Below are 56,482 nucleotides of genomic sequence, written 5' to 3'. Positions count from 1 at the left end.
CACTCGCGCCGCATCCACCCTCGCCCGCTCGACGAATTCGGCCGGGGTGATTTTCGCTTCCCTGGCAAATACCCGGGAAAAATTGCGCGCACTCATGTTGGCGGCCTTGGCCAGGTCAGCGATGGTCAGGTCGCCGGTCAAGTTGGCCAATACGTAGTGCTGGACCATCGCCACGGCCGAGGTCGGCTCGGCGTGGGGTGTAAGGAACGGGCTGAATTGTGACTGGCCACCCGAGCGCTGGGTGAACACCACCAGCCGCTTGGCCACGCTCAGCGCCACGTCCGGCCCGTGATCACGACCCAACAGGTACAACGACAGATCAATTCCCGCCGTGACACCGGCCGAGGTATAGAGCTCGGCATCCTGCACGTACAAACGGTCGGCTTCGACCCGAGTCGTCGGGCACAGCGCGGCCAGCGTCGCGGCATCGCTCCAATGGGTGGTCACCGTCCGCCCCTCCAGCAATCCCGCCCGGGCAAGCATGAACGCGCCATTGCAGATCGAACCAAAGCGCGCAGCCCGCGCACAGGCATCACGCAGCCAGGCATCGAACGCGGCACCGAAATCCATGAACGGCAATTGCGGTCCGCCGGCAACCAACAGCAGGTCGCAGGCCTGCAACGCTTCGCTGAAATGCCGATGGGCGCTCAGCGCCAGACCGTTGGAACACGCCATCACCCCGCGCTCCACGCCAATCACCTCCAGCCGATAGTGATCCTCAGGCGGGAGGAAACGATTGGCCTCGGAAAACACATCCATGGGTCCGGTAACGTCCAGTGACTGGACGCCGGCGAACACCACGATGGCGATGGTTTTTTGCATGGTTGGAAAAGCTCTTGGGGGATCAGAGTCGACACAAACCGCTTTTGTGGGAGCATGCGGGCGGCGATCCGACTTGCCAGCGATGGCGATCTCAAGGGCGCCATCGCGGGCAAGCCTTGCTCCCACAAAAAAGCGAGCATGCAACTCACCGTAGCGAATAAGTACGTTGGAAGCGAGGCTGGCGCGATATGCATGCTTATTGACCGGGATCGCAGCCATGGATCGATTGTCCGGTTCGGGGTGCCCGAACAGACTGGACACCTCAGCGCCGCCAAGGCGTTCACTTTGAGGAAACGCCCATGAGCACCACCATTGCCGGTATCAAAATCCCCGACAGCGCATTGGCAAAAGCCGCCACCGAATACATCCGCGACATCGAATCCGACTTGCTCTATCACCACTCGCGTCGGGTGTTTCTGTTCGGTGCGCTCAGCGGAGAGCGCAAGCAACTGGCCTACAATCCGGAGTTGCTGTACATCGGCGCGATGTTCCATGACCTGGGTCTGGTGGAAGGTTACCGCAGCGACAACGAGCGTTTCGAAGTCGATGGCGCCAACGCCGCAGCGGCGTTCCTCAAGCCTTACGGATTCAGCGACGACGATATCGAGCAGGTCTGGCTGTCGATTGCCCTGCACACCACGCCGGGTGTGCCGCAACACCTGCGGCCGACCGTGGCGCTGGTGACCGCCGGCGTTGAGATGGATGTGCTAGGCATGGACTACGCGGCGTTTTCCACCGTGCAGCGCGAAGCGGTGGTGCATGCGCATCCACGGGGTGAAGGGTTCAAGGAGTGCATCATCTGCGCCTTCGCCGACGGCTTGCGTCATCGTCCGCAGACTACGTTCGGCAACGTGAAGACCGATGTGCTGATGGATCAGGAGCCGGGGTTCAAGCCGATGAACTTTGTCGAGGTCATCCGCAATTCTCCCTGGATCGCATAGAGCCTTGTAGGAGCCGGCTTGCTGCGGGCGGCGTTCCGACGAAGGTGGGTCAGCAACATTGATGTCGACTGACACACCTTCGCCAGCAAGCCGGCTCCTACAGGGGATTTGGGTTGATCACGAAGGTGTGGTCAACCCAATTTGAGGTTCAAGCCGCTTCCGGCGCCTGCGCGCGGCGCACGTCCGGTTGCTTCCAGGAGTCGGCAGCGCCTTCTTCGATAGCCTGCTGAATCGCACGCTTGCGGCTTTCTTCGGCACGACGGCTGAAGAACCACACAAAGAAGGTCATCAACGATACCGCCAACAGAATCAGGCTGGCCACGGCGTTGATTTCCGGCTTCACGCCCAGGCGCACCGCGGAGAACACTTCCATCGGCAGGGTCGTGGACCCGGGACCCGACACGAAGCTCGCCAGTACCAGGTCATCCAGGGACAGGGCGAAAGACATCATGCCACCAGCCCCCAGGGATGGCGCGATCATCGGGATGGTGATCAGGAAGAACACTTTCCACGGTTTCGCACCGAGGTCCATGGCCGCCTCTTCGATGGACAGGTCCAGCTCACGCAAGCGCGCCGACACCACCACCGCCACATACGCCGCACAGAACGTGGTGTGGGCGATCCAGATGGTCACGATGCCGCGTTCCTGTGGCCAACCAATCATCTGTGCCATGGCCACGAACAGCAGCAACAGCGACAGGCCGGTGATCACTTCCGGCATCACCAGTGGCGCGGTGACCAGGCCACCGAACAGCGTGCGGCCCTTGAAGCGGGTGATGCGGGTCAGGACGAACGCGGCCAGCGTTCCCAGCGCGACTGCCGCAACCGCCGTGTAGCAGGCGATTTCCAGCGAGCGCACCACCGAACCCATCAGTTGTGTATTGTCCATCAGGCCGACGTACCACTTGATCGACCAGCCGCCCCATACCGTCACCAGTTTCGAGGCGTTGAACGAGTAGATCACCAAAATCAGCATCGGCGCGTAGATGAACAGCAGACCCAGTACCAGCATCAGGCTGGAGAAACGGAAGCGCTTCATTCTTTACCCTCCATTTCCTTGGCCTGACTGCGGTTGAACAGGATGATCGGCACAATCAGGATCGCCAGCATCACCACCGCCAGGGCAGACGCCACCGGCCAGTCACGGTTGTTGAAGAACTCTTGCCAGAGCACTTTACCGATCATCAGGGTTTCCGGGCCGCCGAGCAGTTCCGGGATCACGAACTCACCCACCACCGGGATGAACACCAGCATGCAGCCGGCGATGATGCCGTTCTTGGACAACGGGATGGTGATCTTCCAGAAGCTGTTGAAGGTGCTCGAACCCAGGTCCGACGCGGCTTCCAGCAAGCTGTGATCGTGCTTCACCAGGTTGGCGTACAGCGGCAGGATCATGAACGGCAGGTAGGAATAAACCACACCGATATAAACCGCCAGGTTGGTGTTGAGGATCTGCAGCGGCTCATTGATCCAGCCCATGCTCATCAGGAAGCCGTTAAGCAGACCGTTGTTGCTGAGAATGCCCATCCACGCGTAGACGCGGATCAGGATCGCGGTCCAGGTCGGCATCATGATCAGTAGCACCAGCACCGTTTGCAGCTCTTTGCGGGCACTGGCGATGGCGTAGGCCATCGGGTAGCCGATCAGCAGGCAGAGGATGGTGCTGAAAAACGCCATCTTCAACGAGCCAAAGTACGCGGCGATGTACAACTCGTCGCCGGCCAGCATCGAGTAGTTGCCCAGGTTCAACAGAATCTGCAGCTTCTGCTCGGCGTAGTTGTAGATCTCGGTGTACGGCGGAATGGCCACGTCGGCTTCGGCGAAGCTGATCTTCAGGACGATGAAGAACGGCAACATGAAGAACATGAACAACCAGATGAAGGGAACCCCGATGACCAGCTGACGGCCACCGGGAATTATTCGATTGAGGCGGCGTTTGAGTTTGCGCATGTTCATGAGCGAAGTACCACGCCGCTGTCGTCTTCCCAGTACACGTAGACCTGGTCACCCCAGGTCGGACGTGTGCCGCGGCGTTCGGCGTTGGCGACGAAGGACTGGACGATCTTGCCGCTCGGCAGTTCGACGTAGAACACCGAGTGCCCGCCCAGGTAGGCGATGTCGTGCACCTTGCCGCTGGACCAGTTGTATTCGCAGGTCGGCTGGGTCGGGGTCACGATCAGTTTTTCCGGACGGATCGCGTAGGTCACGGATTTATCCTGCACCGAGGTGCTGATGCCGTGGCCCACGTAGATCTGGCGGTCCAGGTCCTTGCAGGTGATGGTCGCGTGGCCTTCGGCGTCGTCAATCACTTCGCCGTCGAAGATGTTGACGTTACCGATGAATTCGCAGACCAGGCGACTGGTCGGGGTTTCGTAGATGTCGATCGGGCTGCCGATCTGGGCGATCCAGCCCAGGTGCATGATCGCGATGCGCTCGGCCATGGTCATGGCCTCTTCCTGGTCGTGGGTCACCATGACGCAGGTTACTCCGACGCGCTCGATGATCTCCACCAGCTCCAGCTGCATTTGCGAACGCAGCTTCTTGTCCAGTGCGCCCATCGGCTCATCGAGCAGCAGCAACTTCGGCCGCTTGGCCAGCGAACGGGCCAGGGCCACACGTTGACGCTGGCCGCCGGACAACTGATGCGGCTTGCGCTTGGCGTACTGGCTCATCTGCACCAGCTTGAGCATATCGGCCACTCGCGCATCGATTTCAGCGGCGGGCAGCTTGTCCTGCTTGAGGCCGAAGGCGATGTTCTGTGCCACGGTCATGTGCGGGAACAGGGCGTAGGACTGGAACATCATGTTGATCGGCCGCTCGTAGGGCGGCATGTCGGTGATGTCTACGCCATCGAGGAAGATGCGCCCCTCCGTGGGCCGTTCGAAACCTGCGAGCATGCGCAGCAAGGTCGATTTGCCCGATCCCGAACCGCCGAGCAAGGCGAAGATTTCGCCTTTCTTGATTTCCAGGGACACATCGTCCACGGCAATCGTCTCGTCGAACTTCTTCGTGACCCGGTCGATTTTGACCAGCACCTGCTTAGGTGACTGGTCGCCCTCGAGGGCTTTCTTATAGGCGCCGGAGGCAACTGCCATTTACGAAACTCCCAAAAAAAAGAGTGCAGTTCGCTCAAGGTGAGCCAACTTTGGATAGTTTGAGCCTTGAAGCTATTTACCCGACTTGACCTTGGTCCAGCTGCGGGTCATCAAACGTTGTATGTTTGGTGGTAACTCGATGGACACGTAGGTCTTGTCGAGGACTGTTTGCGGTGGATAAACCGCTTCGTCGGTGCGAATGGACTGTTCCATCAGTTTGTCCGACCCGGGATTAGGGTTGGCGTAGCCGACATAATCACTGACCTGGGCGATCACCTCAGGTTTCAGCAAATAGTTGATGAACGCGTGTGCTTCCTTGACGTTGGCCGCATCCTTCGGAATCGCCAGCATGTCGAACCACAGCGCGCCACCTTCCTTGGGAATGGTGTAGGCGATCTTCACGCCTTTCTTGGCTTCCTTGGCCCGGTTGCGGGCCTGGAACATGTCACCGGAAAACCCGACCGCGATGCAGATATCGCCGTTGGCCAGGTCGGTGATGTACTTGGAAGAGTGGAAGTAGGTCACGTAAGGCCGCACCGCCAGCAACTTTTCTTCGGCCTTTTTGTAATCTTCGGGGTTGGTGCTGTTGGCATTGAGGCCCATGTAGTTGAGCACGGTCGGCATCATCTCATCGGCGGAGTCGAGGAACGCCACGCCGCAACTGTGCAGCTTCTTGATGTTCTCCGGCTCGAACAGCACGGCCCAGGAGTCGATCGTGTCGACACCCAGTACAGCCTTGATCTTGTCGACGTTGTAACCGATGCCATTGGTGCCCCACAGGTAAGGCACCGCGTACAGGTTACCCGGATCGTTCTGTTCCAGACGCTTGAGCAATACCGGGTCGAGGTTCGAATAATTCGGCAACTTCGACTTGTCGAGTTTCTGGAAAGCCCCGGCCTTGATCTGCTTGCCAAGGAAGTGGTTGGACGGCACGACCACGTCGTAACCGGTGCGCCCGGCCAGCAATTTGCCTTCCAGGGTTTCGTTGGAGTCGAACACGTCATAGACCGGCTTGATCCCGGTCTCTTTCTGGAAGTCGGCCAGGGTGGACTCGCCGATGTAGTCGGACCAGTTATAAATATGCACGGTGCCGGCGGCCTGGACACTGACGGCAAGCGTCAGTCCGGCGCCGAGCAACATGGCATTGCGCAACAAAGAAGAAATAGGCAAGTGGAGGTCCTCTAAAATTAGTTGGGCCCAAGTTGCCCCGCGTTACATGACAACCGTGATTGCCCAGCAACAAAACCGGCGCGCAACTTACCCTCGAAAAACCGTTCCAGCAAAACTTTTGTCATTTAATTCAACCTGTTGTCGCCATCACCTGGATGACGACAACAGGCTATTGCATCAAACCGGCTTATTTACCGGATTTGATTTTGGTCCAGCTGCGGGTCATTTCACGCTGGGTCGCCGCTGGCAGGTCGGCGATGGCATACAACTTGGCCTGCACGTCGGCCGGCGGGTAGATGCCTGGATCGCTGGTGATGTCTTTCTCCACCAGAGGTGTTGCAGCGGCGTTGCCGTTCGGGAAGCGTACGGCGTTGGTGATACCGGCCATGACTTCAGGCTTCTGCAGGAAGGTCATGAACTTGTAGGCGCCTTCGACGTTCTCGGCATCCTTGGGAATGGCAACCATGTCGAAGAAGCTGCCCGCACCTTCTTTCGGAATGGCGTAGCTGACTTTCACCTTGTCACCGGCTTCGGCGGCACGGGACTTGGCCTGCTGCACGTCACCCGAGTAGCCGACGGCTACGCAGATGTTGCCGTTGGCCAGGTCGGAGATGTACTTGGACGAGTGGAAATAGGTGATCGATGGACGAATCTTGAGGAACAGATCCTCGGCTTTCTTGATGTCTTCTTTCTTCTGGCTGTCGGTTGGCAGGCCCAGGTAGTGCAGCGCGACCGGGAGCATTTCGGTCGGCGAATCGAGGAAGCTCACACCGCAACCCTTGAGCTTGGCGATGTTTTCCGGCTTGAGCAGGACGTCCCAGGAATCGATGGTGTCCACGCCCAGCGCAGCCTTGACCTTCTCCGGGTTGTAGCCGATGCCGATCGAGCCCCACATATACGGGAAGGCGTGCTTGTTGCCAGGGTCGCTGACCGAAACGGCCTTGAGCAGGTCCTGGTTCAGGTTTTTCCAGTTAGGCAGCTTGGACTGGTCCAGCTCCTGATAGACGCCGGCCTTGATCTGCTTGGCCAGGAAGTTGTTCGACGGTACGACCACGTCGTAGCCGGACTTGCCCGCCAGCAGTTTGGCTTCCAGGGTTTCGTTGCTGTCGAATACGTCGTAGACCACCTTGATCCCGGACTCTTTCTCGAAGTTCGCGATGGTGTCCGGAGCGATGTAGTCGGACCAGTTGTAAACGTGCAACACCTTGTCGTCCGCGTGTACTGCGCCCGCCATCATGCCCGCAATGGACAGGGCGAGCAGAGTCTTGCCAGCAAGCTTTTTACCTAATGCCTTCATGCGTCATGCTCCAAATTTTTCTTTTTTTGAACCACTTTGTTCAGCGGCCGAACCCGGACAACTGGAACCGCGGCTAGTCTGGCAAGATCCGAGGCGGTCTTTCAAGGAAAGGCCGCCCTTTATGGCGACGCTGAGCGAAAGTTTCATACTCCCGCTCAGAGCCTAGCACTTAGCCCTGCAGTGCACTCAGGGTCAGGTCCAGGCACTTGCGCGCCTTGGCCACCAGCTCATCGATTTCCTCTTTGCTGATCACCAGCGGCGGCGCGATGATCATGGTGTCCCCCACGGCACGCATGATCAGCCCGTTATCGAAGCAGAATTGCCGGCAGATCATGCCGACGCCCTTGCCTTCATAACGCTTGCGCGTGGCCTTGTCCTGGACCAGTTCGATGGCCCCCAACAGACCCACCCCACGAACTTCGCCCACCAACGGGTGATCGTTCAGCTCCCGCAGACGTTTCTGCAAATACGGTGCCGTTTCCGATTTCACGCGCTCGACAATTTTTTCGTCGCGCAGGATACGGATGTTTTCCAGACCCACAGCGGCTGCGACCGGGTGACCGGAGTAGGTGAAGCCGTGGTTGAAGTCACCGCCTTCGTTGAGTACTTCGACCACTTCATCACGCACAATCAGGCCACCCATCGGGATGTAGCCGGAGGTCAGGCCTTTGGCGATGGTCATCATGTCGGGCTTGAGGTCGTAGAAATCGCTGCCGAACCACTCACCGGTGCGACCGAAACCACAGATCACTTCGTCGGCGACGAACAGGATGTCGTACTTGGCGAGGATTTCCTTGATGCGCGGCCAGTAGCTGTCTGGCGGAATGATCACGCCACCGGCGCCCTGGATCGGCTCGGCAATAAAGGCACCGACGTTGTCGACGCCGACTTCCAGAATCTTCTCTTCCAGCTGATTGGCTGCCCAGATGCCGAACTCTTCCGGCGTCATGTCGCCGCCTTCAGCGAACCAGTACGGCTGGGCGATGTGGACGATGCCCGGAATCGGCAAGTCGCCCTGTTCGTGCATGTAGGTCATGCCGCCCAGGCTCGCGCCGGCCACGGTGGAACCGTGATAGCCGTTCTTGCGGCTGATGATGACTTTCTTCTTCGGCTGGCCCTTGATCGCCCAGTAGTGGCGGACCATACGCAGCATGGTGTCGTTGCCTTCGGAGCCGGAACCGGTGAAGAACACATGGTTCATGCCTTCTGGCGCGATGTCGGCGATGGCCTTGGCCAGTTCCAGTACCGGCGGGTGAGCGGTCTGGAAGAACAGGTTGTAATACGGCAGTTCGCGCATTTGCTTGCTGGCGGCATCGGCCAGTTCATCACGACCGTAACCGATCGCCACGCACCACAGGCCGGCCATGCCGTCGAGGATCTGGTTACCTTCGCTGTCCCACAGATAAACGCCCTTGGCGTTGGTGATGATCCGCGGGCCTTTCTCTTTCAGCTGCTTGAAGTCGCTGAACGGGGCCAGGTGGTGATCGCTGCTCAGGGTTTGCCATTCACGGGTTTGCGGGTTCTTGTTGGTCATACGGATCTCCTAAAAAATCAGGTGAAAGCGCCGCCCGATATCGACGGCGCCCAGCGCATCAGACGGCAAACAGCAGGAATTCCCGTTCCCACGAACTGATGACGCGCTTGAAGTTTTCATGCTCGGCCCGCTTGACCGCGACGTAGCCAGTGATGAAATTTTTGCCCAGGTACTTCTCGATGGTTGAGCTGTGTTCCATGCGTTCCAGCGCATCTTCGATGGTCAGTGGCAGTCGCAGGTTGCGGCGTTCATAGCCACGGCCCACCACCGGCGCACTTGGGTTCAGGCCTTCGACCATGCCGATGTAACCGCAGAGCAGGCTCGCGGCAATCGCCAGGTACGGGTTGGCATCGGCGCCCGGCAGGCGGTTTTCCACCCGACGGTTTTGCGGCCCCGCATCCGGTACCCGCAGGCCCACGGTGCGGTTTTCTTCGCCCCACTCCACGTTCACCGGTGCCGAGGTGTCCGGCAGGAAGCGGCGGAACGAGTTCACGTTGGGAGCGAACAGTGGCAACAGCTCGGGGATGAGCTTCTGCAAGCCACCGATGTGGTGCAGGAACAACTGGCTCATGGTCCCGTCTTCATTGGAGAAGATGTTCTTGCCGGTCTCCATGTCGATGATGCTCTGGTGCAAGTGCATGGCACTGCCCGGCTCGCCGGTCATCGGCTTGGCCATGAAGGTCGCGGCCACATCATGCTTGAGCGCGGCTTCGCGCATGGTGCGCTTGAACACCAGGATCTGGTCGGCCAGGGACAGGGCATCGCCATGACGGAAGTTGATTTCCATCTGCGCCGTGCCGTCCTCGTGGATCAGCGTGTCGAGGTCCAGGTCCTGCAGTTCGCACCAGTCGTAGACATCTTCGAACAGCGGATCGAATTCGTTCGCCGCTTCGATGGAGAACGACTGGCGACCGATTTCCGGGCGACCGGAGCGGCCGATCGGCGGTTGCAGCGGATAATCCGGGTCGTCGCTGCGCTTGGTCAGGTAGAACTCCATTTCCGGCGCCACGATTGGCTGCCAGCCTTTGTCGGCATAGAGCTTCAGGACTTTCTTGAGCACGTTGCGCGGCGACAGCTCAATCGGGTTGCCCTGTTTGTCGTAGGTATCGTGGATGACGATGGCGGTCGGCTCGATAGCCCATGGCACCAGATACACCGCGCTCTGGTCGGGACGGCAGATCATGTCGATGTCGGCCGGGTCGAGCAGTTCGTAATAGATGTCGTCTTCGACGTAATCGCCGGTCACGGTCTGCAACAGCACGCTTTCTGGCAGACGCATGCCTTTTTCGGCGATGAATTTGTTGGTCGGCGAAATCTTGCCCCGGGTAATCCCGGTCAAGTCAGCGATCATGCATTCGACTTCTGTGATCTTGTGGTTTTTCAACCAATCGGTGAGCTGGTCGAGGTTGTTACTCATAAATGCCTCTAGGCTTTGAGTTTCCTGACGTTGTGTGTCAGGCGATGTTTGACGCATCGGCGTCGCGTTGAAATGCGTGTCTGGCACAGGCTACCGTGGTTTTCCGGACAGCCCGGTAAACGTCGGGCGTGCGCAACCGCCAACGGTACTCTGCACGATGGCTGAGCCGCTATTGTGAATCGGTTCTATATTGAATGGAGTAACCGTAATGGGTGTGCCATCAGGGCCGTCCAGAATATCGGACAGGGAGGGTCTGACCGCCTGGGAAACACGGATCACCGACAGGCTCGAAGCCGCAGCGGCTACAGTGTTGGCGTAAATGTCGCCACTGATGTGATAAGCATGCCGACCGTTCTGCGTAGAGCAGGCGGTGACGCCGATTAACGGCAGGCGAGACATGAAGCACCCCGGTATTATTGCTGTTATGGGTTTGATTCGAGCTTAGCCTTGTTCATTTTTTTACACAACACCCCCGTAAAAAATACAACACGGTCCGCTCAAACGTGCTGGAGCCATGTCTCTCGAGAACAAAAAAATGCCCCAAAGTGCCCCATAAATGCCCTCATGGCGCTTTTTCAGGGCACATAAGGCCTCGCTTGACTTCGGCAGGCCGTTCGGGTTGACTGAAACCAGAAAAGATCAATGATTGATATTTTTAACAACAAAGGTGTTGCATCATGTCGGTACCCCCGCGTGCCGTTCAGCTTAACGAAGCGAACGCGTTCCTTAAGGAACATCCTGAGGTTCTGTACGTTGACCTTCTGATTGCGGATATGAATGGTGTGGTGCGCGGCAAGCGCATCGAACGCACCAGCCTCCACAAGGTTTACGAGAAAGGCATCAACCTGCCGGCCTCTCTATTTGCTCTGGATATCAACGGCTCGACGGTGGAAAGCACCGGTCTGGGCCTGGACATCGGTGATGCTGACCGAATCTGCTATCCAATCCCCGACACCCTGTGCAATGAGCCCTGGCAGAAGCGCCCGACTGCGCAACTGTTGATGACCATGCACGAACTCGAAGGCGAGCCATTCTTCGCCGACCCGCGTGAAGTGCTGGCCAATGTCGTGCGCAAGTTCGACGAAATGGGCCTGACCATCTGCGCCGCGTTCGAACTGGAGTTCTACCTGATCGACCAGGAGAACGTGAACGGTCGTCCGCAACCACCTCGCTCACCGGTTTCCGGCAAGCGTCCGCACTCGACACAGGTCTACCTGATCGACGACCTCGACGAATACGTCGACTGCCTCCAGGACATTCTGGAAGGTGCGAAAGAGCAAGGCATCCCGGCCGACGCCATCGTCAAGGAAAGTGCCCCGGCGCAGTTCGAAGTGAACCTGCACCACGTGGCCGACCCGATCAAGGCCTGCGACTATGCAGTGCTGCTCAAGCGCCTGATCAAGAACATCGCCTACGACCATGAAATGGACACCACCTTCATGGCCAAGCCTTACCCAGGCCAGGCGGGTAACGGTCTGCACGTCCATATCTCGATTCTCGACAAAGACGGCAAGAATATTTTTGCCAGTGAGGATCCCGAGCAGAACGCCGCGCTGCGACACGCGATCGGCGGTGTGCTCGAGACCCTACCCGCACAAATGGCTTTCCTCTGCCCGAACGTTAACTCGTACCGTCGTTTCGGTGCACAGTTCTACGTGCCGAACTCTCCGAGCTGGGGCCTGGACAACCGCACCGTGGCCCTGCGCGTTCCGACCGGCTCCGCCGACGCGGTGCGTCTGGAGCACCGTGTGGCCGGCGCCGATGCCAACCCGTATCTGCTGATGGCTTCGGTCCTGGCGGGCGTGCACCATGGTCTGGTCAACAAGATCGAACCGAGTGCTCCGGTGGAAGGCAACAGCTACGAGCAGAACGAGCAAAGCCTGCCGAACAACTTGCGCGATGCGTTGCGTGAACTGGACGACAGCGAAGTCATGGCCAGGTACATCGATCCGAAATACATCGATATCTTCGTCGCGTGCAAAGAGAGCGAGCTGGAGGAGTTCGAACACTCCATCTCCGACCTTGAGTACAACTGGTACCTGCATACCGTGTAAGCGGCTGCAGTAAAAAAGGAACGCCGCCGGCTGATAAGGCCGGCGGCGTTTTTTTATGGCCGCCTTCGGCGGATCGCTGGCAAGCCAGCTCCCACAGGGACAGTGAGTAACCTGTGGGAGCTGGCTTGCCAGCGAAGGCGTCCAGGCAGACAACACAGATGCCTGCACTTACAATGCCCCCTGCCCCGCAGGAGACTCCAATGACGCGCACCGCCACCCCCCGCAAACCCCGCGCAGCCAGCCAGGCCCGAATCGACTCGATACTCGATGCCGCCCGCACACTGCTGGCCGCCGAGGGCGTGGCCAGTCTGTCGATCTACAGCGTCGCCGAGCGCGCGGAGATCCCGCCCTCTTCCGTCTACCACTTCTTCGCCAGCGTCCCGGCCCTGCTCGAAGCCCTGACCGCCGACGTCCACGCTGCGTTCCGCGCCTGCTTGCAAGCGCCTATCGACCATCAAGCCCTCGGCGGCTGGCGCGATCTGTCGCGATTGGTGGAGCAGCGCATGCTGGCGATCTACAGCGAAGACGCCGCCGCCCGCCAGTTGATCCTCGCCCAGCATGGCCTGACCGAAGTCACCCAGGCCGACCGTCAGCACGACATTGAACTGGGCGACCTGATGCACAAGCTGTTCGACCATCATTTCGAATTGCCGAAATTGCCGAGCGATGTCGATGTGTTTGCCCTGGCCATGGAGCTCGGTGACCGGGTTTATGCGCGCTCGGTGCAGCAACATGGGCAGATCACTGCGCGCATGGCGGAAGAAGGGATGCGGGTGTTTGATGCGTATCTTGGGTTGTATTTGCCGCCGTATTTGCCCAAGCGCGCCAATCCTGCGTGAGCGGGTCAGGCCTCTTCGCTGGCAAGCCAGCTCCTACAAGAGTATGCAGTCACCCGTAGGAGCTGGCTTGCCAGCGAAGGCGTCCGAAAGCATAAAACCCCGAAGGGCGCTCCGGGGTTGTGCGCACTGCACGCGCTTACAACTTGGCGATCGACACCTCAGTGGATTTCACAAAGGCGATCACTTCGCTGCCCACCGCCAGCTCCAACTCTTTCACCGAACGGGTGGTGATCACCGATGTGACGATACCGGAAGCGGTTTGCACGTCGATTTCCGACAGCACGTCACCGAGGACGATTTCCTTGATGGAGCCTTTGAACTGGTTGCGGACGTTGATGGCCTTGATAGTCATGATGTTGATTCCTGTCGTTGGATAAGGCTTGAGTTATTGAGCCCACCGCAATTGCGTAGGCAAGGGTGAAACAGGTTCCGGCTCCGGCGGTTGGCCGGGCAGTGACAGCACGCGATTGAGGACTTCGGTTTCCAGCGCCGCCAGTCGATGGGAACCGCGTATCCGAGGGCGCGGCAGCTCTACGTGCAGGTCGAGGCCGACTTCGCCGTCTTCGATCAGGATCACCCGATCGGCAATCGCCACTGCTTCGCTGACGTCATGGGTGACCAGCAACACCGTGAAGCCATGCTGTTGCCAGAGCCGCTCGATCAGTTGCTGCATTTCGATCCGGGTCAGCGCATCCAGCGCGCCCAACGGTTCGTCGAGCAACAGCAGGCGCGGTTGATGAATCAGCGCGCGAGCCAGGGCCACACGCTGCTTCTGCCCACCCGACAACGCCGCCGGCCACTCGTTGGCGCGATCCGCCAGACCGACCGCGTCCAGCGCTTCCAGCGCTTGTGGGCGCCAGTTGCCCTTGAGTCCGAGGCCGACGTTGTCGATGATCTTTTTCCATGGCAGCAGGCGTGCTTCCTGGAACATCAACCGGGTGTCTTCCCGCGCTTCACTCAAAGGTGCGGAACCGGCCAGCAGCTCACCGCCCGTCGGCTGATCGAGACCGGCCAGCAAGCGCAACAACGTGCTTTTGCCGCAGCCACTGCGACCGACCACCGCGACGAACTGACCGGCCGGAATGTGCAGGTCGATCTCGCGCAGCACCTGCCGCGAGCCGAACGTTTTTTGCAACTTGCGCACTGCAAGCGGAATCCCGCGCAGCAGGCGTGGAGGTTGTTGAGCAGTCATGCGGCACCTCCCTTGACGACCTGATAGGCCGGGTGCCAGCGCAGCCATACACGCTCAAGACCACGGGCGGCGAGGTCGGCCAGTTTGCCAAGCACCGCGTACAGCAGAATCGCCAGCACCACCACGTCGGTCTGCAAGAACTCACGGGCATTCATTGCCAGATAGCCGATGCCGGAACTGGCGGAAATGGTTTCGGCGACGATCAGCGTCAGCCACATAAAGCCCAGGGCGAAGCGCACACCGACCAGGATCGAAGGCAGCGCGCCCGGCAGAATCACCTGGCGGAACAGGCTGAACCCGGACAAGCCGTAACTGCGGGACATCTCCACCAGCGCCGGGTCGACATTGCGGATGCCGTGATAGGTGTTGAGGTAGATCGGGAACAAGGTGCCCAGCGCCACCAGGAAAATCTTCGCCGACTCATCGATGCCAAACCACAGGATCACCAGGGGAATCAGCGCCAGGTGCGGCACGTTGCGGATCATCTGCACCGAACTGTCGAGCAGGCGTTCACCCCATTTCGACAGACCGGTAATAAAACCCAGGGTCAGACCAATGCTGCCGCCAATGGCAAAGCCCAACGCGGCACGCCAGCCGCTGATCGCCAAGTGCGTCCAGATTTCACCGCTGCGCACCAGGCTGACACCGGCTTCGATCACGGCGATGGGCGCCGGCAGAATCCGTGTCGACAACCAGCCCGCCGATACCGACAACTGCCATACCGCCAGGAGCAATACCGGCAACGCCCAGGGCGCGAGGCTGTGGATGATTTTCTTCATGGCGCGCCTCAGCTCTGGGACGCGGCTTTGGGAAGAATATCGTTGGCGACCATCTCGCCGAACGGGCTGACGTAACCGGCGCTTTTCGGCAACTCGGGACGTTCGATATCCAGATGCGGGAACAACAGTTCAGCGACGCGGTACGACTCTTCCAGGTGCGGATAACCGGAGAAGATGAAGGTGTCGATGCCCAGGTCGGCGTATTCCTTGACGCGGGCGGCCACGGTCGGGCCATCGCCCACCAGCGCCGTACCGGCACCGCCACGCACCAGACCGACACCGGCCCACAGGTTGGGGCTGACTTCCAGGTTGTCGCGACTGCCACCGTGCAGCGCCGCCATGCGTTGCTGGCCGACCGAATCGAAGCGCGCCAGCGAGGCCTGGGCGCGAGCGATGGTGTCGTCGTCCAGGTGCGAGATCAGGCGATCCGCCGCTTGCCAGGCCTCGGCGTTGGTTTCACGCACGATCACATGCAGACGAATACCGAAGCGCACGGTGCGACCGAGCTTGGCGGCTTTGGCGCGCACCTGTTCGATCTTTTCGGCAACGGCTGCTGGCGGCTCGCCCCAGGTCAACACCATTTCCACTTGTTCTGCCGCCAGGTCCTGTGCCGCTTCCGAAGAACCACCAAAGTACAGTGGCGGACGGGGTTGCTGGATCGGCGGATAGAGCAACTTCGCGCCCTTCACACTGATGTGCTGGCCGTCGTAATCGACGGTTTCACCTTCCAGCACGCGGCGCCAGATGCGGGTGAATTCCACAGAGGCCTGATAGCGCTCTTCATGGCTGAGGAACAGGCCATCGCCGGCCAACTCTTCCGGATCACCGCCTGTTACCAGGTTGAACAGCGCCCGCCCGCCAGACAAGCGATCCAGCGTCGCCGCCTGACGCGCCGCCACCGTCGGGGAAATGATCCCGGGGCGCAGGGCGACGAGGAATTTCAGGCGCTGGGTCACCGGAATCAGCGACGCCGCCACCAGCCACGAGTCTTCGCAGGAACGGCCGGTCGGAATCAACACCCCACCGAAACCCAGGCGATCCGCCGCTTGCGCGACTTGTTGCAGGTAACCGTGATCGACGGCGCGAGCGCCTTCGGCGGTGCCAAGGTAATGGCCGTCGCCGTGGGTAGGCAGGAACCAGAAGATATTGAGGCTCATGGAGTGGTCTCCTTGGGGAATCGGTTTACTGGGCTTTCGCTACGGCCGCCGGTGGCGTCCAGATCACGTCTTTGATGCTCAGCGGCTTGGGAATCAGCTTGAGCTGGTAGAAGCTGTCGGCGATTTTCTGCTGGGCGGCGACCACTTCCGGGGTCAGGAACAGCGCGCCGTAGCCTTGGCGTTTCACCGAGGTCAGGGTGATGTCTGCCGGCAGGCCGAGCAGTGGCGAAACCTGTCGGGTCACGTCCTGCGGGTTAGCCCTGGACCACTCGCCGACGGCGCGCACTTCTTCCACCAGGGTCTTGATCACCTCGGGATTCTTTTGAGCGTAAGGTTTGGTCGCCAGGTAGAACTGATGGTTGTCGACGATGCCCTGCCCATCGCGCAGGGTGCGCGCTTGCAGTTGTTGCTCGGCAGCCGCCTGGTACGGGTCCCAGATGACCCAGGCATCGACACTGCCACGCTCGAACGCGGCGCGGGCATCGGCAGGTGGCAGGAATACGGTCTGGATATCGGTGTATTTGAGGCCGGCGTCTTCCAGTGCGCGAACCAGCAGGTAATGCACGTTGGAGCCTTTGTTGAGGACGACTTTCTTGCCCTTGAGCTCCGCCACCGATTTGATCGGAGAATCCTTCGGCACCAGGATCGCCTCGCTGTGGGGCGCAGGCGGTTCGTAGGCGACGTAGAGCAAATCAGCGCCCGCTGCCTGGGCGAACACGGGCGGTGTTTCACCGGTCACGCCGAAGTCGATGGAGCCGACGTTCAGGCCTTCGAGCAGTTGCGGGCCGCCGGGGAATTCAGTCCATTGCACGTCCACGCCTTGGGCGGCGAGGCGTTTTTCCAGGGTGCCTTTGGCTTTGAGCAGCACCAGGGTGCCGTATTTCTGATAGCCGATTCGGAGGGTTTCAGCTTGAGCTTGAGTAATGGCGCCGAAGGTGACAGCCGCAGCAAACAGAGCGACCAGACCGCGACGCAAAATGACAGGGCGCATGGCGCTCTCCTTTTTGCAGTTGGGTTTTGGCTGCACCTGCTTGCCCGTTAGCGGGCGAGTAAGGCCAGTACATCAATCTTCAGGTGAGGCTTAAATGCTCCAGCGAGCACTCAACAAACGATCATTCAACAGGTTCGGATCGAGCGGCTTGGGCCGTCGCGCCATGGCGCTGAAAAACAACTCCAGCGATTCATTCAGTCTTTCTTCCAGCTCCGGCGCCAACTGCGCCTGGGCGCTGCCTTCGCCGTAAGCGATCTGACTATCGACCGCGAAAATGCCCTGGAGCAGTTCCTGGGCTTTCAACGCCGACAACACCGGTTTGAGCGCGTAATCCACGGCCAGCATGTGGGCGATACTGCCCCCGGTGGCCATCGGCAGAACCACTTTGTGAGCCAGAGCGCGCTCGGGCAGCAGGTCCAGTACGGTTTTCAGCGCACCGGAGAACGAAGCCTTGTAAACCGGGGTGGCAATCAACAAGCCATCGGCGTTTTCAATCTGTTGCAGCAGGTCGATCACCTTCGGGCTGTCGAAGTGTGCATGCAGCAAGTCTTCAGCCGGGAAGTCCCGTACCTGGTAACTCACCACCTCCACGCCCTGCCCTTGCAACCAACGCCGAGAGCGCTCCAGCAGCACCCCGGAACGGGAGCGTTGGCTGGGACTGCCACCGAGTGAGACAACCAGCATTCAGACGATTCCTTGAACGGTGTCGGCGATTCGCGGTTTGCGATCTCGCTTCGATGGAGTGACCTTAACAGGTGATTTATATATCCATAAATCATATTTATTCATTTGGTTATTCGTTTAAGAGATATGAAAATCAACATTCTCCAGGCAAAAAAACAGGCCGTCGAAACGGCCTGAAATCCCCTGCTTTGTGTATCTGTACATACCCCCTGTGGGAGCAAGGCTTGCCCGCGATGAATACAACTCGGTATTTCTGTCGTGACGCAGGACGCCATCGCGGGCAAGCCTTGCTCCCACAGGTTCGCGCTACCGGTTCGGTTGTGGGGTCAGGCGCAGGTATGGCTTAACGGCGCGATACCCCTTGGGAAACCGCTGTTTGATCTCGTCTTCATCCTTGAGTGACGGCACGATCACCACCTCGTCACCGTCCTGCCAGTTGGCCGGAGTGGCCACTTTGTAGTTGTCGGTGAGTTGCAGCGAGTCGATCACCCGCAGGATTTCATTGAAGTTGCGGCCCGTGCTTGCCGGGTAGGTGATGGTCAGCCGGACCTTTTTGTTCGGGTCGATCACGAACAGCGAGCGCACCGTGAGGGTGTCGTTGGCATTGGGATGGATCAGGTCGTAGAGGTCAGAGACCTTGCGGTCGGCGTCGTCGAGGATCGGAAAGTTGACAACGGTGTTCTGGGTTTCGTTGATGTCTTCGATCCACCGATGGTGCGAATCCACCGGGTCGACCGACAGCGCGATGGCCTTGACCCCACGCTTGGCGAATTCATCTTTCAACCTGGCCGTGAAGCCGAGCTCAGTGGTGCACACCGGCGTGAAGTCCGCCGGATGGGAAAACAGCACGCCCCAGCTATCGCCCAGCCATTGGTGGAAACGGATGGTGCCGGCACTGGAATCCTGTTCGAAGTCGGGGGCAATGTCGCCCAGTCTGATGCTCATGGTGTCGCTCCTGATGTGTGCTGTTGAGCTCAACTGTGCCTGGGTTTCTTATCTATTAAAAAGAATAAATATCAATTTATTTAGATCGAAAAGAAATATTAAAGATCTGTTCACTGGACGCGATCACGCATCCCGCCGAACATCGCCGACAAGGTTCGAGAAGGCCTTGAGTTGCTGCAAAGAGGGGAATTTCAAGACGGGTTTACGGGGGTGAGCCCGGCTTGAAAAACGAAAAAGCCCCGCCCGGCGTGATGCCGGGCGGGGCTTTTTTTTGCTTCGATGATTACAACAGCGGGATCGAGTAGCTGACGATCAGGCGGTTTTCGTCCTGGGAACGAGTGTTCGGCAGGTCGGTACGCCACATGGCGTTTTTCCACGTCACGCCGAGGTTTTTCAACGCGCCCGACTGGACGACGTAACCCACGGTCAGGTCGCGTTCCCACTCGGACTTGTCACCGGCAACGTTATTGATGTTGTCGCCGTGCAGGTAAACGGCACCGGCGGTCAGGCCGGGTACGCCAAGCCTGGCGAAATCAAAGGAGTAGCGACCCTGCCAGGTGCGTTCGCCGGCACGACCGAACTTCTGGATCTGCGAGTCGGTGATGGTGTAGTTCGACGAGCCGTCACCCTGGTTCAGCCAAGGGAAATCGCTGTCGCCCGTGCTGGCCTGATAACCACCACCAAAGGTGTGACCGGCAACGGAGTACAGGAACAGGCCGCTGTACAGGTTGTTGTCGACCTTGCCCTTGGTAACGCCACCGCCGTAGTAACCGGTCGTGAAGAAGTTCTTGTCGTTACCATTGGCGCCGTCGCTGCGGCTGTTGAAGTAACGGAAATCAGACTTCAGTACGCCAGGGCCGATTGCCCAGTTGTGAACCAGACCCAGGAAGTGCTGCTTGTAGAACTCTTCCAGGTTGCCGTAGTAGTACTGGGCGGTCAGGTCTTTGGTGATTTTGTAGTCACCACCGGCGTAGATGAACTTGTTGCTGTCGCGCGCCGAAGCGGTACGGCCGTTGGCACCCGAGATCGACAACTGTTGGTTGTTGCTCGAGTTACGGCCTTTTGCCTGCTCGATCTGACCACCGATCAGGGTCAGGTCCTTGATGTCGTTCGAGCTGATCTGGCCACCCTGCCAGGTTTGCGGCAGCAGACGACCGTCGTTGGTCACGATCACCGGCAGTTTCGGCTGCAGAGTGCCCAGCTTCAGTTCCGTCTGGGAAACCTTGGCTTTGGCCGTCAGGCCCAGGCTGGAGAAGTTATCAACCGCTTCGCCGTTGGATTTGCTTGGGAAAACAGTGCCGCCATAAGAGTTGCTTGTTGCACCGTTGGTGCCGCCACCCGAGTCCAGCTTCACGCCCAACAGGCCAATGGCATCAACCCCGAAGCCGACTGTGCCTTGGGTGTAACCGGAGATGAAACGCAGATCGAAGCCTTGGCCCCATTCTTCGTTTTTGTTCGGACCGGTGCCGTCACGGTAGTCGGTGTTGATGTAGAAGTTACGCAGCCCCAAAGTAGCCTTGCTGTCTTCGATGAAACCGGCGGCGCTCGCCTGCTGCGCCAAAACCCCTACGGCCACAGCCAGGGCCAGGGTGGACTTGTTCATGTGTTTCGCTCCTATCGTTTCTAATTCTTGTGTTGCCGGTCCTGGGTCGAATGCCCCGGATCCTTGAGTTGCGTGATCAGCGCCAGATCGTGCCCACCGGTCGATCCTGACCTGCCGTGTTGCTACAGCGCCGGCCTGACCACCCTTTTTTGGGCCGCGCAGGATACATGCTCATAAAGCCAAAAAGAATCAGTTCATTCTTATTAATAGCGTAATGGAATATGTATTTGCGGCAGTTGTCCGAACCAAGACAGAGGTACTGGTTTGAAAACCCATTCCGGAAGTTGTTCGAGGCGAAAAGTGAAGCGGGTCGTGCGGGGGCCTGATGGTGTCAGGTGGGGCTACTTTAGGTGTTTGCGGACAAATCTAAAAAGAATAAAAAATAATCACGTGCAACTTTTATGGAATATAAAAACAAAGCCGAAAAAAAGCCTCGTCCGCAGACGAGGCTCTTTTGGCTACTGCTTACATGAAGCTGTAGGTGTAGTTGAAGATCAGACGGGTCTGGTCTTGGTCAGCAGTGCTGGTGTTCCCGGTATAAGTACCGTGACGCAGCGTCGTACCAAAGCCTTTGAGTGGACCTGTTTGAATCACGTAGTCCACACGCGCATCGGTCTCGTGTTCATTCAGGTCTGGACCAGAACCGCTGGTAGCCTTGATGTTTCGGCCATCCAGGTAAGCAATCGAAGCTTTCAGACCTGGCACGCCCAGTGAGGCGAAGTCATAGGAATACTGACCGTAAGTGGTGTTTTCACCGGCACGGATAAAGCTGCCAACCGTGGCATCGGTAAAGGAGTAGAAGCTGGAGCCGCCGGCACCTTCTTGACGACCCTGGCTATCAATAAGGCTGCCCTGGTTCAAGAAAACGAAGCCGCCGTCGTCGTTGACACGCTGATGACCGAGCAGGAACGCACTGCCGCCCAGGGTGTAAGTGAACGTGGCGCTCCAGGTCTTGTTATCAACCTCGCCCGGGGTCTTGGCGAAACCACTGTTGTTGTTGAATTGGTAGCCGGCCGTGCCGTTGCCGTTCTTGCCGTCAGAGCTGCTGTCGAAATAACGAATATCGGTCTTGAACGACTGATTCGGCGCGATCGGGTAAACGTGCACCAGGCCGAGGAAGTTCTGTTTGTAGAAGTCTTCCAGGTTCGCGTAGTAGTACTGCAGCAACAGGTCTTTGGTGACCTTCCAGTCAGCACCGGCGTAACGGAACTGGTTGCTGTCCTGAGTAGCGCCATTCACAGACAGGCCAGTGGAGTTCGAGGAGGCGCGACCCTGCGCGTGCTCCAGCTGACCCAGGTTGAAGGTCACGTTGTCGATTTCCTTCGAGGTGATGGTGCCACCGTCAAAGGTTTGTGGCAGCAAACGGCTGTCGTTCGCGATCAGGATCGGCATGTTGGGTTGCAGGGCGCCACCCAGGTGGGCCTCGGTCTTCGAGAAGCGTGCCTTCACGTTGGCTGCTGCACGGCTCCACTCGTCGGCAGACGCATCGCCATCGCTAGGGAAGAATGAGTTGGCGTTACCAGTTGGGTGATGGCCCTTGCCACCGTCCAGATGGATACCTACCAGCGCTTGGGCGTCGATACCGAAACCAACGGTACCTTGGGTGAAACCGGACAGGTAGTCGAACTTGAGACCTTCAGCGGTTTCGCGCTGCCTGTTTTTAGCATTACTAGGAGCGGTACTACTAGGAGCTTCACGCACATCGGCGTCGTAATACATGGTGCGCGAACTAATGGAAGCCTTGCTGTCTTCGATGAAACCCGCGGCGCCTGCCTGCTGCGCCATAACCCCTACAGCCACGGCCAGTGCCAACGTGGACTTGTTCATTGTTTAAGCTCCTATCGTCTCTAATTCTTGTGTTCCTGGCCCGGAATCAATGTCCCTGGTCCTAAGATGCGCGATTAGCGCCAGAGCGTGACCCACAAGTCAATCGTAACCATGTGTGTCTACGACCATAGTCTAATCCCCGGTTTTTTGGTCCCTGCAGGTCATGAGTTCGTCATAAACCTGAAAAGAATGCATGAATCCTTTTCTCATACCCTTTAGGAATTTATCTCACCCCCCTTAGCGTAGAGCAGCCGGCTCATAAGCTAATTCCTAAATGGTATTTATTAGGCGTTTTTTAGATCGATTAGGTTTGGAAGCAATTCCGTAACAATTCCAATCGAAAAGGCCAACGCCATGCCGACCAAACGCGCACTATCCAGCCCAATTGTTACAGTTTGTGTATCGTTCGTAATATCTTTTTCCGCCCATGCGGCGAACCTTACCGTCGGCTACCAGACGGGTATCGACCCCAGCAAAGTGCCCCAGGCGGATGGCCTCTACGAAAAAACTATCGGCGAGAAAATCGACTGGCGACGCTTCAACAGCGGCCCCGAAGTGGTAACGGCCATTGCGTCGGGCGATGTGCAAATCGGCAACCTCGGCTCCAGCCCGCTGGCGGCGGCCGCTTCGCGCAACCTGCCGATTGTCGCGTTCATCGTGTCCGCGCAGATCAACGCTGCCGAGGCGTTGGTGGTGCGCAATGGCAGCGGCATCGAGAAACCCCAAGATCTGATCGGCAAGACCATCGCCACGCCGTTCGTTTCCACCTCTCACTACAGCCTGCTCGGGGCACTCAAGCACTGGGGACTGGACGCCTCGAAAGTCAAAGTGGTGAACCTTCAGCCAGCGGAAATCGCCGCCGCCTGGAAGCGTGGGGACATTGATGGCGCGTTCGTCTGGTCGCCCGCCCTGGGGGAAATTCGCAAGACTGGCAAGACCTTGACCGATGCGGCACAGGTCGGCCAGTGGGGCGCGCCGACGTTCGAGGTCTGGGTGACGCGCAAGGATTACGCCGAGAAGCACCCGGACGTAGTGGCTAAATTCGCCAAGGTCACCCTGGACTCGTTCGCCGACTATGCAGCGCATAAAGACAGCTGGACTGCGGACTCCGTACCAGTACAGAAAATCGCCAAATTGACCGGTGCCAATGCCGCTGATGTGCCGGAGTTGCTGGCCGGCTCCGCGTTCCCCGACGCAAAGGCGCAACAGACCCGCGCGCTGCTCGACGGCGGTACGGCCAAGGCCATCGGCGAGACGGCGAAGTTCTTGAAGGAGCAAGGGAAGGTTGAAACGGTACTGCCGGATTACTCGCCGTATGTCAGTGCGAAATTCGTCACCGAGTAACCCCACCGACCTGTAGGAGCCGGCTTGCTGGCGAAGACGGCGGGTCAGTCGACATATTTGTCGTCTGAAAGAACGTCTTCGCTGGCAAGCCAGCTCCTACAGGGATCGAATCGTGATCAGAGGGCTTTTTCGAAGATCTTCGAATTACGCTGATAGTTGTACAGCGACGCCCGCGCCGATGGCAGGCGCTCGACGCTGCTCGGTGCAAATCCACGCTCGCGGAACCAATGAGCCGTGCGGGTCGTCAGGACGAAGAGGGTTTTCAACCCCTGGGCCCGGGCGCGGGTTTCAATGCGTTCCAGCAGTTCATCGCCGCGACCGCCATGACGGTACTCCGGGTTCACCGCCAGGCACGCCAACTCCCCGGCATCCGAATCGGCAATCTGATACAGCGCCGCGCAGGCGATGATCATGCCTTCGCGCTCGACCACGCTGAACTGCTCGATCTCACGCTCCAGCACCTCGCGGGAACGCCGCACCAGAATCCCCTGCTCCTCCAGCGGGCTGATCAAGTCCAGCAATCCACCGACGTCTTCGATGGCCGCTTCGCGCACCACTTCGAATTGCTCCTGGGCCACCAGGGTACCGCCACCGTCGCGGGTGAAGAGCTCGGTCAGCAGTGCGCCATCCTCGGCGTAGCTGACGATGTGGCTGCGGGCCACGCCGCCACGGCAGGCTTCGGCCGCGGCATCCAGCAGCTCGGCCTGGTAATTGCTGCCCAGACGCTGCAAATGCGCCGGCACCTGTTGCGGACGCAGTTCGCGAACCAGGCGTCCGTGCTCATCGATCAAGCCAAGGTCGGCACCGAACAGCAGCAGCTTGTCCGCCCCCAGGTCGATGGCCGCGCGAGTGGCGACGTCTTCACAGGCAAGGTTGAAGATTTCACCGGTCGGCGAGTAGCCCAACGGCGACAGCAGCACGATGGAGCGCTCGTCCAGCAGGCGATTGATGCCCTTGCGGTCGACCCGGCGCACTTCGCCGGTGTGGTGATAGTCGACACCTTCGAGCACACCGATCGGCCGTGCGGTCACCAGATTGCCGCTGGCCACCCGCAGGCGCGAGCCCTGCATCGGCGATGAAGCCATATCCATCGACAGCCGCGCTTCGATGGCGATGCGCAGCTGGCCGACGGCATCGATCACGCACTCCAGGGTCGCCGCATCGGTGATGCGCATGCCGTGGTGGTAATGCGGGGTCAGGCCGCGGGCGGCAAGGCGCGCTTCGATTTGCGGGCGGGAGCCATGAACCAGCACCAGTCGCACGCCCAGGCTGTGCAACAGCACCAGGTCGTGGACGATGTTACCGAAGTTGGGGTGCTCGACGCCGTCGCCGGGGAGCATGACGACAAAGGTGCAATCGCGGTGGGCGTTGATGTAAGGCGAAGCGTGACGAAGCCAATTGACGTATTCGGGCATGAACCTGGGCCTGTAATAAATAGCAGCCGAAAAAAGGGCGAAACAGAAAACGCACAGCGGGCTGGTGGTTATCGTCGGAACAGGCTTGGCGACACGCGCGCTCTCCTCATGAATACGGGTTGGGACACTGGCAATTTATAAGTTCTGTCAGCCAAAACACAAACCCCTGTGGGAGCGAGCCTGCTCGCGAAGGCGATGGGACAGGCAACATTGATGTTGACTGTAACGGCCTCATCGCGAGCAGGCTCGCTCCCACATTGATTGCATTCAACGGACTGGCATTGGCGCCGGTGTCAGGCAGTAATGTTCAATCAACTGACGTAATAGATGCACCGTAGGCTGCAAACGTGACATTTCGAGGAATTCCCCCGGTTGGTGAGCGCAGGCGATATCGCCAGGGCCGAGCACCAGCGTTTCGCAGCCAAGACGCTGAAGATAAGGCGCTTCGGTGCCGAACGCCACTGCTTCGGCGCGATGGCCGGTGAGCTTTTCAGCGATTCGCACCAGTTCCGCATCCTCGGCCTCTTCGAACGGCGGCACGGCGGGGAATAGCGGCGCGTAATCGATCTTGACCTGATGCCGCTCGGCAACCGGCTTGAGCCGTTGCAAAATCTCGGCACGCAGGACCTTGGGGTCCATGCCCGGCAGGGGCCGCAAGTCGAATTCCAGCGAACATTGGCCACAGATGCGATTCGGGTTATCGCCACCATGGATGCAGCCCAAATTCAGGGTCGGGGTCGGTACGCTGAATTGCGGATTGCGAAACTCACGCTGCCACAGCAAGCGCAGGCCGCGCAGTTCACCGATGGCATCGTGCATGGCTTCCAGGGCACTGTGACCCAGGCGCGGGTCCGATGAGTGACCGCTCTGCCCAAGGATATCGATGCGCTCCATCATGATGCCCTTGTGCATGCGAATCGGCTTGAGGCCGGTCGGCTCGCCGATCACCGCTGCCCGTCCCAACGGCCGGCCCGCTTCAGCCAGCGCACGGGCACCGGACATCGAGCTTTCTTCATCGCAGGTGGCGAGGATCAGTAGCGGCTGTTTGAACGGTTGATTGAGCAGCGGTATGACCGCTTCGATGGCGAGGGCGAAGAAACTCTTCATGTCGCAAACGCCCAAGCCGACCCAGCGGCCGTCAACCTCGGTGAGCTTCAGCGGATCGGTCTGCCACAGCGCGCCGTCGAATGGCACGGTGTCACTATGACCGGCCAGCACCAAACCGCCGGGGCCGGAGCCATAACTGGCCAGCAAATTGAATTTCCCAGGGCTGACCTGCTGGATGTCGCAGACAAACCCCAGGTCGCCGAGCCACGCGGCCAGCAGGTCGATCACCGGACGATTGGATTGATCGAGGCTCGCCTGGGTGCAACTGACGGACGGTGCAGCGATCAGTGCAGCGAACTGATCTTTCATGGACGGCAAAGGCATCGCTGACTCCAACTCCCGAATTGAAGTCCATCATAGAGCCATCCAATGACAGGAATAAACCGTTGCGGCGCGCTGCCTGGTTCACTGCTGTACACTGCACGACCTTGGCAGCCACATATTCCCCCGGCTGCGCTCCCGATCCTGGATTTTCCGGCCATGCAGAAAGAAACCGAAATCAAACTCCGCGTCAGCCGCGAAACCCTCGCTGCCCTGCGCGAGCACCCATTACTGAAAAAACGCAACAAAAGTGGCTGGGAACGCCGTGAGTTGATGAACCAATACTTCGACACCCCCGAGCGCGACCTGGCCCGCGCCAAGGTGGCCCTGCGCCTGCGCAAGGATGGTGAAGACGTAATTCAGACCCTCAAGACCCGTGGCCACAGCGTCGCCGGCTTGTCCGAGCGCAACGAATACGACTGGAACCTGCCCAAAGCCAAGCTCGACCTGAAGAAACTCGACGGCGAATGCTGGCCCGAGGAACTGGCCGAACTGGACAAGAAAGCCCTGAAGCCGATCTTCACCACCGACTTTGTGCGCGAGCGCGCGGAAATCGCCTGGGGTCGCGGCAAGACCAAAGTGGTCATCGAAGCCGCGCTGGATCTTGGCCACGTGGTCGTCGGCAAGCAAAAAGAAGAAATCTGCGAGCTGGAACTGGAACTGCGCGAAGGCGAACCGGCCGCTCTGCTGGAACTGGCCGCCGAACTTGCCGCGACCCTGGCCCTGATGCCGTGCGACATCAGCAAGGCCGAGCGCGGCTATCGCCTGTACGACGCCCACAGCTACTCGTTGAGCCTGCCGGCACCGCAACTCACCGCCGAAACCCCGCTGGACGACGCCTTCGCCGCGCTGTGCTGGCACCTGCTGGGCAGCAGCCAGCGTCTGGCCGAGCAATATCGCTTCAACGGCCACTGGCGCCTGCTGCAAGACTGGGTGGAAAACCTTGCCGAACTGCGTGCACTGGTCAGCAGCCTTGGCCAAGCGGCGCCACGTCAATCGACCCACGACCTGCGTGCCGCGCTGGATGCCTTGCTCGAAGACTGGCGTCCACTGGTCCAGGCCGGCATGGACGATGAGGACGTGCGCAAAGCCGCGCCGGAACAGTTCCTTGAAGAACTCGAGGACCCGCGTTGGGGCCTGTTCTCGCTGAACACTTCGCGCTGGTTGCTGGCCCGCACCTGGACCGCCGACCGCAATACCCGCGGCAATCGCCAGGGCGCTGCACAACTGGGTAGCTGGTTGCCGCGGCTGTTGGGCGAAGAAGCCAACTCGCTGCAATTGCAGCGCTATCAGCAACAACCGGAAGACCTGGCCGAGCAACTGCCGCGCATCGAACGCATCCAGTCCTGGCTGCATCACGCGCGAAATGTGCTGGAGATCCCGGAAATGGATCGCCTGTATGGCGAACTGAACAAACTGGCGCAACTGGCTAACGAGCCGATCACCGACGAAGCCCTGGATGCGCGCAAGCAGCAGGCGATTGCGGTTTATCAGAATCGCGCCTGGAAAACCCTTCTGCGCCTTTAATACCGCTATCGCGAGCAAGCTTTGCTCCCACAGTGCCGGTGTCGAGCCCAAATCTGGCGGTCGACTCAAATCTGTGGGAGCAAGGCTTGCCCGCGATGGGGCCAGCCAATTCACCGCAATGCTTCAAACAGGCAAACTGGTGGTGGACTTGATCTCCGACAACGCCACCACCGAATTGACCTCCTGAATCCCCGGCACCATCGACAGCTTCTCGAAGAAGAAGCGTTCATAGGCCTCGATGTCCGCCGCGACGATCCGCAGCATGAAATCCACCGCCCCCATCAGCACGTAACACTCCAGCACTTCGGGGAAACCGCGAATGGCCTCAGTGAATTCCGTGAAGTTCGAACGCCCGTGGGCGTTGAGTTTGACCTGCGCAAAGATCTGCGTGTTCAGGCCGATTTTCTTGCGATCGAGCAGGGTCACCTGGGCACGAATGATCCCCTCCTCCTTCATCCGCTGAATCCGCCGCCAGCAGGGCGACTGCGACAGCCCCACCTGTTCGGCGATCTGCGCACTGGAGAGCGAAGCGTCCTCTTGCAGCAACGCCAGGATCTTGCGGTCATAGCCATCCAGTTCGCTTTGCATAAAAAAGCCCGTAATAGATAACTCGATGAATTGAATGATTCGAAAATACAGCCATTCAGCCCATCATAGATAAGAAATACCGGGCACCGAATGTAAAACTTTCTCCAGTGATTTTGGAGAACGACCATGCCGCACCTTCAAGCCGTGAACACCCGCGCCGATGTCTGGAACGTCAACAACATCCATTGCCGCGTCCAGTACCAGCTACTGGCCGAAGCCGAGCCCGATTTGCTGTGCCGCGCGCTCAACTTGTTCGCCTTGCAATTCCTGACGCCGGAGCAGGTGCACGTACAACGCCAGGACGACTTGCTGGCCATCGAGATTGTCATCGACGGATTGAGCTGGCATCGCGCCCAGGTGATTGCGGAAAAACTTCGTAACCTGATCAGCGTCTGCTCGGTTGATCTGCAAGGTGCTGACCCGGCGTGGACTGAAGCCGCCCTGGCGACCGGCTGAAAAAATCCGATACGGCTTCGTCGGGTAGTGGCCCAACGGTCTATGGCGCCACGACTATCCTTTGCGCACTGTTGTTCAAAAGGAGCCCGCATGTCCGTTCAACTCGCCATTCAGGACCGCTGGCTGGATCTCAATGATGTCTTGCGTGAGCTGGTCAACCAAGGCTTCATCAGCCAGGACTCGGCTGAACACGCGCTCAATGCCCGTCGCCGCCACGCCGCCCATGGCCAGATGCACCCCCTGGAGTTCATCGCCAGCCAACAGCTGGATGACCTCAGTCGTCCCGGCAAACACCTCGACCTGGAAAACCTGACCCTGTGGCTGTCCCAGCAGGCGGGCCAGCCCTATCTGCGTATCGATCCGCTGAAAATCAACGTCGCGGCCGTGACACCGCTGATGTCCTACGCCTTTGCCCAACGCCACAAGATTCTCGCAGTGTCCATTGACCGTGATGCCGTAACGGTGGCGAGCGCCCAGCCCTACGTCAACGGCTGGGAAGCCGATCTGACCCACGTGCTGAAGCTGCCGATCAAGCGCGTGGTGGCCAACCCGGTGGACATCCAGCGCTTCAGTGTGGAGTTTTTCCGCCTGGCCAAATCGGTCACCGGGGCGAACAACGCCGATCAGCAGATCAATACCCTGGGCAACTTCGAACAGTTGCTCAATCTCGGCGCCAGCGATCAGGAGCCGGATGCCAACGACGCGCATATCGTCAACATCGTCGACTGGCTGTTCCAGTACGCCTTCCAGCAGCGTGCCAGCGATATCCACATCGAACCCCGGCGCGAACAGGGCACGGTGCGCTTTCGCATCGACGGCGTGTTGCACAATGTCTACCAATTCCCGCCGCAAGTGACCATGGCCATCGTCAGTCGCCTGAAAAGCCTGGGGCGGATGAACATCGCGGAGAAACGCAAACCCCAGGACGGCCGGGTGAAAACCAAAACCCCGGACGGCGGCGAAGTCGAGTTGCGGCTGTCGACGCTGCCGACCGCCTTCGGCGAAAAAATGGTGATGCGGATCTTCGATCCGGAGGTGCTGCTCAAGGACTTCGATCAGCTCGGGTTTTCAGCCGACGATCTACGGCGCTGGCAGGACATGACCCGTCAGCCCAATGGCATCATTCTGGTCACCGGGCCGACCGGCTCCGGCAAAACCACCACGCTGTACACCACCCTCAAGAAACTGGCGACGCCCGAGGTCAACCTCTGCACCATCGAAGACCCGATCGAAATGGTCGAGCCGGCGTTCAACCAGATGCAGGTCCAGCACAACATTGACCTGACCTTCGCTTCCGGGGTGCGCGCGCTGATGCGGCAGGACCCGGACATCATCATGATCGGCGAGATCCGCGACCTGGAAACCGCAGAGATGGCGATCCAGGCGGCCCTCACCGGTCACCTGGTGCTGTCGACGCTGCACACCAACGACGCGCCGAGCGCCATCAGCCGCCTGCTGGAGCTCGGCGTGCCGCATTACCTGATCAAGGCCACCGTGCTCGGGGTCATGGCCCAGCGACTGGTGCGGACCTTATGCCCGCACTGCAAGGCCCCGCAAACCCTCGGCGAAGAAGACTGGCACACCCTGACCCGGCCCTGGCAGGCACCGCTGCCCACCAACGCCCAACGCGCCATCGGCTGCCTGGAGTGCCGCGACACCGGCTATCACGGCCGTGCCGGGGTGTACGAAATCATGCAACTGACCGAAGGCGTGAAAGCACTGATCAATCCCGACACCGACTTGCTGGCGGTGCGGCGTCAGGCATTCAAGGAAGGCATGCGCAGCTTGCGATTGTCAGGGGCGCAAAAGGTGGCGGCCGGTTTGACCACGATCGAGGAGGTGTTGCGCGTGACGCCGCAGAGCGAGCAGAAGTAGATGCGACCTGATGGAACTCGGTCAGGGGCAGACAATCCAACGGCGTAGTTAAAACAGTGGAGTCACCCATCATGCGTTTCAAAGTTGCTGTCGCTACCATCGCCCTGTTGTCCCTGCCTGTCGGTTCGGCGATGGCCGATAGCTTTTGGCGTAACGTCATTTCCTCCGGTGCCACCACCGGTTCGACTTACCTGACGTTCAAGGATAACAAGCTGATCGTCGCTGCCCAGGACGATGCCGGCAGCTTCGTCGCCAGTGACGGCGGCATCCGCGGCCCGTACCTGGAAGCCGCGATGCAGAAAGTCCGCGCCGACAACCCAGGCCTGCAAGCCACGGACATGGAGTTGGCGAACGCGATCCTGGCGAAAAATGCCGTGGCTTCGGAGTAATTTCCCGGCTGAACAAAAATGCCGCTCAACTGAGCGGCATTTTTTATGGCTCACACTCGCCACTGTGGGAGCAAGGCTTGCCCGCGATGGCGGCCTTGAGATCGCTATCGCGGGCAAGCCTTGCTCCCACATTTGTCAGCGGTACTCATCCAGCGGCACACAGGCACAAAACAGATTGCGGTCCCCATACACATTGTCCACCCGGTTCACCGCCGGCCAGTATTTATGGGCTTTGGTGTGAGCATCCGGGGTCACGCCCTGTTCGATGCTATAGGGCCGTTCCCAAATGCCGGTGATATCGGCCAAGGTGTGCGGCGCCCGTTTCAACGGGTTGTCCTCGGCCGGCCAGTTGCCGTTCTGCACCTCGTTAATCTCCGCGCGAATGCTCAGCATCGCACCGATAAAGCGGTCCAGCTCCGCCTTGGATTCACTTTCAGTGGGTTCGACCATCAGCGTTCCCGGCACGGGAAACGACATGGTCGGTGCATGGAAGCCATAGTCCATCAGGCGCTTGGCCACGTCTTCCTCGCTGATGCCGGTCAATGTCTTGAGCGGTCGCAAATCGAGAATGCATTCATGGGCCACCCGCTCGTTGCGCCCGGTGTACAGCACCGGAAACGCCCCGGATAAGTGCCGCGCCAGGTAATTCGCGGCAAGGATCGCCACTTCACTGGCGTCGGCCAGTTGTGGGCCCATCATGGCAATGTACATCCAGCTGATCGGCAGGATGCTCGCGCTGCCCCACGGCGCTGCGCTGACGGCACCGTTCTGCGCCAGCGGTCCGTCGATCGGCACCACCGGATGATTGGCCACGAACGGCGCCAGGTGCGCGCGCACGCCAATAGGCCCCATGCCAGGCCCGCCACCGCCATGGGGAATGCAGAAGGTTTTGTGCAGGTTCATGTGGGATACGTCGGCGCCGATGTCTGCCGGCCGCGCCAACCCGACCTGGGCATTGAGGTTGGCGCCGTCCATGTACACCTGGCCGCCATGACTGTGGATCACTTCGCAGATTTCACTGATGCCTTCCTCGTACACACCGTGGGTCGAGGGATAGGTCGCCATCAGGCAAGCGAGTTTGTCGCCGGCCTGGGCGGCTTTCTCTTTCAGATCCTCCAGATCGACGTTACCGGCTTCGTCGCACTCGACAATCACTACGCGCATCCCGGCCATCTGCGCCGACGCCGGGTTAGTGCCGTGGGCCGACGACGGAATCAGGCAGATATCCCGCCCACCCTGCTGGCGACTCTCGTGGTATTTGCGGATCGCCAGCAGCCCCGCGTACTCGCCCTGGGCACCGGAGTTGGGCTGCATGCAGATCGCATCGAAACCGGTGATCGCACAGAGCCAGCGCTCCAGCTCTTCGATCATCAGCGCATAACCGACTGCCTGTTCCTTCGGCGCGAACGGATGCAGGTTGGCGAACTGCGGCCAGGTGATCGGGATCATTTCGCTGGTGGCATTGAGCTTCATGGTGCACGAACCCAGCGGGATCATCGACTGATTGAGCGCCAGATCCTTGTTTTCCAACTGCTTGAGGTAACGCAGCATCTCGGTTTCGCTGTGGTGGGTGCTGAATACCGGATGGCGCAGGCAGGGCGAGGTTCTCTGCAATTGACTCGGGATGCTGGAAACCAGCGCCTCGGCATCCAGCTCATCGACATTGAGCCCATGATCGGCGCCGAGGAACACATCGAACAGCTTGGCCACCGTCGATTCGTCACAGGTTTCGTCAAGGCTCAGGCCCACTCGTCCGCGCCCCAGAATGCGCAAGTTGATCTGCGCCGCCTGGGCGCTTTCGATGATCGCCGTCTGGGTGCCACCGACGTCCAGGGTCAGGGTGTCGAAGAAATGCTGGTTGAGCCGCGTGATGCCCTTGCGCTCAAGGCCCGCGGCGAGGATGCACGTCAGCCGGTGCACGCGCTGGGCAATGCGCTTGAGCCCTTCCGGGCCGTGGTAGACCGCATAGAAACTGGCGATGTTGGCCAGCAGCACTTGCGCGGTACAGATGTTCGAGTTGGCCTTTTCACGGCGAATATGTTGCTCGCGGGTTTGCAGGGCCATGCGCAGCGCGACGTTGCCGCGGGCATCTTTCGACACACCGATGATCCTTCCGGGAATCGCCCGTTTGTATTCATCGCGGCTGGCAAAAAACGCCGCGTGCGGCCCGCCGTAACCCATGGGCACGCCGAAGCGCTGGGAAGAACCGAACACCACATCGGCGCCCAACTCCCCCGGCGGCGTCAACAGCAGCAGGCTCAGCAGGTCGGCGGCGACACACGCCAGCGCTTGCTGGGCATGCAGGTGATCGATCAACGGACGCAGGTCGCGGATTTCGCCGTGGGTGTCGGGATACTGCAGCAGCGCACCGAACACCTGGTGCTGTTTCAAGTTATCCACAGCGTCGATGATCAACTCGAAACCGAAGCCTTCGGCACGGGTCTGCACCACGGAAATGGTCTGGGGATGACAGTTCTGATCAACAAAGAACAGATTGCTTTTCGACTTGGCCACCCGTTTGGCCAGGGCCATGGCTTCCGCCGCCGCGGTGGCTTCGTCCAGCAAAGAGGCATTGGCCAGTTCCAGTCCGGTCAGGTCGATGGTCAGTTGCTGGAAATTCAACAGCGCTTCGAGCCGCCCCTGGGCGATTTCCGGTTGATAGGGCGTGTAGGCGGTGTACCAGCCCGGGTTTTCCAACACATTGCGCAGGATGACAGCCGGTGTGAGGGTGCCGTGATAGCCCATGCCGATCAGGCTGGTCCAGACCTGATTCTGTTCGGCGTAGCCGCGCAGCTTGGCCAGTGCGGCTTCTTCGTCGAGGGCCGGCGGCAGATCCAGCGCCCGGTTCAGGCGAATGCCCGGCGGTACCGTCTGTTCGATCAGCTCGACCCGGCTACCGAGGCCGAGGCTGTCGAGCATTGCCTGCTGCTCGGCGGTATCGGGCCCGAGGTGGCGGCGAAGAAAGGCATTGGGGTCGCGTAACTGGCTCAGGGACGGCAACTGGGACATGACGGGCTCTCTCTTGGCTGGCGCTCAACGTCGATGTAACACGGTCAAACCAGCATAGCAGCCGGTGCCGATACGGATGACGTGGCGCCGCCGGGCAATCCGGATCATCATGCTCGTCGTCTACCTAATGTCCGCTGATCGGGTGCCTGTATTTATGAGCCAACTGCCTTTCCTGCCTTTTTCCAAACCCACCATCGATGAATCCACCATTGCCGCTGTCGGCGATGTGCTGCGCTCCGGCTGGATCACCAGCGGCCCCAAGGTTCAGGCCTTTGAAGCGCAACTCTCGGAGTATTTTGGCGGACGCCCGGTGCGCACGTTCAATTCCGGTACCTGCACCATGGAAATCACCTTGCGCATCGCCGGCATCGGGCCGGGTGACGAAGTGATCACCACACCGATTTCCTGGGTGGCCACTGCCAACGTCATTCTGGAAGTCGGCGCCACACCGGTGTTTGCCGACATCGACCCGGTGACCCGCAATATCGACCTGGCGCAGCTCGAAGCGGCCATCACCCCGCGCACCAAAGCCATCATCCCGGTGTATCTGGCCGGGCTGCCCGTGGACATGACACGCCTGTATGCCCTGGCACAGAAGCACGGTCTGCGGATTGTGGAAGATGCGGCCCAGGCACTGGGTTCAAGCTGGAACGGTCAGCGCATTGGCTCGACCGGCGATTTCGTGTCCTTCAGTTTCCAGGCAAACAAGAACGTCACCTCTTCGGAGGGCGGCTGCCTGGTGTTGAACAATGCCGAAGAAGTCAGGTTGGCGGAAAAATACCGACTGCAAGGCGTCACCCGCAGCGGCTTTGATGGCCTGGACGTCGATGTGCTGGGCGGCAAGTTCAACATGACCGATGTCGCAGCGGCCATTGGCCTGGGGCAATTTGCCCATATCGAAGCGATCACCGCTCATCGGCGTGAATTGGCCAAGCACTACTTCAGCTGCTTTGGCGAGGATTTCGAAGCACAGTACGGGGCACAACTGCCCCCGGCGGATTTCGAGAACAGCAACTGGCATTTGTTCCAGCTTGTATTGCCAGAGCGCCATGATGGCAAACCGGCGCGAGCGACCTTCATGGAGCAGATGCAGGCATTGGGTGTGGGCATTGGCTATCACTACCCGCCGATTCACCTGCTGAGTCTTTACCGCGAGCGCGGTTTCAAGGAGGGCATGTTCCCGGTCGCCGAGCGGGTCGGTCGGCTGATTGTCTCGTTGCCGATGTTCACGGCGATGAGCAAAGCGGATGTCGAGCGTTCAGTGGCAGCCGTGAAAGCCGTTTTAAAACCATAAAAACTGTGGGAGCGAGGCTTATTCGCCGATGGCGGCCTTGTAGCCGGCGGCATCCAGCAGTTTTTCCAGCTCGGCCGGGTTGCTTGGCTTGAGCTTGAAGATCCACGCACCGTACGGGTCGGAGTTCAGCAATTCCGGAGTAGCGCTCAGTTCTTCGTTGATTGCGATCACTTCACCGGCCACCGGGGAATAGATGTCGGAAGCGGCCTTGACCGACTCCACCACACCGGATTGATCACCGGCAGCAAAGACGTTTCCGACTTCGGTCAGTTCGACGAACACCACGTCACCCAGCGCTTCCTGCGCGTGATCGCTGATGCCCACGGTGACGGTGCCATCGGCTTCCAGGCGAGCCCATTCGTGACTTTCGGCAAAACGCAGGTCGGCAGGGATATCGCTCATGTTCTGTGTCCTCAGGAAAATTGTCAGCGGTCATTGCCGCCAGAAAGGTTAGATCAAGGTTTTGCCATGGCGTACGAAGGTCGGTTTGACCACTCGGACCGGGTACCACTTGCCACGGATTTCCACTTCCGCGCGGTCGGCCGTTGCCATCGGCACGCGCGCCAGTGCAATCGACTTGCTAAGCGTAGGAGAGAAACTACCACTGGTGATCTCCCCTTCGCCAACATCGGCGATGCGGACCACTTGATGAGCACGCAAAACCCCGCGCTCCTCAAGGACCAGGCCGACCAGTTTTTGCTGTACGCCCCCGCTGCGTTCGGCCTCCAGCGCCGTGCGCCCGATGAACTGGCGAGTGGCCGGTTGCCAGGCAATGCTCCAGGCCATGTTGGAGGCCAAGGGTGAGACGTCTTGATTGATGTCCCGGCCGTAGAGGTTCATGCCGGCTTCGACCCGCAAAGTGTCCCGTGCGCCGAGACCAATGGGAGAAATACCCGCACCCACCAGATCGTTGAAGAACCCCGGCGCCTGATCGGCAGGCAGGATGATTTCCAGACCATCTTCACCGGTATAGCCGGTGCGCGCGATGAACCAGTCGCCGTCGGGCTGGCCTTCGAAGGGTTTGAGCAGCTGGATCAGATTGCCCCGGGACTGATTGACCAGCTCGGCCACTTTCTGCCGGGCGTGGGGGCCCTGGATGGCCAACATGGCCAGTTCGGAACGCTCGCTGAGCTGCACATCGAAACCGTCGAGATGAGCCTGCATCCATGCGAGATCCTGATCACGGGTGGAAGCGTTGACCACCAGACGATAACCGTCGTCCAGGCGGTAGACGATCATGTCGTCGACGATACCGCCGCGCTCGTTGAGCATGGTGCTGTACAAGGCGCGACCAGAACTGTGCAGGCGATCGACGTCATTGGCCAACAAGTGCTGTAGCCATGTCTTGGCCTGGGGGCCGTCGACATCGATCACGGTCATGTGGGATACATCGAAAACACCGCAATCGCGGCGCACCTCATGGTGCTCCTCGACCTGCGATCCGTAATGCAGGGGCATATCCCAACCGCCAAAATCGACCATCTTCGCGCCGAGGGCGAGATGAAGGTCATACAGAGGCGTACGCTGTCCCATGGGTTTCTCCTTCCGGGCGTGGCGAAGGTGCGGGCGAGAAATCTATCGAGTAAAAGCCTTGATACAAAAGGCTTGCAGTCGATTTCTACTACTTTTTCTGTCAGACGGACCGCACCGAATGCCGCGCATTGTAGCCGCAAGGTGTAGGACTGACACCTAGCTGTTTCGATGTGCCGAACGCCGGATCAATCCGATGACCGGTAGCAACCCGACCAAAACCAGGGTCAGTGCCGGCAAGGATGCTCTCGCCCACTCGCCCTCGCTGGTCATTTCGAAGATTCGAACGGCCAGCGTGTCCCAGCCAAACGGGCGCATCAGAAGGGTCGCGGGCATTTCCTTGAGCACATCGACGAACACCAGCAACGCGGCGCTCAACGAGCCGGGCAGCAACAACGGCAGATACACTTTGAAAAACAGTCGCGGTCCACTGACGCCCAGGCTACGTGCCGCTTCGGGCAAAGATGGCCGTATACGCGCCAAACTGCTTTCCAGCGGCCCGTAAGCCACGGCAATGAAGCGCACCAGATACGCCAGCAGCAACGCCGACAGACTCCCCAGCAGCAACGGTTTACCGGCCCCACCGAGCCAGCCGGAAAGCGGAATGACCCATTCGCGGTCCAGATAACTGAACGCCAGCATGATCGATACCGCCAGCACTGAACCGGGCAAGGCGTAGCCAAGATTGGCCAGGCTGACTCCGGCACGGATACCCTGGGTCGGCGCCAACCGCCGGGCAAACGCCAAGACCAGGGCGACACTGACAGTGATCAACGCCGCCATCGCGCCCAGGTACAAGGTGTGGACGATCAGGCCTGTGTAACGCTCGTCCAGATCCAGGCGCCCGCGTTGCCAGAACCACGCCAGCAATTGCAGCATCGGTATGACGAAGGCGCAAGCGAACACCAGACTGCACCATCCCGTGGCCAGCAGCGCTTTGACGCCTCGCAGGTGATACAGCGCCTTGACCCGTGGCCGTTCGTTGCTCGCCCGATTGGCCCCGCGCGCACGACGTTCACCGTACAGCACCACCATCACCACCAATAACAATAGGCTGGCCAGTTGCGCGGCGGTGGAGAGGCTGAAAAATCCATACCAGGTCTTATAGATCGCAGTTGTGAAGGTGTCGAAATTGAACACTGACACCGCACCGAAATCCGCCAGGGTTTCCATCAGCGCCAATGCCACGCCCGCACCGATAGCCGGTCGTGCCATGGGCATTGCCACCCGCCAGAACGCTTGCCATGGCGATTGCCCAAGCACCCGCGCGGCTTCCATCAAGCCTTTGCCCTGGGCCAGGAACGCGGTGCGAGCCAACAGGTAAACGTAGGGATAGAACACCAGCACCAGAACCAGAATCACCCCGCCCGTGGAGCGCACACGCGGCAAGCGCAGGCCCGTGCCGAACCACTCGCGCAGCAGGGTTTGCACGGGACCGGCAAAATCCAGTAAGCCAACGAAGACGAATGCCAGTACGTAGGCCGGAATTGCAAAGGGCAGCATCAACGCCCAATCCAGCCAGCGTCGGCCGGGGAAATCGCAGAGGCTGGTGAGCCAGGCCAGGCTGACACCGAGGATTGTCACACCGACACCGACACCAAACACCAGGGTCAGGGTGTTACCCAGCAGACGCGGCATCTGCGTGTCCCACAGGTGGGACCAGATCTGTTGATCGACGGTTTGCCAGGAAAGCAGCAAAACGCTCAGAGGTAGCAGGACCAGCGCAGCGATGGCGAAGACCAGGGGATACCAGCGGCGTTGGGCGGGGTGGGCCAAGGACAATCTCTTTAGCGGATGGGAGAAGCCCCTGTAGGAGCGAGCTTGCTCGCGATGAACGTCGGGGCACCGCGAGCCGTCAGGTACCCCGCGTTATCGTTGACGTTTTTTCGCGAGCAAGCTCGCTCCTACAGGGTCAGCGGCGCCTGCGGATAAACAAAACGCCCCGCATAGGCGGGGCGTGGTAAATCGGGCGGCTCAGTTCCAGCCAGCCCGATCCATCATGCGAATCGCTTCGGCCTGGCGCTTGCCGGCGACTTCGACAGGCAAGGTATCGGCCACGAACTTGCCCCAGGCGGCGACTTCGGCAGAGGGCTGCACGGCAGGGTTGGCCGGGAATTCCTGGTTCACGTCAGCAAAGATCTTCTGCGCCTCAGGCGTGGTCATCCACTCCACCAGGGCCTTGGCCGCTTCCGGGTGCGGGGCATGTTTGGTCAGGCCGATACCCGAGAGATTGACGTGCACGCCACGATCCGCCTGGTTCGGCCAGAACAGCTTCACCGGCAGGTCAGGCTTCTGCTTGTGCAGGCGACCGTAGTAGTAGGTGTTGACGATACCGACATCGCACTGGCCGGCATTGATGGCCTCCAGTACCGCGACGTCGTCGGAGAACACATCGGTGGACAGGTTGCTGACCCAGCCCTTGAGGATCTTCTCGGTTTTCTCGGCGCCGTGGACTTCAATCATGGTGGCGGTCAGGGACTGGTTGTAGACCTTCTTCGCCGTGCGCAGGCACAGCCGGCCTTCCCAGTTCTTGTCGGCCAGCGCTTCGTAGGTGGTCAACTCACCCGGCTTCACCCGGTCGGTGGAATAGGCAATGGTCCGCGCCCGCAGGCTCAGGCCGGTCCAGGCATGGGAGGACGCTCGATATTGCAGCGGGATGTTGGCGTCGATGGTTTTCGAGGTGAACGGCTGGAGGATGCCCATTTGCTCGGCTTGCCAGAGGTTACCGGCATCGACGGTCAGCAGCAGGTCGGCGGTGGCATTCTCGCCCTCGGCCTTGATCCGCTGCATCAGTGGCGCTTCCTTGTCGGTGATGAACTTCACCTTCACGCCGGTTTTCGCGGTGTAGGCATCGAAGACCGGCTTGATCAGCTCGTCGATACGCGAGGAGTAGACCACCACCTCGTCGGCAGCCTGGGCAGCGGTGCTGCCGATTAGAGTCAGGGCCAGTGCGGTCAGTAGACGCTTCGGTGCCAACATGGGAGCGGTCTCTCGATTGAAAAAATGAGGGCAAATGATAAGGACTCACATTTGCCTTCTCAATCGAACAGTTCGCGGAGGAGTTACCAGATGTTGCACGACCAAAGATGTGTGGTGACTGAGCGGACGCCATCGCGGGCAAGCCCGCTCCCACAGGGATCTCCAGTGTTCACACATTTGCATGTACACCGCCATACCTGTAGGAGCGGGCTTGCCCGCGAAGAGGCCATCAGCCGCATCGAAGATCTCAAGCCTTGGCCAATGCCGGCAAATCCCCGGTCAGCCCCAGCGCCTCACGCACAAACAGCGCCTTGGCTTCGGGCATCCGGTCCACCATCTTCAACCCGGTATTGCGCAACCAACGAACCGGCAACGGATCGGCCTGGAACAACCGCTCGAAACCTTCCATCGCCGCCATCAGTGCCAGGTTGTGGGGCATGCGTCGACGCTCGTAACGGCTGAGCACCTTCACATCCGCCAGACGCTCACCCCGGGCGGCCGCCTGCAGCAGTACTTCGGCCAGTACCGCCGCATCGAGGAACCCGAGGTTCACGCCCTGCCCGGCCAACGGGTGAATGGTATGGGCCGCGTCGCCAATCAACGCCAGACCTTCGGCCACGTAACGCTTGGCATGGCGCTGACGCAGCGGCACGCGCAGGCGCGGATCGGCACTGAGCACACTGCCCAGCCGACCTTCGAAGGCCCGTTCCAGCTCGCGACAGAAGCCTTCGTCATCCAGTGCCATCAGGCGTTCGGCTTCGCTCGGCGTGGTCGACCAGACGATCGAACACCAATCCTGCTGGCCATCACATTCCAGCGGTAGAAACGCCAACGGGCCGTGATCGGTAAAGCGTTGCCAGGCCGTCATTTGATGAGGTTTCGAGCAGCGCACACTGGTGACGATGGCATGGTGCAGATAATCCCACTCCCGCGTCGCCATGCCGGTCAAGCGTCGAACCGCCGAGTTGGCGCCATCCGCCGCGATCACCAGCGGTGCGCGCAAGGTACGGCCATCGGCCAGGGTCAGCAGCCAATCGTCACCGGAGCGGCGCATCTGCTCCAGGCGCGCATTGGCCAGCAGGCCAAGATCGCAGTCGTGCAAGCGGTCGAGCAAGGCATCCTGCACTACCCGATTCTCGACGATATGGCCCAGCACATCGGCATGCACGCTGGCCGCGGCAAAGTGAATCTGTCCGGTGCCGCTGCCATCCCAAACCTGCATGTCGCTGTACGGGCTGCTGCGTCGGCTGGCGATGCCGTCCCAGACGCCAAGGCGATCGAGAATCCGCTGACTGGCGATGGACAAGGCGCTCACCCGTGGCTCAAACGGCGCCTGAGTGTCAAACGGTTTGACGCTCAAGGGGCTGCCGTCCAGCAACAGGACTTCCAGCCCGCTGCCCTGCAACGCCAGCGCCAGGGCGCTGCCGACCATTCCAGCCCCGACAATCAGCAGATCTGCGCGCATTTCCATGCTTTAAGCCTGTCTCGCTTGCGGCTTGAGCCGCACGTAAAGGGTTTTTCCGACACGCGCCACCAGGTGGCCGGCGCCGTCGTGAATATCGACCTGCAACTGCGGCAGGTATTTTTGCCCGTCTGCCGTTTGCCGACGGATTTCGTCGAGCAAGGTGTCATCGATGTTGAAGCGGGCAAACACCGGGCCTTTGCCCGGTGCGATGAAATCGATGTCGGCCGCCTTGTCCCAGACGATGTAGTTGCGCCCGAGGTTCTCCATCAGCATCAGCATGAAGAACGGATCGACCATCGAGTACAGGCTGCCACCGAACTGGGTGCCGACGTAATTGCGGTTGTACCAGCCCAGGCCCATGGACACCTGAATGTCACGGAAATCATCGCTGATGTGCCGCACCCGAACCCCGGCACCGAGGTATGGCGGGTAGAAGCTCATGAACCAGCGCATCAGCCTGGCCTTGCCAAACATTCTGCTCAGCCACTTAAACATCAGGGCGAGTACCCAGGCCCATGGCCTGCCGGGCGAACCAGCGCTTGGCCGGCGGCAACAGATCGAGGCCGAGCAGGCCGAGATTGCGCCCCAGCGAAACCAGTGGCTGCGTGCTGCCGAACAGGCGCGTGACCTGGTCGGAGAAACCGACGGTGAGGTTCTGATCCAGACGCTGGTGCTCGCGGTAGGCCTGCAAGGTCGCAAAATCCCCAAGCACCTGCTCACTGGCAAGCAACGCATCGGCCAGCGCCTGGGCATCGCGCAAGGACAGGTTGAACCCCTGGCCGGCAATCGGGTGCAGGCTGTGGGCGGCGTTGCCGAGAATCGCCAGATGCGGTCGCACCTGTTCCTCCGCCTCCACCAGTGACAGCGGATACAGGTGCCGTGCGCCGACCTGCTTCAACGAACCGAGGCGATAGCCAAACACGCCCTGCAATTCGCTGAGAAAACTGCGTTCATCGAGGGCGGCCAGGCGTTGCGCGTCCATGCCCAGACGGGTCCAGACCAATGCGCAACGATTGTCCGGCAACGGCAGCAAGGCCATCGGGCCATCGTCGGTGAAGCGCTCGAAGGCCATGCCGTTGTGGGCTTCGCTCGGGGTGATGTTGGCGATCAGCGCGCTCTGGTTGTAGGGGCGCGTTCTGACACCGATACCCAGTTGCTCGCGCAGGCCGGAACGGCCGCCATCGGCGAGTACCGCGAGGTCGCAATCCAGGGTGGTTTCGTCATTGAGGGTCAGGCGATAGCCGTCGGTGAGCGGTTCCATGCGGGTAACTTCCGCCGGGCAACGCCAACTGATCACGTCCTTGTCCAGGCCCTGCCACAGGCATTGGCCGAGCCAGGCGTTTTCCACGACATAACCCAGCGCAGGAACGCCCTCTTCCATCGCCGACAATCGCGCCGTGGAAAATCGCCCACGGTCGGAGACGTGAATCTGTTTGATCGGTTCGGCGCGGCGGGAAATCTCCTGCCAGACGCCCAGCCGTTGATAAATCTGCCGGGCGCCAAAGGACAATGCCGTGGAGCGCGCGTCATAGCTGGGTTGATAGGTATCGCCGGGGGCAAAGGGTTCGATCAGTACGATCTTCCAGCCCCGGGCACGGGCCCCGGCCTGCAAGGCCATGGCCAGGCTGGCGCCAACCAGGCCACCGCCGATGATTGCCAGATTGACTCGACTCATGCCGCTTGTGTCCGTGCTTGCGCCATCAAGGCCTCGATCTCGGCGACCGTTTTCGGCACGCCTCTGGTCAGGATTTCACAGCCGCTTTTGGTGACCACAACATCATCCTCGATGCGCACGCCTATGCCGCGCCACTTCTTCGCCACGTGCTTGTTGTCCGGTGCAATGTAGATCCCCGGCTCCACGGTCAGCGCCATGCCAACCTCCAGCACGCGCCATTCGCCGCCGACCTTGTACTCGCCAACATCATGCACGTCCATGCCCAGCCAGTGACCGGCACGGTGCATGTAAAACCCTTTGTAGGCCTCACTGGCGATCAATTCGTCGACGTCGCCCTGCAACAACCCCAACTCCACCAGGCCAGCGGTAATCACCCGGACTGTGGCCTCGTGGGCCTGATTCCAGTGCTTGTTCGGGGCAATCTCGGCAAACGCGGCTTCCTGCGCTGCGAGCACCAACTCGTAGATCGCTTTCTGCTCCGCTGAATACTTGCCGTTGACCGGCCAGGTGCGGGTGATGTCGCTGGCGTAACAATCGATCTCGCAACCGGCGTCGATCAGCACCAGGTCACCGTCCTTGAGCACCGCGTCATTCTGCTGATAGTGCAGGATGCAGCTGTTGCGCCCTGCCGCGACGATCGAGCCGTAGGCCGGCATCTTCGCCCCGCCCTTGCGGAACTCGTAGTCGAGTTCGGCTTCCAGGCTGAACTCATGCAATCCGGCACGGCTGGCCTGCATCGCGCGTACATGGGCCTGGGCGGAAATCCGCGCGGCCTCGCGCATCACCTTCACTTCTGCCGCCGATTTATACAGGCGCATGTCGTGAAGCAAGTGATCCAGCGCAACGAATTCGTTCGGCGGCTGGGCGCCAAGGCTGGCCTTGGAGCGGATCACGTTGATCCATTCCATCAGGTGGCGGTCGAATTCCGGATTGCTGCCCATGGCCGAATACACCCGGTCACGGCCTTCGATCAGGCCCGGCAGGATGTCGTCGATGTCAGTGATCGGAAACGCATCGTCGGCACCGAAGTCGCGGATCGCACCTTCCTGGCCCGCGCGCAAGCCGTCCCACAACTCCCGTTCGGCGTTGCGTTCGCGGCAGAACAGGATGTATTCGCCATGCAAACGCCCCGGCATCAAGACCAGGACGGCCTGTGGCTCGGGGAAACCACTGAGGTACTGGAAGTCGCTGTCCTGACGGTAGACGTGCTCGACGTCGCGGTTGCGAATGGCTACCGCAGCGGCGGGCAGGATAGCGATGCTGTTGGGCTCCATCTGCGCCATCAACGCCTTGCGGCGACGGCTGTATTCCGATTTCGGGATATGAATCATGGGCAGATGGCGTTCCCTGTCTTCTATTAGTGCAACGACGGTTTGGCAGCCGCCGGTTCGTCCGCTTTCCTGGTTTCGGAGAACAGCAACAGCGGCGCGACGCGCAGGTACTCCATGACTTCCATGTAGTCGGTTTCGCCGTCTTCGGATTCTTCCAGGGCGTCCTGGACCTGGGAAATGGCGGCCAGGTCCTGCAACACTTCGGTGGCCTCGGTGCTCAGCATGCTGCTGTCACGGCAGTTCAAACCGAAACCGCTGAGGAAACCCTGACACCACTGGCCCAGTGCCACGGCGCGTTCGGTCAGCGGGGCATCGTCGGTCGGCAGCAACAGGACGACGGTCACGTCCTCGCCGGTGAGTTCGCCCTTGACCATCTCTTGCAGGCCGAGCAAGGCAGCGCGGACGTTGTCCTGCGGCTCGCTTTCAAGCAGTTCGGCGGCATCGATCAGCCAGCCCTCTGCATCGAAACCGGCGCCGGCGCAGCTGCGTCCGAGCAACAGGCCGTGCAGTTCGGCAGGCGAGACAGGGTGACCGCTGGAAGTCAGCAGGGTGGCGAAGGCTTGGTACGGAGAATTCTGAATGGGCATGGGCAGCTAGGCGCCAGACGGCGCTATGTCTAGAATGAAGGCCTTGTATCCTACATCGACTACCCCTGTAGGAGCGAGCTTGCTCGCGATGAACCCGAAAACACTGCGGGGTGTCAGGGACCCAGCGTTATCGTTGGCGACCATCGCGAGCAAGCTCGCTCCTGCAATGGTCCGCCAGCTACCACCCATCAGACGAACCGTGGACACAATGGAAGACACCGACCTGCAAGCGCTGATGGCCAGACTCGAACTGCTGATTACCCGAGTCGAGCAACTTAAGAGCCAAAACGGACTCTTACTAGCACAGGAAAAGACCTGGCGCGAGGAACGCGCTCACCTCATTGAAAAAAACGAAATCGCCCGGCGTAAGGTCGAATCGATGATTTCGCGCCTCAAGGCCCTGGAGCAAGACTCATGAGTTCAAGCAATAGCGTCACCGTGCAGATCCTCGACAAAGAATATTCGATCATTTGCCCCCAGGAAGAACGCAGCAACCTGGTGAGCGCCGCCCGTTACCTGGACGGCAAGATGCGCGAAATCCGCAGCAGCGGCAAAGTCATCGGCGCCGACCGCATCGCCGTCATGGCCGCCCTGAACATCACCCACGACCTGCTGCACAAGGAAGAACGCCCGAGTATCCAGGCCAGCGGCTCGACCCGCGAGCAGGTGCGCGACCTGCTCGATCGCGTCGATCTGGTGCTCGCCACCGATCCGGATGTCACCAAAGGCTGATTCGCGCCACCGCTTGCGGTATACTCTGCTCACTCCCTGGGGTGCTTGCCAGTTGGCGATGTCCCTGAGCCGATTTGCTATACCCTGGAGGTTGCACGTTGGGCTGGTGTGCATGTCCGCTAGACGGAAAGCCTTAAAGCCTACTGCATCTTCCACCTTGAACTTTCGGGTTCAAGGGCTAAGTCGACAGCGGCACATTCGGGGAGCCTGATTCCAGCCGATGCCGGTTTTTATACCGGCATCGGCTTTTTTACGGGTACGCTTCACCTACCCGTATTGTTGAAGCCCGAATTCATGAACGAACCTGCGCTGCTTCCCCGCCCGCAACTTCGACGCATGCTGCGCAAAGCCCGCCGCGCACTGACACCCAGCCAGCAGCGCCAGGCTGCTCGCGGGCTGTACAAGCAATTGGCCCAGCAACCGCTGTTCCGCCGCGCCAAACACATCTCTCTTTATCTGCCCACCGACGGCGAAATCGATCCGAGACTGCTGCTGCGTGCCGCCCAGCGTCGGGGCAAGGCCACCTATCTGCCGGTGCTCAGCGCCTGGCCGCGAACCAAAATGGTGTTCCAGCGCATCCGCCCCGGCGAAAAACTCAAGCCCAACCGATTTCGTATTCTCGAACCGAGGCACAACCTCGCCCGGCAACGCAAAGTCTGGGCGCTGGATCTTGTGCTGCTGCCGTTAGTGGGGTTTGACGATGTCGGTGGACGCCTGGGCATGGGCGGTGGCTTTTATGATCGAAGCCTGGCCTACCTGGCGCGCCGTAATGACTGGCGCAAGCCGACGTTACTGGGGCTGGCCCATGAATGTCAGAAAGTGGAGCGACTGGCTCAAGCGAGCTGGGATGTGCCGTTGCAAGGAACGGTGACGGACAAGGCGTGGTACTACGCAGATTAGACGCCACTGCAATCAGCGGCGTCGAGAAAACAGATTCAGCGCTTGAAGGCTGTCGACTGTTGCTGCAACGGCGAGACTTCGACCGGCGCGTCGGTCTTGTTGGTCCACAGGCTTTGGGCATAGCCGGTGGTCACGACGCCAAGGCCGAACAGAATAACCAAAATCCATAGTAAATCCGGTTTGCGTTTCATCGATTGCCCCCCAAAGGCATATCAACACGATGACAGCAGCGGTTTCCGTTTGTAGGCCGTGCAGCAGCGTCAAGCTTGAAAGGCCGGCATTTTGCGACAACGTGAACCGGCGCGCAAATGGTGGCGTCAACCGACTGTCGGTTTGTCATAAAATTGCCGGACAACCTGTCCACACACCCCGCAAGGAGCCAAACCATGGCCTATTGGCTGATGAAATCCGAGCCCGACGAACTCTCGATCAAAGGTCTGGAAAAGCTCGGTAGAGCGCGCTGGGACGGGGTTCGAAACTATCAGGCGCGGAACTTTCTAAGGGCCATGGCGGTGGGGGACGAGTTTTTCTTCTACCACTCCAGCTGTCCCGAGCCGGGCATTGCCGGCATCGGCAAGATTGTCGAAGCCGCGTATCCGGACCCGACTGCGCTGGAGCCTGAAAGCCATTACTACGATCCGAAGGCTACCGTAGAAAAAAACGCCTGGAGCGCGATTGATGTCGCGCATGTGGAGACGTTTTCCAGGGTGCTGAAGCTGGACTATCTGAAACAGCAGACGGCGCTGGCGGAGATGCCGTTGGTGCAGAAGGGGTCGAGGCTGTCGGTGATGCCGGTGACAGCAGAGCAGTGGGCGGCGGTGGTTGCGCTTATATAGGCCGGCGATATCGCTCTTGTGGGAGCAAAGCTTGCTCGCGATGGCGATCTTGAGGACGCTATCGCGAGCAAGCTTTGCTCCCACAGGATCCAGCATTACTGGATGATTAGGTTGTTGAACAACAAGTCCTCAACCACCGGCTTGCCGGTTTCGTCGTTCAATACCTGCTGGGTTTGCTTGAGCGCTTCCTGACGCAGCTTCTCCTTGGCCTCGACGTTGTTCATCGTCTCGGTGGTCTGCTGAGCAAACAGCGCCACCAGCTGATTACGGATCAAGGGCTCGTTGGCCTTGACTGCTTTAAACGCCTCGTCACCAGTGACCCGCAGGGCCACGTCAGCCTTGTAGACCTTGAGCTTGGCCGTGCCATCCAGTCCATAGTTACCCACGAACGGCGGGCTCAAGGTGATGTAATTGACCTTGGGCGCCGTGCTTTCTTTGGCTTCTTCGGCCACCGCTGCCACAGGCAGGGACAGGGCCAGCATCAACATGATCCACGCTTTCACAATTCACTCCTTATCCAGTTTGCGGCCTAGCATATCGACCCGTCGTTCAAGCACAAGCTTATGGCTGACTATCAGGGCCGGGCATGCTCGTTGACCCGTCGACTCACACACCTACACTTATCGGCCATCACTCCCAAAGGAATAGCCCTGATGAAAGCCGTGCTGTGCAAAGCCTTCGGCCCTGCCGAATCGCTGGTGCTGGAAGACGTCGCCAGTCCTGTCGCGAAGAAGAACGAAATCCTGCTGGACGTGCACGCCGCCGGGGTGAATTTCCCGGACACGCTGATCATCGAGGGCAAGTACCAATTCAAACCGCCCTTCCCGTTTTCCCCGGGCGGCGAAGCGGCTGGCGTGGTCAGCGCGGTGGGTGAAAAGGTCAGCCATCTGAAAGTCGGTGACCGGGTCATGGCCCTGACCGGCTGGGGTAGCTTCGCCGAACAGGTCGCGGTGCCGGGCTACAACGTGCTGCCGATCCCGTCCTCCATGGATTTCAACACCGCCGCCGCCTTCAGCATGACCTACGGCACCTCGATGCACGCGCTCAAGCAGCGCGGCAACCTGCAACCCGGTGAAACCCTGCTGGTACTCGGTGCCTCCGGCGGCGTCGGCCTGGCCGCCGTGGAAATCGGCAAGGCCATGGGCGCCCGGGTGATCGCTGCCGCCAGCAGCGCGGAAAAGCTGGCTGTGGCCAAGGCCGCCGGTGCCGATGAACTGATCAACTACAGCGAAACCAGCCTCAAGGACGAAATCAAACGCCTGACCGATGGCCAGGGCGCCGACGTGATTTACGACCCGGTGGGCGGCGACCTGTTCGACCAAGCCGTCCGCTCCATCGCCTGGAACGGTCGCCTGCTGGTGGTCGGCTTCGCCAGCGGCCGCATCCCCGAACTCCCGGTGAACCTCGCCCTGCTCAAAGGCGCAGCCGTGGTCGGGGTGTTCTGGGGATCGTTCGCCCAGCGCCAGCCGCAGGACAACGCGGCGAACTTCCAGCAATTGTTCGGCTGGTTTGCCGAAGGCAAGTTGAAACCGCTGGTATCGCAGGTGTACCCACTGGGCAATGCCGCGCAAGCGATCAATGACCTTGGCCAGCGCAAGGCGGTTGGCAAGGTGGTGGTGCAGGTTCGCTGAGCCCGGCAGAAGGTCTGGGCTTCGATCAACGTTGTCCAGACCTGATCAAAACTAAAGCAACTCGCGAATATCCTTCGGCAAAAACCTCGAATACCTGGAGCCCGGGCTGCTCAGGCATTGCCTGACGATGGTGGGCACCATCCTGTTCATCTTCGCTATCAGCGCCAGACGCCGCTCGTCCGACAATGTCGCTTTGGAACACGCATTCGACAGATAGGCTCGGGTGTAGTGGAACGGCGCGGCGTCAATCCGCTTGTGCTCCGGTAGACGCACGAAAGCTTCATTAATGTCGCGACACTTCAGCTCCTTGAGTCTCTGATTGAAGTCAATCGATAGATACACGTCGAATCCAAACTTCATCGGCGCAATCACGTCTTGCTCGGAAGGCTTGTCACCCTCGACCGTCCAGGGTTTGAACCTCCACTGAGATATCGCAACCCTGGTCGCCTCGGCCAGATCAGGATGATCGCTTTGCAAAATACTCACCTTACTCACCGAACCATCGGCATGGACTGTAAACCCGACCCGGACATCGCCGATGATCCCGGTCCGTTGCAACTCCAGCGAGTAAACCGGCCTGGGGTTGTATTCCGGTATCAGGAACACGTCCGCTCTGCTTTCAACAGACAACACCAACAGCAGCACTACACACACCACCCACCGCATAACCCCTCCCTTTCGCGCCTGAACTGCCAGACCTGGCAGCAAGACAAAGGGTAAAGATCGAAGGCTTTGGGCTGAAGGTCATGGCTTCCGGTAAAAGTGCAGGACCTTTCCCAAAGACTTGCCCTATTCCGAACGGAACTGCCGCATCAAAGCGGCAGCAGGTAATCCTTCCTACACCGCCCTTCATTTATGTCTGAACGACATGTTCATAAAGCAACACTCGATTTCCAACATTTCCACTGATTTGCCGATGAGAATCGATGCTATTTTCGGTAACGAAACTGTAATATTCGCATCCGCAGTCAAAACAAGAAATTTGGAGCTCTTGAATGTTTGCTTTCTTTCGTCCTGCCGCACATCAGGCTCCCTTGCCTGAAGAAAAAATAGACAGCACCTACCGACGCCTGCGCTGGCAGATCTTCGCCGGTATTTTTATCGGTTACGCGGGTTATTACCTGCTGCGCAAAAACTTCTCCCTGGCCATGCCCTACCTGATCGAACAGGGTTACACCCGCGGTGAGCTGGGCGTGGCGCTGTCGGCAATTGCCATTGCCTACGGCCTGTCCAAGTTCCTGATGGGCATTGTGTCCGACCGCTCCAACCCGCGTTTCTTCCTGCCGTTCGGCCTGCTGGTCTCGGCTGCGGTGATGTTCATTTTCGGTTTTGCGCATTGGGCGACGTCCAGCGTGACCATCATGTTCGTGCTGCTGTTCATCAACGGCTGGGCGCAGGGCATGGGCTGGCCGCCGAGTGGGCGGACCATGGTGCACTGGTGGTCGCAAAAGGAACGCGGCGGCGTGGTATCGCTGTGGAACGTGGCGCACAACGTCGGCGGCGGCTTGATCGGCCCGCTGTTCCTTATTGGCATGGGCCTGTTCAATGACTGGCACGCGGCGTTCTACGTGCCGGCGGCGGTGGCCCTGGCGGTGGCGGTGTTTGCTTTCATCGTGATGCGCGATACCCCGCAATCAGTCGGCCTGCCGCCGATCGAGAAGTACAAGAATGACTACCCGGAAGGCTACGACGCCAGCCACGAAGAAGAATTCAGCGCCAAGGAAATCTTCGTCAAGTATGTGTTGCGCAACAAGATGCTCTGGTACATCGCCATGGCCAACGTCTTTGTCTACCTGCTGCGCTATGGCGTGCTGGACTGGGCGCCGACCTATCTAAAGGAAGCCAAGGGTTTCACCGTGGACAAGACGTCCTGGGCGTACTTCTTTTATGAGTGGGCCGGTATTCCGGGCACGCTGCTGTGCGGCTGGATGTCGGACAAGATCTTCCGTGGCAACCGTGGCCTGACCGGCATGGTGTTCATGGCACTGGTGACCGTGGCGACACTGGTGTATTGGCTCAACCCCGCGGGCAACCCGACCGTCGACATGATCGCGCTGATTTCCATCGGCTTCCTGATCTATGGCCCGGTGATGTTGATCGGCCTGCAAGCGCTGGAACTGGCACCGAAGAAAGCCGCCGGCACGGCTGCGGGATTTACCGGTCTGTTCGGGTACCTGGGAGGATCGGTCGCAGCCAGTGCAGCGATGGGCTATACCGTGGACCATTTTGGCTGGGACGGCGGCTTCGTCTTGCTGATTGGTGCATGCCTGCTGGCGATGGCGTTCCTTGCGCCAACGCTGTGGCACAAGCAAGTCGCCAGTCAGAGCCGCGAAGCGCTCGCCTGATCAGACTTTGATTTGCAGCGCTTGAGCCGCGCCTCCAGATTCCGGTCTGGCATGGCGTGGCTGCGCAGGGCGCGGGCGGTCTGCTCGACATAATCGCGAGTGGTGCCGTAACGCCCGCAAGCGTTTTCGAACACGTGGCTCAGCACATGATCCGGCAAGTTGCCGGCGTAGCTGGGCAAGTGCCGCTCCAGAACAAAACCCAACGCCTGAACCTGGTTGCCGTCTTCCAGCCGGCAGTTGAGCCAGTGCGGGCGGTAGGACGGGAACGGCATCTCGCGCTTCCATAGCGCATACAACGAAGCCTCCAGTTGTTCTTCCGGCAAGCGATAGGCAAAGCCGCTGCATGAGCCGCCGCGATCAAGACCGAATACCAGCCCTGGCATTTCCGGCGTGCCGCGATGTTCGTGGGACCACAGGTACAGACCGCGATGGTAGCCATGCACCCGCCCGCGAACCCGCTCAACCGCTGTGCACTCAGGGCGCCAGATCAACGAACCGTACGCGAACAACCACACAGGCCCACCCTTGTGTCGAGCCATGGTCGATTGCATCGAGCTGAGCAATTGTTCATGTGTGAGCTGTGGCCCCAGATCGAGCCGCGGAGGGTAAGTCAGGTTCAAAAACGAAGATTCAATGGCGCTCATGGCGATAGGGGATCGACCCTGCAAGCATTACAAAATGTAAGCAACATTTACGTAATAGAACATATAGCAGTAAAGGTAAAACGAAAAGAAATTAAGACCGTGTGACCTTCCGACAGGCACTTCAAACCTGAATGCTGGAAGCGACACCTATATACCTTAATATCATTCTGTAACTATTTTAAATACCAGAATGAAATATGCATAAGCATTATGCCCGTCTAGGATAAAAACTACCTATCAGAAACTTCCTACGCCACCTACGGATCTTCCGCCTGCCCACTGCATCGGACGTCGCGTATAACAGCCACCCACAGGCGCAAGCCAAACTGCCTTTACAGGGGCTGCACGATGAAATACCCAGGGATGTACGGGCTGCTGCTCATGCTCTTGACGCCGCTTGCGCTGGCGCAGGACACAACCTCCAAGGACACGGGATTGTGGTATCTGCAGACCAGTGTCTATACAAAACACTATTCGCCCGACCCTGACCACAACAACAATCAGGATCTTATTGGCCTTGAGCGCGACGAAGCGTCCGGCTGGTTGTTTGGCGCCGCCACTTTTCGCAACTCGTTCAGCCAGCGTTCATATTATGCTTATGCCGGTCAACGCTACGAAAACGCCAACTATCCCGTGTATATCAAACTTACCGGCGGTCTGCTGGAAGGTTACAGCGGCAAGTATCAGGACAAGATCCCATTGAATCGCTTTGGGGTCGCACCGGTGATCATCCCTTCACTCGGCGCACATTACGGACCCTTGGCGGCTGAGCTGGTGTTGCTCGGTTTCAACGCCGCCATGATCACTACCGGTGTTCGTTTCTAGCGCTTGCTTGCCTACGATCGCGGCGCGTAGGCGAACACATCGGCGCGCATCTGATGTGCATCCATCCCCGCCTCGACCAGCGCATCCAGCGTGCCGTAGACCATCGCGGGCGAGCCACTGGCATAGACGTGCAGAGCCTTGAGATCGGGAAAGTCTTCGCACACCGCTTCATGCAACATGCCGAAACGGCCCTGCCAGCCGCATTGATCGCTGACGACTTTATGCAGGAACAGGTTGGGCAATTTCAGCCACTCGTCCCAATGTTCAACTTCATAAAAATCTTCAGGTCGACGCACGCCCCAATACAGATGCACCGGATGCTTGAAACCGGTGGCGCGGCAATGTTCGATCAGGCCATGAATCTGGCCCATGCCGGTCCCCGCGGCGATCAGCACCAGCGGGCCGTCCGGCAACTCGGCCAGGTGTGCATCGCCGAATGGCATGTCGATCCGCACCATGGTGTCGCGCTGCAGTTGCTTGATCAGATTCTGAGCACTGGCCTCGCGCGCCAGTACGTGGATTTCCAGATCTCGCCCGCCAGAAGGAGCGGACGCCAGGGAAAAGGACGACTTTTCGCCATTATCCCGATGGATCATCAAGTACTGGCCCGCATGGTAGCGCGGTGGCTTGCCGGCCGGCGCCCGCAGCCGGACCCGCCAGGTATCACCACCGACCTCGGTGCAACTGGTGACCTGACACGACAGACTGCGCACCGGCAATTCTCCCAGCGCGAGCACGCCATCCCACAGCACGATGCAGTCTTCCAGCGGCTCTGCTATGCAAGTGTAGAACTCGCCATGGTCACGCACACCGCCTTCCTGCTCGACCCGGCCTTCCACCAACAGTGCAGCGCACACATGGCAGTTACCGTTGCGGCAGCTTTGCGGGCATTCATAGCCCAGACGCCGTGCGCCGTCGAGAATCCGCTCGCCGGGCTGAATCTCCAGCACTGCTCCGGAGGGCTGCAAGGTTACATGCATCAATCTATTCCTAACTGATTCCAGATGGCATCGATCCGCTGGGTCACGGCGTCGTCCTTGACGATCACCCGACCCCATTCCCGCGTGGTTTCGCCTGGCCACTTATGCGTGGCATCGAGGCCCATCTTCGACCCCAGGCCGGACACCGGCGAGGCGAAGTCCAGGTAGTCGATCGGTGTGTTCTCGATCATCACCGTGTCGCGCTTGGGGTCCATGCGCGTGGTGATGGCCCAGATCACGTCGTTCCAGTCCCGTGCGTTGATATCGTCGTCGGTGACGATAACGAACTTGGTGTACATGAACTGTCGCAAAAACGACCAGACACCCAGCATTACCCGCTTGGCATGCCCCGGATACGACTTCTTCATGGTCACGACGGCCATGCGATACGAACAGCCTTCGGGCGGCAGGTAGAAATCGGTGATCTCCGGGAACTGCTTTTGCAGGATCGGCACGAACACTTCGTTCAGCGCCACCCCAAGAATCGCCGGCTCATCCGGCGGACGGCCGGTGTAGGTACTGTGGTAAATCGGCTTGATGCGATGGGTAATACGCTCCACCGTGAACACCGGGAAGCTGTCGACTTCGTTGTAGTAACCGGTGTGGTCGCCGTACGGCCCCTCATCGGCCATTTCGCCGGGGTGAATCACGCCTTCGAGGATGATCTCGGCGGTGGCCGGCACTTGCAGGTCGTTGCCGCGGCATTTCACCAGTTCGGTACGGTTGCCGCGCAGCAGGCCGGCGAAAGCGTACTCGGAGAGGCTATCCGGCACCGGGGTCACGGCGCCAAGAATGGTCGCAGGGTCGGCGCCCAGTGCCACAGAGACCGGGAACGGCCGGCCGGGATGCTTCTCGCACCACTCGCGGTAATCCAGCGCGCCGCCACGATGACTCAACCAGCGCATGATGACCTTGTTGCGGCCAATCACCTGCTGACGGTAGATCCCGAGGTTCTGCCGGTCCTTGTTCGGCCCCTTGGTGACGGTCAGGCCCCAAGTGATCAACGGCGCGACATCGCCCGGCCAGCAGGTCTGCACCGGCAACGTTGCGAGGTCGACGTCATCGCCTTCGATAACCACTTCCTGGCAGATGGCGTCTTTGACGACCTTGGGCGCCATCGAGATGATCTTGCGGAAAATCGGCAGCTTGGACCACGCATCTTTCAGACCCTTCGGCGGCTCGGGCTCCTTGAGGAACGCCAGCAACTTGCCGATCTCGCGCAACTCGCTCACCGCTTCGGCGCCCATGCCCAACGCGACGCGCTCGGGGGTGCCGAACAGGTTGCCGAGGACGGGAATGTCGAAACCGGTCGGTTTCTCGAAAAGCAGGGCCGGGCCCTTGGCGCGCAAGGTGCGGTCGCAGACCTCGGTCATTTCGAGCACTGGGGACACCGGAACCTGGATGCGCTTGAGTTCACCGCGCTTTTCAAGCCCGCTGATAAAGTCGCGCAAGTCGCGATACTGCATGCGTGAGCCTCGTGTTGGCCGTGGCGTTCGGGGGCAGGCAGTTTAGCGCCGAACCCCTCTATTCAGAACCACGAACTGCCGGTTCATCAAAATTCAGATAGCAAAAAGCCGGGTTTCCCCGGCTTTTGCTGGTCTATCGACTTACTTGCGCTTCATCGACAGGAAGAACTCATCGTTGGTCTTGGTCGTTTTCAGCTTGTCGACCAAGAACTCGATGGCAGCCACTTCGTCCATCGGGTGCAGCAGCTTGCGCAGAATCCACATGCGCTGCAGCTCGTCGTCGGCGGTCAGCAACTCTTCGCGGCGAGTACCGGAACGGTTGATGTTGATGGCCGGGAACACACGCTTCTCGGCGATGCGGCGATCCAGAGGCAATTCCATGTTGCCGGTGCCTTTGAATTCCTCGTAGATCACTTCGTCCATCTTCGAGCCGGTTTCAACCAGCGCGGTGGCGATGATGGTCAGCGAGCCGCCTTCTTCGATGTTCCGCGCGGCGCCGAAGAAACGCTTCGGTTTCTCCAGGGCGTGGGCATCGACACCACCGGTGAGCACTTTGCCGGAGCTCGGGATCACGGTGTTGTAGGCGCGGGCCAGACGGGTGATGGAGTCGAGCAGGATCACCACGTCCTTCTTGTGCTCGACCAGGCGCTTGGCCTTCTCGATCACCATTTCGGCAACCTGCACGTGGCGGGTTGGCGGCTCGTCGAACGTCGAGGCAACCACTTCGCCGCGCACGGTGCGCTGCATTTCGGTTACTTCTTCCGGACGTTCATCGATCAGCAGCACGATCAGGTGAACTTCAGGGTTGTTCCGCGCGATGTTCGCGGCGATGTTCTGCAGCATGATCGTCTTGCCCGCTTTCGGCGGTGCAACGATCAGACCGC

At 59.8% G+C, this 56,482-nt stretch carries 54 protein-coding genes and 1 other RNA gene (2 of these 55 cut by a window edge); 17 read left to right on the top strand and 38 right to left on the bottom strand.

Annotated features, from left to right (window positions below; translation table 11 throughout):
- On the bottom strand, positions 1-822 hold the 5' portion of the coding sequence (locus GPL81_RS00700) for a GlxA family transcriptional regulator (RefSeq protein ID WP_160104811.1). Its footprint begins 144 nt before the window's first position; 822 of the gene's 966 nt are visible here — the first part of the coding sequence; its start codon is at positions 820-822; its stop codon lies beyond the left edge, outside the window.
- 299 nt (positions 823-1,121) lie between these two features.
- On the opposite strand from GPL81_RS00700, the gene GPL81_RS00695 reads away from it, so the two are divergent.
- Positions 1,122-1,763: an HD domain-containing protein gene (locus GPL81_RS00695; RefSeq protein ID WP_160104810.1), complete on the top strand. Its 642-nt coding sequence runs from the start codon at positions 1,122-1,124 to the stop codon at positions 1,761-1,763.
- 148 nt (positions 1,764-1,911) lie between these two features.
- Here GPL81_RS00695 and GPL81_RS00690 read toward each other — a convergent pair whose 3' ends face one another.
- The 8 genes from GPL81_RS00690 to GPL81_RS00655 form a co-directional block, all read right to left on the bottom strand.
- Positions 1,912-2,802 (bottom strand): ABC transporter permease subunit, encoded by an 891-nt coding sequence (locus GPL81_RS00690; protein ID WP_160104809.1) that lies wholly within the window; start codon positions 2,800-2,802, stop codon positions 1,912-1,914.
- On the bottom strand, positions 2,799-3,680 hold the full coding sequence (locus tag GPL81_RS00685; protein ID WP_246218866.1) for an ABC transporter permease subunit: 882 nt from the start codon (positions 3,678-3,680) through the stop codon (positions 2,799-2,801). The genes GPL81_RS00690 and GPL81_RS00685 overlap by 4 nt, the downstream gene beginning before the upstream one ends.
- 35 nt (positions 3,681-3,715) lie before the next feature.
- Positions 3,716-4,858 (bottom strand): ABC transporter ATP-binding protein, encoded by a 1,143-nt coding sequence (locus GPL81_RS00680; RefSeq protein ID WP_096514335.1) that lies wholly within the window; start codon positions 4,856-4,858, stop codon positions 3,716-3,718.
- A 72-nt stretch (positions 4,859-4,930) separates the two neighbouring features.
- Positions 4,931-6,028, bottom strand: a complete 1,098-nt coding sequence (locus GPL81_RS00675; RefSeq protein ID WP_160104807.1) for a polyamine ABC transporter substrate-binding protein — start codon at positions 6,026-6,028, stop codon at positions 4,931-4,933.
- Positions 6,029-6,215: 187 nt separating this feature from the next.
- Positions 6,216-7,325, bottom strand: a complete 1,110-nt coding sequence (locus tag GPL81_RS00670) for a polyamine ABC transporter substrate-binding protein (RefSeq protein WP_096514333.1) — start codon at positions 7,323-7,325, stop codon at positions 6,216-6,218.
- Between the two features lie 169 nt (positions 7,326-7,494).
- Positions 7,495-8,859, bottom strand: a complete 1,365-nt coding sequence (locus tag GPL81_RS00665; protein WP_160104806.1) for an aspartate aminotransferase family protein — start codon at positions 8,857-8,859, stop codon at positions 7,495-7,497.
- Between the two features lie 58 nt (positions 8,860-8,917).
- Positions 8,918-10,276, bottom strand: a complete 1,359-nt coding sequence (locus GPL81_RS00660; RefSeq protein ID WP_160104805.1) for a glutamine synthetase family protein — start codon at positions 10,274-10,276, stop codon at positions 8,918-8,920.
- A gap of 90 nt (positions 10,277-10,366) precedes the next feature.
- Complete coding sequence (locus GPL81_RS00655; RefSeq protein WP_178122550.1) at positions 10,367-10,675, bottom strand: hypothetical protein; 309 nt, start codon at positions 10,673-10,675, stop codon at positions 10,367-10,369.
- A gap of 278 nt (positions 10,676-10,953) precedes the next feature.
- Here GPL81_RS00655 and GPL81_RS00650 point away from each other — a divergent pair, with 278 nt between their 5' ends.
- Together GPL81_RS00650 and GPL81_RS00645 are read left to right on the top strand one after the other, a co-directional pair.
- Positions 10,954-12,330: a glutamine synthetase family protein gene (locus GPL81_RS00650; protein WP_096514330.1), complete on the top strand. Its 1,377-nt coding sequence runs from the start codon at positions 10,954-10,956 to the stop codon at positions 12,328-12,330.
- A 200-nt stretch (positions 12,331-12,530) separates the two neighbouring features.
- Positions 12,531-13,169 carry a TetR/AcrR family transcriptional regulator gene (locus GPL81_RS00645; RefSeq protein WP_160104804.1) on the top strand — a complete coding sequence of 213 codons (639 nt, stop codon included), beginning with the start codon at positions 12,531-12,533 and terminating at the stop codon, positions 13,167-13,169.
- A gap of 136 nt (positions 13,170-13,305) precedes the next feature.
- Here the strand turns inward: GPL81_RS00645 and GPL81_RS00640 are convergent, their stop codons facing one another.
- From GPL81_RS00640 to GPL81_RS00600, 9 genes are all read right to left on the bottom strand, one after another.
- A complete protein-coding gene (locus tag GPL81_RS00640) occupies positions 13,306-13,521 on the bottom strand; it encodes a TOBE domain-containing protein (RefSeq protein WP_007967989.1) in 216 nt (71 codons plus the stop codon).
- A 33-nt stretch (positions 13,522-13,554) separates the two neighbouring features.
- Positions 13,555-14,361 carry an aliphatic sulfonates ABC transporter ATP-binding protein gene (ssuB, locus tag GPL81_RS00635; protein ID WP_160104803.1) on the bottom strand — a complete coding sequence of 269 codons (807 nt, stop codon included), beginning with the start codon at positions 14,359-14,361 and terminating at the stop codon, positions 13,555-13,557.
- Positions 14,358-15,140: an aliphatic sulfonate ABC transporter permease SsuC gene (gene ssuC, locus GPL81_RS00630; protein ID WP_046045148.1), complete on the bottom strand. Its 783-nt coding sequence runs from the start codon at positions 15,138-15,140 to the stop codon at positions 14,358-14,360. Before ssuC ends, ssuB begins: the two co-directional genes overlap by 4 nt.
- Positions 15,141-15,148: 8 nt before the next feature.
- Positions 15,149-16,297, bottom strand: coding sequence for an FMNH2-dependent alkanesulfonate monooxygenase (gene ssuD, locus GPL81_RS00625; protein ID WP_007939251.1), 1,149 nt, complete (start codon positions 16,295-16,297; stop codon positions 15,149-15,151).
- Positions 16,298-16,322: 25 nt separating this feature from the next.
- Positions 16,323-17,288, bottom strand: coding sequence for a sulfonate ABC transporter substrate-binding protein (locus GPL81_RS00620; protein WP_160104802.1), 966 nt, complete (start codon positions 17,286-17,288; stop codon positions 16,323-16,325).
- 90 nt (positions 17,289-17,378) lie between these two features.
- Positions 17,379-17,972: an NADPH-dependent FMN reductase gene (gene ssuE / locus GPL81_RS00615; RefSeq protein ID WP_096514325.1), complete on the bottom strand. Its 594-nt coding sequence runs from the start codon at positions 17,970-17,972 to the stop codon at positions 17,379-17,381.
- 306 nt (positions 17,973-18,278) lie between these two features.
- On the bottom strand, positions 18,279-18,917 hold the full coding sequence (locus GPL81_RS00610) for a peroxiredoxin (protein WP_096514324.1): 639 nt from the start codon (positions 18,915-18,917) through the stop codon (positions 18,279-18,281).
- Positions 18,918-19,200: 283 nt separating this feature from the next.
- Complete coding sequence (locus GPL81_RS00605; protein WP_160104801.1) at positions 19,201-20,520, bottom strand: OprD family porin; 1,320 nt, start codon at positions 20,518-20,520, stop codon at positions 19,201-19,203.
- 465 nt (positions 20,521-20,985) lie between these two features.
- Complete coding sequence (locus tag GPL81_RS00600) at positions 20,986-22,347, bottom strand: OprD family outer membrane porin (protein WP_160104800.1); 1,362 nt, start codon at positions 22,345-22,347, stop codon at positions 20,986-20,988.
- A gap of 354 nt (positions 22,348-22,701) precedes the next feature.
- On the opposite strand from GPL81_RS00600, the gene tauA reads away from it, so the two are divergent.
- Positions 22,702-23,691 carry a taurine ABC transporter substrate-binding protein gene (tauA, locus tag GPL81_RS00595; protein ID WP_160104799.1) on the top strand — a complete coding sequence of 330 codons (990 nt, stop codon included), beginning with the start codon at positions 22,702-22,704 and terminating at the stop codon, positions 23,689-23,691.
- A 116-nt stretch (positions 23,692-23,807) separates the two neighbouring features.
- Here the strand turns inward: tauA and argA are convergent, their stop codons facing one another.
- Both argA and argE read right to left on the bottom strand, forming a co-directional pair.
- Entirely contained in the window at positions 23,808-25,106 is a 1,299-nt protein-coding gene (gene argA / locus GPL81_RS00590; protein WP_096514320.1) for an amino-acid N-acetyltransferase, read from the bottom strand.
- A 267-nt stretch (positions 25,107-25,373) separates the two neighbouring features.
- Positions 25,374-26,537, bottom strand: a complete 1,164-nt coding sequence (gene argE, locus GPL81_RS00585) for an acetylornithine deacetylase (protein ID WP_160104798.1) — start codon at positions 26,535-26,537, stop codon at positions 25,374-25,376.
- A gap of 156 nt (positions 26,538-26,693) precedes the next feature.
- Here argE and GPL81_RS00580 point away from each other — a divergent pair, with 156 nt between their 5' ends.
- The gene (locus tag GPL81_RS00580) at positions 26,694-28,061 is read left to right on the top strand and encodes a CYTH domain-containing protein (protein WP_160104797.1); all 1,368 of its coding nucleotides are present in this window, start codon (positions 26,694-26,696) and stop codon (positions 28,059-28,061) included.
- Positions 28,062-28,184: 123 nt separating this feature from the next.
- Here the strand turns inward: GPL81_RS00580 and GPL81_RS00575 are convergent, their stop codons facing one another.
- A complete protein-coding gene (locus tag GPL81_RS00575; protein ID WP_096514317.1) occupies positions 28,185-28,649 on the bottom strand; it encodes an Lrp/AsnC family transcriptional regulator in 465 nt (154 codons plus the stop codon).
- A 126-nt stretch (positions 28,650-28,775) separates the two neighbouring features.
- On the opposite strand from GPL81_RS00575, the gene GPL81_RS00570 reads away from it, so the two are divergent.
- The 3 genes from GPL81_RS00570 to GPL81_RS00560 all read left to right on the top strand — a co-directional run bounded on the left by GPL81_RS00570 (position 28,776) and on the right by GPL81_RS00560 (position 31,369).
- Positions 28,776-29,105 (top strand): hypothetical protein, encoded by a 330-nt coding sequence (locus GPL81_RS00570; protein WP_160104796.1) that lies wholly within the window; start codon positions 28,776-28,778, stop codon positions 29,103-29,105.
- A 90-nt stretch (positions 29,106-29,195) separates the two neighbouring features.
- Entirely contained in the window at positions 29,196-30,980 is a 1,785-nt protein-coding gene (gene tfpB, locus GPL81_RS00565) for a type IV pilus assembly ATPase TfpB (RefSeq protein WP_160104795.1), read from the top strand.
- A gap of 71 nt (positions 30,981-31,051) precedes the next feature.
- The gene (locus tag GPL81_RS00560; protein ID WP_096514314.1) at positions 31,052-31,369 is read left to right on the top strand and encodes a DUF2388 domain-containing protein; all 318 of its coding nucleotides are present in this window, start codon (positions 31,052-31,054) and stop codon (positions 31,367-31,369) included.
- 135 nt (positions 31,370-31,504) lie between these two features.
- Here the strand turns inward: GPL81_RS00560 and gcvP are convergent, their stop codons facing one another.
- The gene (gene gcvP, locus GPL81_RS00555) at positions 31,505-34,378 is read right to left on the bottom strand and encodes an aminomethyl-transferring glycine dehydrogenase (RefSeq protein ID WP_160104794.1); all 2,874 of its coding nucleotides are present in this window, start codon (positions 34,376-34,378) and stop codon (positions 31,505-31,507) included.
- A gap of 154 nt (positions 34,379-34,532) precedes the next feature.
- Here gcvP and GPL81_RS00550 point away from each other — a divergent pair, with 154 nt between their 5' ends.
- Positions 34,533-35,672 carry a DegT/DnrJ/EryC1/StrS family aminotransferase gene (locus GPL81_RS00550; protein ID WP_160104793.1) on the top strand — a complete coding sequence of 380 codons (1,140 nt, stop codon included), beginning with the start codon at positions 34,533-34,535 and terminating at the stop codon, positions 35,670-35,672.
- An 18-nt stretch (positions 35,673-35,690) separates the two neighbouring features.
- Here the strand turns inward: GPL81_RS00550 and gcvH are convergent, their stop codons facing one another.
- From gcvH to GPL81_RS00505, 9 genes are all read right to left on the bottom strand, one after another.
- Positions 35,691-36,074, bottom strand: coding sequence for a glycine cleavage system protein GcvH (gene gcvH / locus GPL81_RS00545; protein ID WP_160104792.1), 384 nt, complete (start codon positions 36,072-36,074; stop codon positions 35,691-35,693).
- Positions 36,075-36,122: 48 nt separating this feature from the next.
- Positions 36,123-37,205, bottom strand: a complete 1,083-nt coding sequence (gene gcvT / locus GPL81_RS00540; RefSeq protein WP_121104230.1) for a glycine cleavage system aminomethyltransferase GcvT — start codon at positions 37,203-37,205, stop codon at positions 36,123-36,125.
- A 156-nt stretch (positions 37,206-37,361) separates the two neighbouring features.
- The gene (locus tag GPL81_RS00535; protein ID WP_160104791.1) at positions 37,362-38,978 is read right to left on the bottom strand and encodes an ABC transporter permease; all 1,617 of its coding nucleotides are present in this window, start codon (positions 38,976-38,978) and stop codon (positions 37,362-37,364) included.
- 198 nt (positions 38,979-39,176) lie between these two features.
- On the bottom strand, positions 39,177-40,181 hold the full coding sequence (locus GPL81_RS00530; protein ID WP_160104790.1) for an extracellular solute-binding protein: 1,005 nt from the start codon (positions 40,179-40,181) through the stop codon (positions 39,177-39,179).
- Between the two features lie 247 nt (positions 40,182-40,428).
- Positions 40,429-41,646, bottom strand: a complete 1,218-nt coding sequence (locus tag GPL81_RS00525; protein WP_178122551.1) for a 2-octaprenyl-3-methyl-6-methoxy-1,4-benzoquinol hydroxylase — start codon at positions 41,644-41,646, stop codon at positions 40,429-40,431.
- 9 nt (positions 41,647-41,655) lie between these two features.
- A complete protein-coding gene (locus tag GPL81_RS00520; RefSeq protein ID WP_160104788.1) occupies positions 41,656-42,141 on the bottom strand; it encodes a DUF4442 domain-containing protein in 486 nt (161 codons plus the stop codon).
- A complete protein-coding gene (gene ubiH / locus GPL81_RS00515) occupies positions 42,134-43,321 on the bottom strand; it encodes a 2-octaprenyl-6-methoxyphenyl hydroxylase (RefSeq protein WP_096514305.1) in 1,188 nt (395 codons plus the stop codon). Before ubiH ends, GPL81_RS00520 begins: the two co-directional genes overlap by 8 nt.
- On the bottom strand, positions 43,318-44,652 hold the full coding sequence (gene pepP, locus GPL81_RS00510) for a Xaa-Pro aminopeptidase (protein ID WP_160104787.1): 1,335 nt from the start codon (positions 44,650-44,652) through the stop codon (positions 43,318-43,320). Before pepP ends, ubiH begins: the two co-directional genes overlap by 4 nt.
- Positions 44,653-44,678: 26 nt before the next feature.
- Positions 44,679-45,239: a YecA/YgfB family protein gene (locus GPL81_RS00505; RefSeq protein ID WP_160104786.1), complete on the bottom strand. Its 561-nt coding sequence runs from the start codon at positions 45,237-45,239 to the stop codon at positions 44,679-44,681.
- A 208-nt stretch (positions 45,240-45,447) separates the two neighbouring features.
- Between GPL81_RS00505 and GPL81_RS00500 the strand changes: the two genes are divergently transcribed.
- The 4 genes from GPL81_RS00500 to GPL81_RS00485 all read left to right on the top strand — a co-directional run bounded on the left by GPL81_RS00500 (position 45,448) and on the right by GPL81_RS00485 (position 46,871).
- Positions 45,448-45,657: a TIGR02449 family protein gene (locus GPL81_RS00500; protein WP_007982902.1), complete on the top strand. Its 210-nt coding sequence runs from the start codon at positions 45,448-45,450 to the stop codon at positions 45,655-45,657.
- The gene (locus tag GPL81_RS00495) at positions 45,654-45,971 is read left to right on the top strand and encodes a cell division protein ZapA (RefSeq protein WP_096514301.1); all 318 of its coding nucleotides are present in this window, start codon (positions 45,654-45,656) and stop codon (positions 45,969-45,971) included. Before GPL81_RS00500 ends, GPL81_RS00495 begins: the two co-directional genes overlap by 4 nt.
- 30 nt (positions 45,972-46,001) lie before the next feature.
- Positions 46,002-46,180: non-coding RNA, 6S RNA (gene ssrS / locus GPL81_RS00490), on the top strand.
- Between the two features lie 85 nt (positions 46,181-46,265).
- Positions 46,266-46,871, top strand: coding sequence for a 5-formyltetrahydrofolate cyclo-ligase (locus tag GPL81_RS00485; protein ID WP_160104785.1), 606 nt, complete (start codon positions 46,266-46,268; stop codon positions 46,869-46,871).
- Between the two features lie 35 nt (positions 46,872-46,906).
- Here GPL81_RS00485 and GPL81_RS31030 read toward each other — a convergent pair whose 3' ends face one another.
- The gene (locus tag GPL81_RS31030) at positions 46,907-47,062 is read right to left on the bottom strand and encodes a hypothetical protein (RefSeq protein ID WP_178122549.1); all 156 of its coding nucleotides are present in this window, start codon (positions 47,060-47,062) and stop codon (positions 46,907-46,909) included.
- A gap of 195 nt (positions 47,063-47,257) precedes the next feature.
- Between GPL81_RS31030 and GPL81_RS00480 the strand changes: the two genes are divergently transcribed.
- Positions 47,258-47,707 carry an EVE domain-containing protein gene (locus GPL81_RS00480; RefSeq protein ID WP_160104784.1) on the top strand — a complete coding sequence of 150 codons (450 nt, stop codon included), beginning with the start codon at positions 47,258-47,260 and terminating at the stop codon, positions 47,705-47,707.
- Positions 47,708-47,802: 95 nt separating this feature from the next.
- Here GPL81_RS00480 and GPL81_RS00475 read toward each other — a convergent pair whose 3' ends face one another.
- Positions 47,803-48,210 carry a flagellar basal body-associated protein FliL gene (locus GPL81_RS00475; RefSeq protein WP_096514297.1) on the bottom strand — a complete coding sequence of 136 codons (408 nt, stop codon included), beginning with the start codon at positions 48,208-48,210 and terminating at the stop codon, positions 47,803-47,805.
- Positions 48,211-48,360: 150 nt separating this feature from the next.
- Here GPL81_RS00475 and GPL81_RS00470 point away from each other — a divergent pair, with 150 nt between their 5' ends.
- The gene (locus GPL81_RS00470; protein WP_160104783.1) at positions 48,361-49,338 is read left to right on the top strand and encodes an NADPH:quinone oxidoreductase family protein; all 978 of its coding nucleotides are present in this window, start codon (positions 48,361-48,363) and stop codon (positions 49,336-49,338) included.
- Positions 49,339-49,389: 51 nt separating this feature from the next.
- Here the strand turns inward: GPL81_RS00470 and GPL81_RS00465 are convergent, their stop codons facing one another.
- Positions 49,390-50,004 carry an energy transducer TonB gene (locus GPL81_RS00465; protein WP_160104782.1) on the bottom strand — a complete coding sequence of 205 codons (615 nt, stop codon included), beginning with the start codon at positions 50,002-50,004 and terminating at the stop codon, positions 49,390-49,392.
- A 329-nt stretch (positions 50,005-50,333) separates the two neighbouring features.
- Between GPL81_RS00465 and glpT the strand changes: the two genes are divergently transcribed.
- The gene (gene glpT / locus GPL81_RS00460) at positions 50,334-51,683 is read left to right on the top strand and encodes a glycerol-3-phosphate transporter (protein ID WP_160104781.1); all 1,350 of its coding nucleotides are present in this window, start codon (positions 50,334-50,336) and stop codon (positions 51,681-51,683) included.
- Here the strand turns inward: glpT and GPL81_RS00455 are convergent.
- Positions 51,659-52,327 carry a gamma-glutamylcyclotransferase gene (locus GPL81_RS00455; RefSeq protein ID WP_160104780.1) on the bottom strand — a complete coding sequence of 223 codons (669 nt, stop codon included), beginning with the start codon at positions 52,325-52,327 and terminating at the stop codon, positions 51,659-51,661. The genes glpT and GPL81_RS00455 overlap by 25 nt on opposite strands.
- Positions 52,328-52,675: 348 nt before the next feature.
- Between GPL81_RS00455 and GPL81_RS00450 the strand changes: the two genes are divergently transcribed.
- A complete protein-coding gene (locus tag GPL81_RS00450) occupies positions 52,676-53,152 on the top strand; it encodes a sn-glycerol-3-phosphate transporter (RefSeq protein WP_160104779.1) in 477 nt (158 codons plus the stop codon).
- A gap of 11 nt (positions 53,153-53,163) precedes the next feature.
- Here GPL81_RS00450 and GPL81_RS00445 read toward each other — a convergent pair whose 3' ends face one another.
- The 3 genes from GPL81_RS00445 to rho all read right to left on the bottom strand — a co-directional run.
- Positions 53,164-54,132 carry a CDP-6-deoxy-delta-3,4-glucoseen reductase gene (locus GPL81_RS00445; protein WP_160104778.1) on the bottom strand — a complete coding sequence of 323 codons (969 nt, stop codon included), beginning with the start codon at positions 54,130-54,132 and terminating at the stop codon, positions 53,164-53,166.
- Positions 54,132-55,598, bottom strand: a complete 1,467-nt coding sequence (ubiD, locus tag GPL81_RS00440) for a 4-hydroxy-3-polyprenylbenzoate decarboxylase (protein WP_160104777.1) — start codon at positions 55,596-55,598, stop codon at positions 54,132-54,134. The genes GPL81_RS00445 and ubiD overlap by 1 nt, the downstream gene beginning before the upstream one ends.
- Before the next feature lie 141 nt (positions 55,599-55,739).
- A protein-coding gene (gene rho / locus GPL81_RS00435) for a transcription termination factor Rho (protein ID WP_003206716.1) crosses the window boundary here: on the bottom strand, positions 55,740-56,482 show its 3' portion. The gene runs 517 nt beyond the window's last position; 743 of the gene's 1,260 nt are visible here — the last part of the coding sequence; its start codon lies off the right edge, out of view; its stop codon occupies positions 55,740-55,742.

Source organism: Pseudomonas izuensis, from assembly GCF_009861505.1.
Taxonomy (GTDB): domain Bacteria; phylum Pseudomonadota; class Gammaproteobacteria; order Pseudomonadales; family Pseudomonadaceae; genus Aquipseudomonas; species Aquipseudomonas izuensis.
This window is presented reverse-complemented; position numbering and strand designations above follow the sequence as displayed.

Bases quoted from the DNA above. Each gene is read 5' to 3' on its own strand.
- GPL81_RS00695 (WP_160104810.1), top strand. From the start codon at position 1,122: ATGAGCACCACCATTGCCGGTATCAAAATCCCCGACAGCGCATTGGCA.
- GPL81_RS00690 (WP_160104809.1), bottom strand. From the start codon at position 2,802: ATGAAGCGCTTCCGTTTCTCCAGCCTGATGCTGGTACTGGGTCTGCTG.
- GPL81_RS00680 (WP_096514335.1), bottom strand. From the start codon at position 4,858: ATGGCAGTTGCCTCCGGCGCCTATAAGAAAGCCCTCGAGGGCGACCAG.
- GPL81_RS00670 (WP_096514333.1), bottom strand. From the start codon at position 7,325: ATGAAGGCATTAGGTAAAAAGCTTGCTGGCAAGACTCTGCTCGCCCTG.
- GPL81_RS00665 (WP_160104806.1), bottom strand. From the start codon at position 8,859: ATGACCAACAAGAACCCGCAAACCCGTGAATGGCAAACCCTGAGCAGC.
- GPL81_RS00660 (WP_160104805.1), bottom strand. From the start codon at position 10,276: ATGAGTAACAACCTCGACCAGCTCACCGATTGGTTGAAAAACCACAAG.
- GPL81_RS00655 (WP_178122550.1), bottom strand. From the start codon at position 10,675: ATGTCTCGCCTGCCGTTAATCGGCGTCACCGCCTGCTCTACGCAGAAC.
- GPL81_RS00650 (WP_096514330.1), top strand. From the start codon at position 10,954: ATGTCGGTACCCCCGCGTGCCGTTCAGCTTAACGAAGCGAACGCGTTC.
- GPL81_RS00645 (WP_160104804.1), top strand. From the start codon at position 12,531: ATGACGCGCACCGCCACCCCCCGCAAACCCCGCGCAGCCAGCCAGGCC.
- GPL81_RS00640 (WP_007967989.1), bottom strand. From the start codon at position 13,521: ATGACTATCAAGGCCATCAACGTCCGCAACCAGTTCAAAGGCTCCATC.
- ssuB (WP_160104803.1), bottom strand. From the start codon at position 14,361: ATGACTGCTCAACAACCTCCACGCCTGCTGCGCGGGATTCCGCTTGCA.
- ssuC (WP_046045148.1), bottom strand. From the start codon at position 15,140: ATGAAGAAAATCATCCACAGCCTCGCGCCCTGGGCGTTGCCGGTATTG.
- ssuD (WP_007939251.1), bottom strand. From the start codon at position 16,297: ATGAGCCTCAATATCTTCTGGTTCCTGCCTACCCACGGCGACGGCCAT.
- GPL81_RS00620 (WP_160104802.1), bottom strand. From the start codon at position 17,288: ATGCGCCCTGTCATTTTGCGTCGCGGTCTGGTCGCTCTGTTTGCTGCG.
- ssuE (WP_096514325.1), bottom strand. From the start codon at position 17,972: ATGCTGGTTGTCTCACTCGGTGGCAGTCCCAGCCAACGCTCCCGTTCC.
- GPL81_RS00610 (WP_096514324.1), bottom strand. From the start codon at position 18,917: ATGAGCATCAGACTGGGCGACATTGCCCCCGACTTCGAACAGGATTCC.
- GPL81_RS00605 (WP_160104801.1), bottom strand. From the start codon at position 20,520: ATGAACAAGTCCACCCTGGCCCTGGCTGTGGCCGTAGGGGTTTTGGCG.
- GPL81_RS00600 (WP_160104800.1), bottom strand. From the start codon at position 22,347: ATGAACAAGTCCACGTTGGCACTGGCCGTGGCTGTAGGGGTTATGGCG.
- tauA (WP_160104799.1), top strand. From the start codon at position 22,702: ATGCCGACCAAACGCGCACTATCCAGCCCAATTGTTACAGTTTGTGTA.
- argA (WP_096514320.1), bottom strand. From the start codon at position 25,106: ATGCCCGAATACGTCAATTGGCTTCGTCACGCTTCGCCTTACATCAAC.
- argE (WP_160104798.1), bottom strand. From the start codon at position 26,537: ATGCCTTTGCCGTCCATGAAAGATCAGTTCGCTGCACTGATCGCTGCA.
- GPL81_RS00580 (WP_160104797.1), top strand. From the start codon at position 26,694: ATGCAGAAAGAAACCGAAATCAAACTCCGCGTCAGCCGCGAAACCCTC.
- GPL81_RS00575 (WP_096514317.1), bottom strand. From the start codon at position 28,649: ATGCAAAGCGAACTGGATGGCTATGACCGCAAGATCCTGGCGTTGCTG.
- GPL81_RS00570 (WP_160104796.1), top strand. From the start codon at position 28,776: ATGCCGCACCTTCAAGCCGTGAACACCCGCGCCGATGTCTGGAACGTC.
- tfpB (WP_160104795.1), top strand. From the start codon at position 29,196: ATGTCCGTTCAACTCGCCATTCAGGACCGCTGGCTGGATCTCAATGAT.
- GPL81_RS00560 (WP_096514314.1), top strand. From the start codon at position 31,052: ATGCGTTTCAAAGTTGCTGTCGCTACCATCGCCCTGTTGTCCCTGCCT.
- gcvP (WP_160104794.1), bottom strand. From the start codon at position 34,378: ATGTCCCAGTTGCCGTCCCTGAGCCAGTTACGCGACCCCAATGCCTTT.
- GPL81_RS00550 (WP_160104793.1), top strand. From the start codon at position 34,533: ATGAGCCAACTGCCTTTCCTGCCTTTTTCCAAACCCACCATCGATGAA.
- gcvH (WP_160104792.1), bottom strand. From the start codon at position 36,074: ATGAGCGATATCCCTGCCGACCTGCGTTTTGCCGAAAGTCACGAATGG.
- gcvT (WP_121104230.1), bottom strand. From the start codon at position 37,205: ATGGGACAGCGTACGCCTCTGTATGACCTTCATCTCGCCCTCGGCGCG.
- GPL81_RS00530 (WP_160104790.1), bottom strand. From the start codon at position 40,181: ATGTTGGCACCGAAGCGTCTACTGACCGCACTGGCCCTGACTCTAATC.
- GPL81_RS00525 (WP_178122551.1), bottom strand. From the start codon at position 41,646: ATGCGCGCAGATCTGCTGATTGTCGGGGCTGGAATGGTCGGCAGCGCC.
- GPL81_RS00520 (WP_160104788.1), bottom strand. From the start codon at position 42,141: ATGTTTAAGTGGCTGAGCAGAATGTTTGGCAAGGCCAGGCTGATGCGC.
- ubiH (WP_096514305.1), bottom strand. From the start codon at position 43,321: ATGAGTCGAGTCAATCTGGCAATCATCGGCGGTGGCCTGGTTGGCGCC.
- pepP (WP_160104787.1), bottom strand. From the start codon at position 44,652: ATGATTCATATCCCGAAATCGGAATACAGCCGTCGCCGCAAGGCGTTG.
- GPL81_RS00505 (WP_160104786.1), bottom strand. From the start codon at position 45,239: ATGCCCATTCAGAATTCTCCGTACCAAGCCTTCGCCACCCTGCTGACT.
- GPL81_RS00500 (WP_007982902.1), top strand. From the start codon at position 45,448: ATGGAAGACACCGACCTGCAAGCGCTGATGGCCAGACTCGAACTGCTG.
- GPL81_RS00495 (WP_096514301.1), top strand. From the start codon at position 45,654: ATGAGTTCAAGCAATAGCGTCACCGTGCAGATCCTCGACAAAGAATAT.
- GPL81_RS00485 (WP_160104785.1), top strand. From the start codon at position 46,266: ATGAACGAACCTGCGCTGCTTCCCCGCCCGCAACTTCGACGCATGCTG.
- GPL81_RS31030 (WP_178122549.1), bottom strand. From the start codon at position 47,062: ATGAAACGCAAACCGGATTTACTATGGATTTTGGTTATTCTGTTCGGC.
- GPL81_RS00480 (WP_160104784.1), top strand. From the start codon at position 47,258: ATGGCCTATTGGCTGATGAAATCCGAGCCCGACGAACTCTCGATCAAA.
- GPL81_RS00470 (WP_160104783.1), top strand. From the start codon at position 48,361: ATGAAAGCCGTGCTGTGCAAAGCCTTCGGCCCTGCCGAATCGCTGGTG.
- GPL81_RS00465 (WP_160104782.1), bottom strand. From the start codon at position 50,004: ATGCGGTGGGTGGTGTGTGTAGTGCTGCTGTTGGTGTTGTCTGTTGAA.
- glpT (WP_160104781.1), top strand. From the start codon at position 50,334: ATGTTTGCTTTCTTTCGTCCTGCCGCACATCAGGCTCCCTTGCCTGAA.
- GPL81_RS00455 (WP_160104780.1), bottom strand. From the start codon at position 52,327: ATGAGCGCCATTGAATCTTCGTTTTTGAACCTGACTTACCCTCCGCGG.
- GPL81_RS00450 (WP_160104779.1), top strand. From the start codon at position 52,676: ATGAAATACCCAGGGATGTACGGGCTGCTGCTCATGCTCTTGACGCCG.
- GPL81_RS00445 (WP_160104778.1), bottom strand. From the start codon at position 54,132: ATGCATGTAACCTTGCAGCCCTCCGGAGCAGTGCTGGAGATTCAGCCC.
- ubiD (WP_160104777.1), bottom strand. From the start codon at position 55,598: ATGCAGTATCGCGACTTGCGCGACTTTATCAGCGGGCTTGAAAAGCGC.